The organism is Pseudoalteromonas sp. SG44-5, from assembly GCF_014164175.1.
Lineage (GTDB): Bacteria > Pseudomonadota > Gammaproteobacteria > Enterobacterales > Alteromonadaceae > Pseudoalteromonas > Pseudoalteromonas nigrifaciens.
On record NZ_JACJES010000015.1, the window covers coordinates 1 to 57,514 of the forward strand.

Annotated in this window: 55 protein-coding genes and 7 tRNA genes (1 of these 62 cut by a window edge); 37 read left to right on the forward strand and 25 right to left on the reverse strand. The window is 39.9% G+C overall.

Annotated features, from left to right (window positions below; genetic code table 11):
- Positions 1–159: 159 nt before the first annotated feature.
- Together H5079_RS13415 and H5079_RS13420 are read left to right on the forward strand one after the other, a co-directional pair.
- Positions 160–2,124 (forward strand): S9 family peptidase, encoded by a 1,965-nt coding sequence (locus H5079_RS13415; RefSeq protein WP_182684272.1) that lies wholly within the window; start codon positions 160–162, stop codon positions 2,122–2,124.
- Positions 2,125–2,300: 176 nt separating this feature from the next.
- Positions 2,301–4,052 (forward strand): DEAD/DEAH box helicase, encoded by a 1,752-nt coding sequence (locus H5079_RS13420; protein WP_182684273.1) that lies wholly within the window; start codon positions 2,301–2,303, stop codon positions 4,050–4,052.
- Between the two features lie 36 nt (positions 4,053–4,088).
- Here the strand turns inward: H5079_RS13420 and H5079_RS13425 are convergent, their stop codons facing one another.
- Positions 4,089–4,424: a ribonuclease E inhibitor RraB gene (locus H5079_RS13425; protein ID WP_011328642.1), complete on the reverse strand. Its 336-nt coding sequence runs from the start codon at positions 4,422–4,424 to the stop codon at positions 4,089–4,091.
- 201 nt (positions 4,425–4,625) lie between these two features.
- Between H5079_RS13425 and H5079_RS13430 the strand changes: the two genes are divergently transcribed.
- From H5079_RS13430 to H5079_RS13440, 3 genes are all read left to right on the forward strand, one after another.
- On the forward strand, positions 4,626–6,353 hold the full coding sequence (locus tag H5079_RS13430; RefSeq protein ID WP_041454736.1) for an autotransporter assembly complex family protein: 1,728 nt from the start codon (positions 4,626–4,628) through the stop codon (positions 6,351–6,353).
- Positions 6,353–10,030 carry a translocation/assembly module TamB domain-containing protein gene (locus H5079_RS13435; protein ID WP_182684274.1) on the forward strand — a complete coding sequence of 1,226 codons (3,678 nt, stop codon included), beginning with the start codon at positions 6,353–6,355 and terminating at the stop codon, positions 10,028–10,030. The genes H5079_RS13430 and H5079_RS13435 overlap by 1 nt, the downstream gene beginning before the upstream one ends.
- Before the next feature lie 90 nt (positions 10,031–10,120).
- Positions 10,121–11,017 (forward strand): peptidylprolyl isomerase, encoded by an 897-nt coding sequence (locus H5079_RS13440; RefSeq protein WP_182684275.1) that lies wholly within the window; start codon positions 10,121–10,123, stop codon positions 11,015–11,017.
- 40 nt (positions 11,018–11,057) lie between these two features.
- On the opposite strand, the gene queF is transcribed toward H5079_RS13440, so the two are convergent.
- The gene (gene queF, locus H5079_RS13445; protein ID WP_011328638.1) at positions 11,058–11,903 is read right to left on the reverse strand and encodes an NADPH-dependent 7-cyano-7-deazaguanine reductase QueF; all 846 of its coding nucleotides are present in this window, start codon (positions 11,901–11,903) and stop codon (positions 11,058–11,060) included.
- A gap of 59 nt (positions 11,904–11,962) precedes the next feature.
- Between queF and syd the strand changes: the two genes are divergently transcribed.
- Entirely contained in the window at positions 11,963–12,502 is a 540-nt protein-coding gene (gene syd / locus H5079_RS13450; protein WP_089368970.1) for a SecY-interacting protein, read from the forward strand.
- Positions 12,503–12,599: 97 nt separating this feature from the next.
- Here syd and H5079_RS13455 read toward each other — a convergent pair whose 3' ends face one another.
- The 3 genes from H5079_RS13455 to H5079_RS13465 form a co-directional block, all read right to left on the reverse strand.
- The gene (locus H5079_RS13455) at positions 12,600–13,373 is read right to left on the reverse strand and encodes a Zn-ribbon-containing protein (protein ID WP_011328636.1); all 774 of its coding nucleotides are present in this window, start codon (positions 13,371–13,373) and stop codon (positions 12,600–12,602) included.
- A 16-nt stretch (positions 13,374–13,389) separates the two neighbouring features.
- Positions 13,390–13,653 carry a hypothetical protein gene (locus H5079_RS13460; RefSeq protein ID WP_011328635.1) on the reverse strand — a complete coding sequence of 88 codons (264 nt, stop codon included), beginning with the start codon at positions 13,651–13,653 and terminating at the stop codon, positions 13,390–13,392.
- 121 nt (positions 13,654–13,774) lie between these two features.
- Entirely contained in the window at positions 13,775–14,011 is a 237-nt protein-coding gene (locus H5079_RS13465; RefSeq protein ID WP_011328634.1) for a DUF2789 domain-containing protein, read from the reverse strand.
- A 278-nt stretch (positions 14,012–14,289) separates the two neighbouring features.
- Here H5079_RS13465 and H5079_RS13470 point away from each other — a divergent pair, with 278 nt between their 5' ends.
- A complete protein-coding gene (locus H5079_RS13470; RefSeq protein ID WP_011328633.1) occupies positions 14,290–14,931 on the forward strand; it encodes a GNAT family N-acetyltransferase in 642 nt (213 codons plus the stop codon).
- A 673-nt stretch (positions 14,932–15,604) separates the two neighbouring features.
- On the opposite strand, the gene H5079_RS13475 is transcribed toward H5079_RS13470, so the two are convergent.
- Positions 15,605–15,904: a DUF3301 domain-containing protein gene (locus H5079_RS13475; protein WP_182684276.1), complete on the reverse strand. Its 300-nt coding sequence runs from the start codon at positions 15,902–15,904 to the stop codon at positions 15,605–15,607.
- Positions 15,905–16,933, reverse strand: coding sequence for a DUF3549 family protein (locus H5079_RS13480; protein ID WP_182684277.1), 1,029 nt, complete (start codon positions 16,931–16,933; stop codon positions 15,905–15,907).
- A 210-nt stretch (positions 16,934–17,143) separates the two neighbouring features.
- Here H5079_RS13480 and H5079_RS13485 point away from each other — a divergent pair, with 210 nt between their 5' ends.
- From H5079_RS13485 to H5079_RS13500, 4 genes are all read left to right on the forward strand, one after another.
- Positions 17,144–17,464, forward strand: coding sequence for a YqcC family protein (locus H5079_RS13485; RefSeq protein ID WP_089368532.1), 321 nt, complete (start codon positions 17,144–17,146; stop codon positions 17,462–17,464).
- Entirely contained in the window at positions 17,457–18,221 is a 765-nt protein-coding gene (truC, locus tag H5079_RS13490) for a tRNA pseudouridine(65) synthase TruC (RefSeq protein WP_011328629.1), read from the forward strand. Before H5079_RS13485 ends, truC begins: the two co-directional genes overlap by 8 nt.
- Positions 18,222–18,224: 3 nt before the next feature.
- Positions 18,225–18,668: a flavodoxin gene (locus H5079_RS13495; protein ID WP_011328628.1), complete on the forward strand. Its 444-nt coding sequence runs from the start codon at positions 18,225–18,227 to the stop codon at positions 18,666–18,668.
- Between the two features lie 77 nt (positions 18,669–18,745).
- Complete coding sequence (locus H5079_RS13500) at positions 18,746–19,828, forward strand: phosphotransferase enzyme family protein (protein ID WP_182684278.1); 1,083 nt, start codon at positions 18,746–18,748, stop codon at positions 19,826–19,828.
- A gap of 35 nt (positions 19,829–19,863) precedes the next feature.
- On the opposite strand, the gene H5079_RS13505 is transcribed toward H5079_RS13500, so the two are convergent.
- Both H5079_RS13505 and gloB read right to left on the reverse strand, forming a co-directional pair.
- A complete protein-coding gene (locus tag H5079_RS13505; protein WP_011328626.1) occupies positions 19,864–21,447 on the reverse strand; it encodes a LysM peptidoglycan-binding domain-containing protein in 1,584 nt (527 codons plus the stop codon).
- Between the two features lie 156 nt (positions 21,448–21,603).
- Positions 21,604–22,377 (reverse strand): hydroxyacylglutathione hydrolase, encoded by a 774-nt coding sequence (gene gloB, locus H5079_RS13510; RefSeq protein ID WP_182684279.1) that lies wholly within the window; start codon positions 22,375–22,377, stop codon positions 21,604–21,606.
- Between the two features lie 53 nt (positions 22,378–22,430).
- Between gloB and H5079_RS13515 the strand changes: the two genes are divergently transcribed.
- Complete coding sequence (locus H5079_RS13515) at positions 22,431–23,198, forward strand: class I SAM-dependent methyltransferase (protein WP_011328624.1); 768 nt, start codon at positions 22,431–22,433, stop codon at positions 23,196–23,198.
- A 21-nt stretch (positions 23,199–23,219) separates the two neighbouring features.
- Here the strand turns inward: H5079_RS13515 and rnhA are convergent, their stop codons facing one another.
- Positions 23,220–23,684, reverse strand: a complete 465-nt coding sequence (rnhA, locus tag H5079_RS13520) for a ribonuclease HI (protein WP_182684280.1) — start codon at positions 23,682–23,684, stop codon at positions 23,220–23,222.
- Positions 23,685–23,752: 68 nt separating this feature from the next.
- Between rnhA and dnaQ the strand changes: the two genes are divergently transcribed.
- The 9 genes from dnaQ to H5079_RS13565 all read left to right on the forward strand — a co-directional run bounded on the left by dnaQ (position 23,753) and on the right by H5079_RS13565 (position 26,722).
- Entirely contained in the window at positions 23,753–24,466 is a 714-nt protein-coding gene (gene dnaQ, locus H5079_RS13525) for a DNA polymerase III subunit epsilon (protein ID WP_086999245.1), read from the forward strand.
- A gap of 9 nt (positions 24,467–24,475) precedes the next feature.
- Positions 24,476–25,846 carry a TIGR03503 family protein gene (locus H5079_RS13530; RefSeq protein ID WP_182684281.1) on the forward strand — a complete coding sequence of 457 codons (1,371 nt, stop codon included), beginning with the start codon at positions 24,476–24,478 and terminating at the stop codon, positions 25,844–25,846.
- 98 nt (positions 25,847–25,944) lie between these two features.
- Positions 25,945–26,021 (forward strand) — tRNA-Asp (locus H5079_RS13535).
- A 26-nt stretch (positions 26,022–26,047) separates the two neighbouring features.
- Positions 26,048–26,124: transfer RNA gene (locus H5079_RS13540), tRNA-Asp, on the forward strand.
- A 41-nt stretch (positions 26,125–26,165) separates the two neighbouring features.
- Positions 26,166–26,242 (forward strand) — tRNA-Asp (locus H5079_RS13545).
- Between the two features lie 33 nt (positions 26,243–26,275).
- Positions 26,276–26,352: transfer RNA gene (locus H5079_RS13550), tRNA-Asp, on the forward strand.
- A gap of 38 nt (positions 26,353–26,390) precedes the next feature.
- A tRNA-Asp gene (locus H5079_RS13555) sits at positions 26,391–26,467 on the forward strand.
- Between the two features lie 47 nt (positions 26,468–26,514).
- Positions 26,515–26,591 (forward strand) — tRNA-Asp (locus H5079_RS13560).
- Positions 26,592–26,645: 54 nt separating this feature from the next.
- Positions 26,646–26,722 (forward strand) — tRNA-Asp (locus H5079_RS13565).
- A gap of 108 nt (positions 26,723–26,830) precedes the next feature.
- On the opposite strand, the gene H5079_RS13570 is transcribed toward H5079_RS13565, so the two are convergent.
- Positions 26,831–28,771 (reverse strand): S9 family peptidase, encoded by a 1,941-nt coding sequence (locus H5079_RS13570; protein WP_182684282.1) that lies wholly within the window; start codon positions 28,769–28,771, stop codon positions 26,831–26,833.
- A 191-nt stretch (positions 28,772–28,962) separates the two neighbouring features.
- Positions 28,963–31,422 carry an acyl-CoA dehydrogenase FadE gene (gene fadE, locus H5079_RS13575; protein ID WP_011328618.1) on the reverse strand — a complete coding sequence of 820 codons (2,460 nt, stop codon included), beginning with the start codon at positions 31,420–31,422 and terminating at the stop codon, positions 28,963–28,965.
- 312 nt (positions 31,423–31,734) lie between these two features.
- Between fadE and H5079_RS13580 the strand changes: the two genes are divergently transcribed.
- The gene (locus H5079_RS13580) at positions 31,735–32,499 is read left to right on the forward strand and encodes a class II glutamine amidotransferase (RefSeq protein WP_011328617.1); all 765 of its coding nucleotides are present in this window, start codon (positions 31,735–31,737) and stop codon (positions 32,497–32,499) included.
- Between the two features lie 115 nt (positions 32,500–32,614).
- Positions 32,615–33,049, forward strand: a complete 435-nt coding sequence (locus H5079_RS13585) for a PACE efflux transporter (RefSeq protein WP_011328616.1) — start codon at positions 32,615–32,617, stop codon at positions 33,047–33,049.
- A gap of 134 nt (positions 33,050–33,183) precedes the next feature.
- Here H5079_RS13585 and H5079_RS13590 read toward each other — a convergent pair whose 3' ends face one another.
- From H5079_RS13590 to cmoA, 5 genes are all read right to left on the reverse strand, one after another.
- Positions 33,184–33,990, reverse strand: coding sequence for a DUF3108 domain-containing protein (locus H5079_RS13590; protein ID WP_080516814.1), 807 nt, complete (start codon positions 33,988–33,990; stop codon positions 33,184–33,186).
- Positions 33,935–34,582, reverse strand: a complete 648-nt coding sequence (gene purN, locus H5079_RS13595; protein ID WP_011328614.1) for a phosphoribosylglycinamide formyltransferase — start codon at positions 34,580–34,582, stop codon at positions 33,935–33,937. Before purN ends, H5079_RS13590 begins: the two co-directional genes overlap by 56 nt.
- Positions 34,582–35,634, reverse strand: coding sequence for a phosphoribosylformylglycinamidine cyclo-ligase (purM, locus tag H5079_RS13600; protein ID WP_182684283.1), 1,053 nt, complete (start codon positions 35,632–35,634; stop codon positions 34,582–34,584). Before purM ends, purN begins: the two co-directional genes overlap by 1 nt.
- Before the next feature lie 189 nt (positions 35,635–35,823).
- Complete coding sequence (gene cmoB / locus H5079_RS13605; RefSeq protein ID WP_182678564.1) at positions 35,824–36,792, reverse strand: tRNA 5-methoxyuridine(34)/uridine 5-oxyacetic acid(34) synthase CmoB; 969 nt, start codon at positions 36,790–36,792, stop codon at positions 35,824–35,826.
- A gap of 16 nt (positions 36,793–36,808) precedes the next feature.
- A complete protein-coding gene (gene cmoA, locus H5079_RS13610) occupies positions 36,809–37,534 on the reverse strand; it encodes a carboxy-S-adenosyl-L-methionine synthase CmoA (RefSeq protein WP_011328611.1) in 726 nt (241 codons plus the stop codon).
- 116 nt (positions 37,535–37,650) lie between these two features.
- Between cmoA and H5079_RS13615 the strand changes: the two genes are divergently transcribed.
- Entirely contained in the window at positions 37,651–38,340 is a 690-nt protein-coding gene (locus H5079_RS13615) for a DUF3334 family protein (protein WP_011328610.1), read from the forward strand.
- Positions 38,341–38,460: 120 nt separating this feature from the next.
- On the opposite strand, the gene H5079_RS13620 is transcribed toward H5079_RS13615, so the two are convergent.
- Positions 38,461–39,717: an adenylosuccinate synthase gene (locus H5079_RS13620; RefSeq protein WP_011328609.1), complete on the reverse strand. Its 1,257-nt coding sequence runs from the start codon at positions 39,715–39,717 to the stop codon at positions 38,461–38,463.
- 121 nt (positions 39,718–39,838) lie between these two features.
- Between H5079_RS13620 and H5079_RS13625 the strand changes: the two genes are divergently transcribed.
- From H5079_RS13625 to H5079_RS13645, 5 genes are all read left to right on the forward strand, one after another.
- Complete coding sequence (locus tag H5079_RS13625) at positions 39,839–40,741, forward strand: LysR family transcriptional regulator (RefSeq protein WP_011328608.1); 903 nt, start codon at positions 39,839–39,841, stop codon at positions 40,739–40,741.
- 149 nt (positions 40,742–40,890) lie between these two features.
- Complete coding sequence (locus H5079_RS13630) at positions 40,891–41,904, forward strand: DUF5924 family protein (RefSeq protein ID WP_089368522.1); 1,014 nt, start codon at positions 40,891–40,893, stop codon at positions 41,902–41,904.
- Positions 41,905–42,384: 480 nt separating this feature from the next.
- Entirely contained in the window at positions 42,385–43,299 is a 915-nt protein-coding gene (locus tag H5079_RS13635; RefSeq protein ID WP_182684284.1) for a hypothetical protein, read from the forward strand.
- Positions 43,292–43,642, forward strand: coding sequence for an STAS-like domain-containing protein (locus H5079_RS13640; protein WP_182684285.1), 351 nt, complete (start codon positions 43,292–43,294; stop codon positions 43,640–43,642). The genes H5079_RS13635 and H5079_RS13640 overlap by 8 nt, the downstream gene beginning before the upstream one ends.
- On the forward strand, positions 43,590–44,228 hold the full coding sequence (locus H5079_RS13645) for a hypothetical protein (RefSeq protein ID WP_182684286.1): 639 nt from the start codon (positions 43,590–43,592) through the stop codon (positions 44,226–44,228). The genes H5079_RS13640 and H5079_RS13645 overlap by 53 nt, the downstream gene beginning before the upstream one ends.
- 22 nt (positions 44,229–44,250) lie before the next feature.
- Here the strand turns inward: H5079_RS13645 and H5079_RS13650 are convergent, their stop codons facing one another.
- Together H5079_RS13650 and H5079_RS13655 are read right to left on the reverse strand one after the other, a co-directional pair.
- Complete coding sequence (locus H5079_RS13650) at positions 44,251–44,751, reverse strand: M48 family metallopeptidase (protein ID WP_182684287.1); 501 nt, start codon at positions 44,749–44,751, stop codon at positions 44,251–44,253.
- A gap of 44 nt (positions 44,752–44,795) precedes the next feature.
- A complete protein-coding gene (locus tag H5079_RS13655) occupies positions 44,796–45,644 on the reverse strand; it encodes a DUF72 domain-containing protein (protein ID WP_182684288.1) in 849 nt (282 codons plus the stop codon).
- Between the two features lie 248 nt (positions 45,645–45,892).
- On the opposite strand from H5079_RS13655, the gene aspS reads away from it, so the two are divergent.
- The 3 genes from aspS (at position 45,893) to H5079_RS13670 (ending at position 48,642) form a co-directional block, all read left to right on the forward strand.
- Complete coding sequence (gene aspS / locus H5079_RS13660; protein WP_182684289.1) at positions 45,893–47,671, forward strand: aspartate--tRNA ligase; 1,779 nt, start codon at positions 45,893–45,895, stop codon at positions 47,669–47,671.
- Between the two features lie 128 nt (positions 47,672–47,799).
- On the forward strand, positions 47,800–48,030 hold the full coding sequence (locus H5079_RS13665) for a hypothetical protein (RefSeq protein WP_011328602.1): 231 nt from the start codon (positions 47,800–47,802) through the stop codon (positions 48,028–48,030).
- A 15-nt stretch (positions 48,031–48,045) separates the two neighbouring features.
- On the forward strand, positions 48,046–48,642 hold the full coding sequence (locus tag H5079_RS13670; RefSeq protein WP_182684290.1) for a pentapeptide repeat-containing protein: 597 nt from the start codon (positions 48,046–48,048) through the stop codon (positions 48,640–48,642).
- A 28-nt stretch (positions 48,643–48,670) separates the two neighbouring features.
- On the opposite strand, the gene H5079_RS13675 is transcribed toward H5079_RS13670, so the two are convergent.
- Both H5079_RS13675 and H5079_RS13680 read right to left on the reverse strand, forming a co-directional pair.
- A complete protein-coding gene (locus H5079_RS13675) occupies positions 48,671–48,994 on the reverse strand; it encodes a hypothetical protein (RefSeq protein ID WP_011328600.1) in 324 nt (107 codons plus the stop codon).
- 146 nt (positions 48,995–49,140) lie between these two features.
- Positions 49,141–50,343 carry a bifunctional alpha/beta hydrolase/OsmC family protein gene (locus H5079_RS13680; RefSeq protein WP_086999221.1) on the reverse strand — a complete coding sequence of 401 codons (1,203 nt, stop codon included), beginning with the start codon at positions 50,341–50,343 and terminating at the stop codon, positions 49,141–49,143.
- A gap of 276 nt (positions 50,344–50,619) precedes the next feature.
- On the opposite strand from H5079_RS13680, the gene H5079_RS13685 reads away from it, so the two are divergent.
- Positions 50,620–51,459, forward strand: a complete 840-nt coding sequence (locus H5079_RS13685) for an isopenicillin N synthase family oxygenase (RefSeq protein WP_058373708.1) — start codon at positions 50,620–50,622, stop codon at positions 51,457–51,459.
- A gap of 51 nt (positions 51,460–51,510) precedes the next feature.
- Here H5079_RS13685 and H5079_RS13690 read toward each other — a convergent pair whose 3' ends face one another.
- The gene (locus tag H5079_RS13690) at positions 51,511–51,933 is read right to left on the reverse strand and encodes a DUF1801 domain-containing protein (RefSeq protein ID WP_011328597.1); all 423 of its coding nucleotides are present in this window, start codon (positions 51,931–51,933) and stop codon (positions 51,511–51,513) included.
- A 150-nt stretch (positions 51,934–52,083) separates the two neighbouring features.
- On the opposite strand from H5079_RS13690, the gene H5079_RS13695 reads away from it, so the two are divergent.
- Positions 52,084–53,484, forward strand: a complete 1,401-nt coding sequence (locus H5079_RS13695) for a DEAD/DEAH box helicase (protein WP_011328596.1) — start codon at positions 52,084–52,086, stop codon at positions 53,482–53,484.
- A 104-nt stretch (positions 53,485–53,588) separates the two neighbouring features.
- Here the strand turns inward: H5079_RS13695 and H5079_RS13700 are convergent, their stop codons facing one another.
- Positions 53,589–54,332, reverse strand: coding sequence for a DUF3307 domain-containing protein (locus tag H5079_RS13700; RefSeq protein WP_182684291.1), 744 nt, complete (start codon positions 54,330–54,332; stop codon positions 53,589–53,591).
- Positions 54,332–54,955, reverse strand: a complete 624-nt coding sequence (locus tag H5079_RS13705) for a hypothetical protein (protein WP_041454486.1) — start codon at positions 54,953–54,955, stop codon at positions 54,332–54,334. The genes H5079_RS13700 and H5079_RS13705 overlap by 1 nt, the downstream gene beginning before the upstream one ends.
- A gap of 150 nt (positions 54,956–55,105) precedes the next feature.
- On the opposite strand from H5079_RS13705, the gene H5079_RS13710 reads away from it, so the two are divergent.
- The 3 genes from H5079_RS13710 to H5079_RS13720 form a co-directional block, all read left to right on the forward strand.
- Positions 55,106–55,609, forward strand: a complete 504-nt coding sequence (locus H5079_RS13710; protein ID WP_086999215.1) for an NYN domain-containing protein — start codon at positions 55,106–55,108, stop codon at positions 55,607–55,609.
- A gap of 190 nt (positions 55,610–55,799) precedes the next feature.
- Entirely contained in the window at positions 55,800–56,723 is a 924-nt protein-coding gene (gene nudC, locus H5079_RS13715; protein WP_182684292.1) for an NAD(+) diphosphatase, read from the forward strand.
- Between the two features lie 2 nt (positions 56,724–56,725).
- Positions 56,726–57,514, forward strand: the 5' portion of a protein-coding gene (locus tag H5079_RS13720) for a cystathionine beta-lyase (RefSeq protein WP_179808246.1). 393 nt of this gene lie beyond the right edge of the window; the window shows 789 of its 1,182 coding nt (coding positions 1–789); its start codon is at positions 56,726–56,728; its stop codon lies off the right edge, out of view.

Sequence of the window (57,514 nt, forward strand, 5' to 3'; positions counted from 1 at the left end):
CATCGAGGGTAGCAGCTAATTCGTGAGCAAGTTGCATAAAAAATCCTATGACCTGTGATCATAGGATTCTGATCTCATTTTACCGATCGTCAAGCTTTTTATTACTTAACTGATCGGCATTACTCGTAGGAGGGCTTTTTTATTGATAAGGAAATACTAATGAGGAATATAGCTAAATTTACTGTAGGTATGCTTTTAATTGCTGCGTCAGTAGGGGCTGAGGCCAATGTCGATAGTGCTAACTTGCAAAATTACGCAAAACACGCACAGTTTATAAATATGAAAATCTCACCTGACGGTAAACATCTTGCTGCTACAACAAGAACGGAAACAGGCGCTATTAGGCTAACTATACTTAATGTTAGTAATCATGAGATTGTTTCTATTACCGAAGGAAAAGAGAGTGAAGCTGTTGCAGACTTTGGTTGGGCCGATAATGAACGAGTAATTATTTCACTAGCTCAAGAATACGGTGCTTATGATGCGCCAATGGCAACAGGTGATCTTTTATCTATAAACGTAAATGGTAAAAGTAAAACTATAATAGCAGGGCCACGCTCAGGTGACTCAAGAATTCGAGTTGCAAGAATAATAGACTTATTACCAGAGATCGACGATGAACTTATAATCTCTTCTTTTTCCCCATTTTCTGAAGAACCCTATTTAGAGTTACAGCGAGTAAAAGCAAGTTCAGGGCGTAAACAAAGTATGGGGAAGCTTCCTTTACGTGTTTACAAAGGAACAAATACGAGCGTTTTATTGGATCATAATGGTATTGCGAGGCTGGCAACAGGTATTGCCCCAGATAAAAATAATCAAAGTATTGTAGTCACAAGAGATAATAAAGATGATGAGTGGCATGAAGTACTCCGATTTGACAGTGATTCAGGATCTTTCACCCCACTTACATTTTTAGCTGATAATTCAACTGTGATTGGTATTAGTGATAATACAACTGATACGTTATCTATTTCTTCATTTGATCTGAAAACAAACAAACAAACTGTGAAAGTGACTCATCCAAATACAGATTTAATGCCAGTTGTTAGTATAAATAACGGCAAAGTCAGTGAAGTAATTGGAGCAAGTTATGAATTAGATTCAATTGAAAATGTTTTTTTTGAAGATATAACAGATACTGGCTTTGCGAGTTTATTATCGAGCTTATCAAATTCATTTAAAAACCAAACTATAAAGGTTACCTCCTCAACTTTAGATAATGCGAAGCTGGTGTTAACAGTTAGCTCCACTAATAACCCAAAGCAATTTTACTTATTTGATACTAAGAAACGAAGTCTTAGCGCGATAGTTAAAGCTAAACCTTGGTTAAGTCAGGAGGAGATCCCTCAAACAACGCTAATTTCTTATAAAACACGTGATGGGTTAGAGGTTCGCGGGCTGCTAACGCTCCCTGTGAATGCAGATAAGAATTTACCTCTAATAATGCATCCTCATGGTGGCCCACATGGTATTAGAGATTCATTATCAACATTAAGTAGTGATGTAAAAGTACTTGCATCACATGGATACGCTGTTTTTCAACCGAACTTTCGTGGTTCAGGTGGCTATGGTAAAAAATTTCTGCAAATGGGTTACCAAAGCTGGGGGACAAGCATGATTGATGATATGACCGATGGTGTACGTTACCTAATTAAACAGGGGGTCGTTGATGAAGGTCGAATTTGTTCTTATGGTGCATCTTATGGTGGTTATGCTGCGGTTCAAAGTGCTATACGAGAACCTGAGCTTTATAAGTGTGTTGTAGGCTTTGTAGGCGTTTACGATTTACAGCTAATGTTCGAAGAAGGCGATATCTCAGAATCATCTTCAGGTTTAAATTACTTAGAAAACGTACTTCCGAAGACAAAAGCAGAAAGAGAAGCACAATCGCCAGTGCATAATGTAGATAAACTCAAAGCACCTGTATTCATTATTCAGGGTGGCCAAGATGTAAGGGTACCTGAGGAGCATGCATTTAGGCTAAGAGATGCGCTTAAAAAACGCAATCACTCTGTAGAGTGGATGTACAAAAAAGGTGAAGGGCATGGTTTTTATAAACCAGAGCATAATGTAGAGCGATGGGAAAAAATGCTAACATTTTTTGGTAAAAACATAGGTAAATAAAAGTCTACCCCTGAGTAATTAACTTAGGGGTGTTATTAATAGATATAAATGTTTTATCGTAGTATTCCCCATTAAAATGAGTTTTAATTATGCGATTTAAAAACCGCGTAATTAATAATTACCTTTAAAGTTAAGTTATTTGCTAAAATCCCTCATTAAAATTTAATTGTTATCTCATGACCTACACCCTAAGACCTTATCAGATCGAGGCGGTTGAACGTACCGTTTTACACTTTAGAAAAACCAATGATCCCGCAGTGATAGTATTACCTACTGGTGCGGGTAAAAGTTTGGTAATTGCTGAGCTTGCGCGTATAGCTAAACAAAAAATATTAGTACTGGCGCATGTAAAAGAGCTGGTAGAGCAAAACTCACAAAAATATAAAAGCTTTGGGCTTGAGGCGAGTATATTTTCGGCAGGATTAAAAGAAAAATCGTTAAACCATCAGGTTACTTTTGCCAGCGTGCAGTCGCTATCGCGTAATTTAGATCAGCTTAATGAGCATTATTCACTGTTAATTATTGATGAGTGCCATAGAGTTAATGGTGATAAAAAAAGTCAATACGGTAAAGTTATTAATGCCTTGCAAGCGCATAACCCACAATTAAAAGTATTAGGGTTAACGGCAACGCCTTATCGGTTAGGTATGGGGTGGATTTATCATCATCACTATCATGGTTTTGTGCGGGGCAATAAAGACAGCCCATTTAAAAGCTGTATTTTTGAATTACCGCTGCGCTATATGATCAAACATAACTATTTAACGCCACCCAATGAAGTGGATGCGGCGATTAGTCATTACGACTTTTCGGCGTTAACCAGTGACGCATTTGGCCGTTATACTAATGAGGATATGAATGCGTTATTAAAAAACAGCGCACGCGCAACGCAGGCCATTTTACAACAAGTAATACAATATAGTGAAAACCGCCAAGGTATTATGATTTTTGCCGCTACGGTTATGCACGCACAAGAGATTTTAAGCTATTTACCTCATCAGCAAAGCGCCTTAATTACAGGTGACACACCTAATAGCGAACGCGATAAAATAATTAAACAATTTAAGGCCAAGCAATTAAAATATTTAGTTAATATATCGGTGTTAACCACAGGGTTTGATGCACCTCATGTGGATTTTATTGCTATTTTACGGCCCACGGAGTCGGTGAGTTTATATCAACAAATTGTCGGCAGAGGACTTAGATTAGCCGAGTCAAAAACAGATTGTTTGGTGATTGATTATGCCGGAAATGGTTTTGATTTGTTTCACCCTGAGGTTGGCGATAAAAAAGGCGATAGCGATAACGAGCCGGTACAAGTGCTTTGTCCTGGCTGTGGCTTTGCTAATATTTATTGGGGTAAAACTGACTCTACAGGAAAGGTTATTGAACACTTTGGTAGGCGCTGTAAGGGCTTGCTAGAAGATGATGAAGGTAATAAAGAGCAGTGCGATTATCGTTTTCGCTTTAAAGAGTGTGATGAATGTGGTGCGCAAAACGATATAGCCGCACGTAAATGCCATGATTGCGGTGCGGTAATGGCCGACCCTGATGATAAATTACGCAATGCTTTAAACTTAAAAGATGCACTCGTACTTCGCTGTAGTGGTTTAAGTGTAACGCAGCTTAAAAATGAGATGATTAAAGTAACGTATTTTGACGAGGACGGTGCAAGTTGCGACGAAGTTTACGATATTGCAAATAAAGGGGCGGCGTATATTTTTAATCGGCAATTTGGTAAGCGGGTAGGCCAAGGTCAAGCACCCGTAAAATTTAAAACGGCAGAGCAGGTAATTAACGCACAGTTAGATTTAATTGCGCCCGACTTTGTAATTGCGCGTAAAAGTAAAAAATATGGTTGGAAGGTAGCAGATAAGCTGTTTGATTATAAAGGCAGTTTTAGAAAAGCTAATCAGTTAAACCCTTAGGTTTAACTGATTTATAATTTAGTATGGGAATGCAGATTAAGCTTCTTCTGCGTCCATTAATCCCCAACCATCGCCGTAACCGTTAAAGTTATTAGCTATGCTTTCAATGTATTGCTCAGCTTGGCCTAATAGAGTGTGCTCAGGAACCATTTGTACTTGAGTAATTACTTCCCATACGCCAGTGTCTTGGCATTTTTCGAGTTCAGCATGCTGTACTAATGTATCGGCTACTACTTCTTTGGCAAACTTTTCTGCATCGCTTTGTTGCTCAAATAAAATATAAAAATCGACTTGGTGCATTTTACTTAAATCAATACCAGCGGCGGCTATTTCAGCTAAAAGTTGGCCATTTTCGTCATCAGGAAATTGCATTAAAAAACTCATTAAAATTATTGTGTACTTGTTAGGGCTATTGTAACCAAAATAAACGCTTAAAGCGTACTAATTTTAATATTATAGATTGCATATTATGTCACTGGGTAGCTATTAAGTTAATGTAAGGCTCATTACGGCTATGATATTATAGAGTTGATGCATCGTTATATTTTAAGAATTAAAGGTAAGGATATTTACTTGTTTAATCAGTTTTTGCGTTACATGTTTATTTTTTGCATTCTTCTGAGTGCTCAGTCTGTTGCCTCTGAAAATGTAATAGAAGATTATGAGATTAAAGGGATAAATGACGATTTAGAAAAAAATGTTGCGCTTTATTTAAAACAACTTATAGGTGAAAAGCCGACCTTGACCCTGCGCCGCTATGCAAAAAAACAAGTCGAGAATAGTATTAAAGCATTAGGGTATTACAGCCCTAAAGTAGAGGTTAACTTTGATAAAGATGAGCGTGATTTGGTGGTTAGAGTTGAGCGAGGGCCAGCTACTCGCATCGCTGCAATAAATATTAGTGTAAAGGGGGCTGGCAAGCAGGACCCCGCTTTATTGGCAGTAATTAATAATATTACCCTAAAGCAGGGAGATATTTTAAACCACGGACATTATGACAGCGCGCATAAAAAAATAGAATCAATGCTGTTAGAGCTAGGTTATTTTGACGCTAAATGGCCTGCGCGTAAACTAGAAGTATCTTTGGGGAAACATAGCGCAGAAGTTACTTTTATTATTGAAACTGGGGTGCGTTATCAGTTTGGCGATATTGTAATTGCTAGCGATACACCTGCTGAAAAGTATATTCGTTCTTTAGCGCCTTTTGCCAAAGGGCAGCCTTATAAATCGACCCACATAGCCGATTATAATCTTGATTTATCAAGCACGCCTTATTTTACTAGTGTACGAGTATATGCAGATATAACCGAACGTAAAAATAACCAAGTACCTATAAAAGTAGATGTATTACATAAACCTGCAAATAGCTATGAAGTGGGTGGTGGCTTTAGTACCGACTTAGGCCCCAAAGTGCGCTTTAAATGGAGTAAACCATGGATAACGCAAGATGGCCATTACCTAGAAAGTAACTTAAATGTGTCTGAGCGACAACAAGATATTTCAATGGCTTATACAATCCCAGAGGATGATCCTAATGACGATTTATGGCGTTTTTCGGTTGGTTATAAACTTGAGGATGAATTAGCTAATAATATTTATAGTGAAATACTTACCGGGCAAGTACAACGCCAATGGTTAACTGATAATAACTGGGTGCGTACCGCTTTTATACGCCGCGACCATGAAACATATAGAATAGGTGACGACGAAGAAGAAAGCAGTGAAATGTTAATGCCGGGTATTAGTTATGCACGTAAAAAATCAAAAGGGGGAACAACCCCTTATTGGGGCGAACAGTGGTTAATATCTGCAGAGTTTGGCGTAGAAGATGTACTCTCTAGTACTAATTTGATCCGCGTGCAGTTACAAAACGCTTGGCTGAGAACTTATTTAGACCGCCATTTAGTGTTTTTAAAAGCGAACCTAGGTGCCATGTTGGTCGATAATATAGCTAATGTGCCGTATTCACTGCGCTTTTTTGCTGGTGGCGATCAAAGTGTGCGTGGTTTTGCGTATCAATCAATTTCACCCGAAAACGATGAAGGGCAGCTAATAGGGGGTAAGTACTTAGTCTCTGGTACTGCAGAATACAACTATCAGTTTGCGCAAAATTGGCGGGTTGCTTTATTTGTAGATGGAGGTACTGCAACCAATGATTTTTCGGATAGATTTGAAGTAGGTGCTGGGTTTGGTTTTCGTTATTTAACACCTGTAGGTCCGGTTAGAATTGACCACGCTTGGGGACTTACCAAAGAAAGTAAAAGCACCCGTTTGAGTATTACTATAGGGCCTGAAATTTAATGACTGTATTTAAAAAAATAACTGCAAGTGTCAGTGCTGTTTTAGTCATACTGCTAATAACCGTATTTTGTATATTATTTACTGCACCCGGTAATCAATTTATTGCTTATAGTGCAAACAAGTTGGTTGATGGTTTAAATATTGACATTAAAAACGGTCGGTTTTTATATAACGATGTATTTAATGTTAGGTATAACAATAACGGGGTAGATTTTAATGCCCAGCAACTAAAGCTTAATTTATTTTGGTGGCAGTGCGACGGCATTTGCATTGATAATTTAAGTGCTAATACAATGGCCTTAACTTTGGAGCAATCAACTGAAGCAGTTGCAGAAGAGCCATCTGAGCCACTAACTAAAATTACCTTACCTTTTAATATCGCTGTTAAAAATATAGCTGTAAAAGTATTTACTTTAGAACACCCAAGCGCCAACGTGCGTGTTGATAACTTTAAGTTATCGGCAAAAGCGATGGGATCAGAGCTTGTAGTAAAAAGCTTAAACATACCTAAAATACTGGTTACGCTAAAAGAGCAAGCCCAATCCCAGCAATCACAAACAGCATCAACGGCAATTACGCAGCTTCCTGCACTGCCTAATATCGAATTTACTTCACCACTGGATATAACCATTGAGCAGTTTGATATTGATAAAGTGGCTATACAGCAGGGCGAACAAGACTATGAGATAGAAAATATAGCACTGAAAATGACTGTAGAAGATGCCAAAATAAATTTATATTCTTTAGCGGCTCGTTATCAGCAGTGGCAATTAAATACACAACTTAACACAGAGCTTGCAGGTAATATGCCGCTAAAAGGTCATATTGTATTAAAAAGCCCGCAACACCAAGCTGACTTATCACTCAGTGGCGACTTGGCAAATTTAAATGTTGATTTAGAAACCACAGGGCAATTTCCGCTTAGTTTAAATGCCAATGCTAATTTAAAGCAAACAAACTACCCATTTACAGTTAAAGGCAAAATAAACCAGTGGCTGATCGACGCACAAAGCGAGCAGTTAACGCTACGTAAGGTTAACTTAAGTGCGCAGGGCAACGCAGATGACTATCAACTTAGTTTAACTGCAACGAGCCAGTTAGGCGCGTACCCGGCCGTTGATTTAAACACACAATTAACGGGCACGCTTACCCATGCACAGCTTTCTACATTGTCGGTTAAGGCCAACGACAGCACTGCAAAAATAAATGCCAATGTTAACTGGCAACAAGGTATAAAAGCAGATTTTGCAGGGACGCTATCGCATTTAAAAGCGCAATACTTAACAGATGCAGTAACGAGTGATATTTCTGGGCAGTTTAAAGGCTCATTTAATGCACAAACGGATACTTGGCAACTGAAAATGAATAATACCAAACTCACCGGCACACTTAACGACGTGCCATTAGAGTTTGCCGCAAACTTTAGGCTAGATAATGCATTAAAAGCTAATATTGATAGTTTTTATTTAAGCAGTGGTAAAAATAAATTAGAACTCAATGGCCAAATAGATAGCAAATGGTTAGTAGATGGCAATATAACACTACAAAGTGATGAGCAGGCTAATATGCCATTTATTGCAGATGGTAAGGCCAATATAGCCCTTAGAGGTCAAAGGTTAACACCGTCGGTTGACTTAGCATTAATGCTGGAACGTTTTATTTTTGATGAAATAAACATAAGTAAGTTATCTGTTAAAGCTGATCTTGATACAGCGGCCGATTGGCAAACTAATATTGCAATAGATGTTGGTTCGGCTTTAGTTGCTGAGCAACAAATTAACAGTGTAAAAATAGATGCAACAGGGGATAAAAAAGATCATCAACTTACCGCATCTGTTGATGCGCAACAAGGTGCAGTTGAGTTTGAAGTTAATGGTCAACTTACCAATGCGATTTGGCAAGGTGCATTGAGCAATGTGCAGTTAAGCGATAAAAAGCTAAGCTTTAACAACAGTAAAAAAATTACACTTAACGTAAACACCCAAACAGGCGATTTTGATGTAAGTAAGCACTGCTGGCAATCTGCACAAAGTGAGTTGTGTATCGACACTTTGTCGCAAAATAAACAGTTAGGTCAATTCAATGCTAAATTAAACAATTTAGCACTTGAGGAACTAAAGCATTTACTACCTGATAATGTTGGTGCAGAAGGCGCTTTAACAGGGGGATTTGTTGCAAACTGGCAAGCGAGTGCGCTGAAAACATTACGCGCTTCTTTAAATTCAAATAACTTAATAGCCAAATACAATTCCGAAGAAGATAACTTTCGTTTACCAATAGAAACGCTTAGTGTGAATGCATTTACTGATTCTCAAACAGGTAAATTAACAGCTAACTTAAACTCTAGCGTGTTAGGTGAAATTACCACCCAAATTAATGTAGATGACATACAAAACACGCAAGCGTTAAGCGGTAATGTAAACATAGATAAAATATTATTTTCTAACTTGCAGCCATTTTTAGACACTATTGAGCAGCTCAAAGGCAATATTAGCGGTAAAATTGCATTAGCAGGTACATTAAAAGAGCCACTCCTTGAAGGTGAAGTAAATATTGATGATATTAATTTACAAGGTGAACAACTACCAATAGCACTTGAAAAATCGAATGTGAGTATTTTATTTAACAAAGCGACAGCAACAATTAAAGGCCTTTTAACAGATCCCCAAGGCGGGAATATTAAATTAAATGGCGACATAGATTGGCAAGGTGAACAACCAGCCGTTAACGTTGCAATAGTAGGTGAGCAATTTTATGTACGTGCTCAGCAAGGAGTCGTTTTTAAAGTATCTCCAGATTTAAAAATTGGTTTGGCTAACAACGCAATAAACCTTGTGGGTGAAGTAATTGTCCCTTATGGGCGAATTGAAATAGAAGAGTTGCCAGAGGGCGCTGTGCAAGTTAGCGATGACGAAATAATCGTTGATCAAAAAACCAAAGCGACTAAAAAAGTGCCATTTGATTACGATATAGATTTAAAACTGATTGTAAAAAATGACGTGAAAATTGAATCATTCGGTCTAGAATCTAAAGTAGAAGGCGATTTGGCGATTAAAATGAGCCAAGGAACTCCTATTATTGCCACAGGCGAGCTTAAGTTAGTAAACGGTACATACTTAGCATTTGGCCAAGATTTGTTAATTCGTACCGGCCAGGTTGGCTTTAGTGGCTCAATAGAGCAGCCTTACTTAAATATTAAAGCCATTCGTAATCCCGAAAACACCGCCAATGGTGTTATTGCTGGGGTAACGCTTACAGGTAATGTAGAGCAACCCAGGCTAAAAGTGTTTTCGGAGCCAGCGATGGATCAGGCACAAGCTTTGGCCTATTTACTCAATGGCCAACCACTAGGCGAGGGCGATAGCTCCACCGATGCTATGCTCACTCAGTTGTTACTTTCGCAGGGGGTTAGCCGCAGTGAAGGGCTGGTTTCTAAAGTGGGTGAAACGTTTGGTTTGTCGGATGTTAGCCTTACCTCTAAAGGCAGTGGTGAGCAAACAAAAGTAGAAATATCAGGCTATGTGGCACCGAGCTTACAAGTAAAATACAGTGTTGGTATTTTTGACTCCCTTAGTGAAGTGGCAATACGTTATCAGCTGCTTTCGCAGTTTTATATCGAAATAACCAGTGGGCTATATCAAAACGTAGATATACTTTATAAGTTTGATTGGGACTAATAACTACAGGTTAAAGCAGATGTTAGCAAGTAATAACCAAGCTTAAGGATAAGACCTTAATGTAAAACTATAATAATAAGGCGCTAATTTATGAAAAAGTACCTGTTAACAGTGGCCGCTGCGATGTTATTAAACGGCTGTGCTGGACAATATAAACAAAGCATTACCACGCAACAAGTTGAGCCGAAAATAAAGTACACTGCCAGTGACGTTATTACTAAAGCCGCCGAGGACGAGTGGCGAGTGGTTAACTCGCAAAATATTTTAAAAATAACCTTACCCACAGGCGCCACTTATATTGAGCTTAATCCGCAGCTTGCTCCACAGCATGTAAAAAACATTAAAAAACTTGCGCGAGAAGGCTTTTATCAAGGAACGAGTGTTTATCGCTTTGTTGAGGGATTTGTAGCTCAAGGTGGTGCTAGCAGTGCTAAAAAGATTATTAAGACTGCAAATAAATCACTTTTGGCCGAGTTTTATTTAACCACTAAACAGCCGCTGGCAATTACAGCCCTTGAAGGTGATGGTTATGCACCTATAACTGGTTTTTTAAATGGTTTTGCGGTTGCTCAAAACGCACTACAAACCCAAACTTGGCAAGTGCATTGCAGCGGCATATTTGCAATGGCGCGAGATAACGATATAAATAGTGCAAGCACCGAATTCTTTATCACTATAGGGCAAGCGCCACGTTATTTAGATAAAAACACCACTGTATTTGGACGCGTACTTGAGGGTATAGAGCATGTTAACCGCTTAGAGCGTACCGCTCGCAATGATAAAGAATTTAACCCAATAACTGATATTCAAGTACTTGAAGATATTAATAACAGTGATAAAAGTGTTTTTAAAGTGATGAAAACAAACTCACAGGCATTTAAAAACCTAATTGCGGCAAGAAAAAATCGCTCTGAGCCTTGGTTTGTACATACAGCTAATTATATAGACGTGTGCGCTGTGGCTATTCCCACCAAACGTAGTGAATAAAAAAGGAGCCTAGGCTCCTCTTTTTTATTACAATAAACACTTATTGGCGGTTAATTTTAACTGCAAATGGCGTGTCGTTATTATGAGTTGAGCGATACGGATTTATATCAAGGCCACCACGGCGCGTATAGCGAGCATAAACTTCAAGATTTTTAATGCTGAGCTGAGTGCTTAAATCGCTATAAATACGCTCCACGCATTGTTCATGAAACTCATTATGGGTTCTAAACGAAATTAAGTAGCGCAGTAACGACTCTCTACATATTTGCTCACCTGTATAACGAATAATTACACTTGCCCAATCGGGTTGTGAGGTAATTAAGCAGTTAGACTTAAGTAAGTGGCTATGCAGGGTTTCGGTTACCGTTTTATTGCTTTGCGATTTTAGAGAATGAGCGTCAATATCGTAGTTATCAATTTCGATATCTAAATCATCAATACACTCACCAGGTAATGGGGTGTAAGGAAGGCAGTTATACTCATCTGCATTGTATAAAGTTACCTGTACTAAGCTGTTAACCACGGCGGTTAGATCTTTAACTAAATGCTGTTTCACTTCATCACGGCTGTTAAATCGAGTTTGGTTAAAGCTATTTAAATACAGTTTAAACGATTTAGATTCAACAAGGTGACTGCTTTGGCAGGCAAAAGTAAATACAGCGATAGCGACTTGCGGCTTGCCTTTGGCGTTTAACCACGACAGCTCGTAACCAGTCCAAATGTCTTGGCCTTTGAATGGTAAAGCGGCTTCGTCAATATTTAAAGCATCTCTATTTAGCTTGCGTGCAATTGGAAAAAGTAAGCTTGGAGTATATTGATCTATATATTCAGTTGATTGGCCTAACACACTGCCTTTAAGGTCGGGAGAATTGCTGTAATCTGTCATGTTTGCCCTTAAATAGTTACAATAGCGGCATTATATCTAATTTAAATGAGTTTCATAGTATGTCTGTTGTATTGCAGTTAACCCAGCTACACCAAAGGTTTAATGACAAAACCCTAAAAAACACGCAAAAACATCCACTTATGGTGCACGATGAACAATGGCCAAGCCCATGTGAAATAGGTAATGTTGATCAACAAGGTAATATTCAGTGGCAAGCTGTGCTGCAGCAACCTGCAGGCTCGCTTAATGATTTAGCTAAGGCATTGGATGTTACATTTCCAAGTGGCTTAAATGCGCTTTATGGGCATATGTATGGTGGCAATATTCAAGCCAGTATTGATGGTCACCAAGTTGAATTGTTACAGGCATGGAATAGCGATGACTTTGATTTATTGCAACAAAATATAACTGGCCACGTTTTAATGAAGCGTAAACTTAAACAACCTGAAACAGTATTTATAGGGTTAACAGCACAAGATGATTTGTTAGTAAGTGTGTTATTGCACAGCGGTGAAGTGTGCTTAGAGTACGTAGGCAAAAAAACGCATCATGTGCTTGCTGCCAATATAGAAGAATTTTTGCAAGCGCTTGAGGTTTAATTAAAACAGGCGTTAATTACCTTAAAACGATTTAGTGTAAAGTATTAGCTCGGAATTAATTTTAATATCGAGCTAATACATTAATAATATCTTTAACTTATTGAAAGTCCCACGATATGTTAGACACTAAGGCGCAGGGCTCACACCTAAAATCAAATAATCCAAACCAGGATTCAGGTAACCTCCAATCGCCATTACAGCTTGGGCATTTACGCTCTAGTTCAGAAGTTTTATCGGTGCCACCTACGCGGTATATATAGTAATACACAGGTTTTTTAGTTAAAAAGCTAATTCGTTTAGTAATGTCTTTACCGCGGCGGAATAAGTCGCTTTTAATACTCGAAATTTCTTCAAGAGCAGGAAACTCACAGCGTGTTGCGCCATTAATTTGAATTTGATCGCAGGCTTGCCAGTCTTCCTGCCATTTAATTAAGGTTTTATAATCACCATTAGCAATTGCTGGGATCCGAAATAGCGGTACCGGTAAAAAGTCGTCACCACAATAAAGTGGGCTACAAGTATGCACATAAGTGGTGTATAAAATATAGCTAGAAGGCTCGGCGCAGCAATCAGACCCATTAGAATGAATATCTTGACCAATAATTTTTACTTTTGGCGCAAGTAAACCAGCGCTGTGCAATTGCTCAATGCTGTGTTTTACAAATGGACTATTGTTAAGCGGGTGCATGGCATCTTCGTTTGGGCACATAACACGGGTAATAAAGTAACCATCCTTTAAAACAGTAGGAAATTCTTCGCCCATTATTTGGCCATTAAAACGTAGCGCATTAACCAAGCGATTAATAGCTTGTTCGGCTTTCTCTAAAGTGGTGTCTTGGTAGCAATCAAAGGTTAAATCAACAACGAACATTTATAGTCTCGAATTATTATTTTTCTAGTAGGGTAAGTAACCGGTCGAGCTTTTCTTCAATTCTGTCTAGCTGCGAAGTTTTAGAATCGCTACTACTCGGCTGTACTTGGCTTTTCATTAAGTTATAAATTGAATCTGGATTGTTTTTATACTGACTCACCGCCGCAATAATAACAGGCATCGGCACAGGCTTAATTAAACGACTTTTAGTAAGCGCGACAGTAGGTACTTTGCCTTCATCAAGAAGGACTTTAATTGCATCAAATACAGCAGCATTCATTAGGTTTATAACTCTTTAGTATAAATAGGTACGCAGCATGAAGCTGCTGCGTGGAGGCTATAGTAACAATAAATAGGGAGGGGCACATTAAATGTCCCAAATTAAATCAATTACCTTAAAATTAATTGCCTTGACGAAGGCGTACATCAAGCTCATCAATAACTTCACTCCAATCACTGTCCTCTGCGAGTGATTCAGCTAAAAAATGCTGTTGAGATTCATCCCAAAAAGGTGCATCTTGTATTAACGTTGTATCTTCAATCGCATGGGAAGCAATAAAAGCATCAATCTGAGCTTCAGAACTAGGTAAGCCAAGTTGTGCAAACAGTGTATTTATATCGTGCTTTGTTGTATCCATGTTGTGCTCCTAGCGTGTCAAAATAAGATTATAAATAAACTATAGTCTAAGCCAGCTAAACTCACGCTGAATTTACCATTAATAACTTTACAGCTATAGTTTAGAAAGTGAGTAAATAAAGCGCTTATTTAGAGAACAAATATAAATTTATTATGTGTGTAAGTTGTAGCTATGAGTAAACCCAATCGCATTAAGTTAGTGATTATAGCGCCAAGCTAATGGTTTAATCATAAGGCGAAAATAATGATGTGTTGTTCTAATACAAAAAAGGAATAATAATGACTGTGACCACCCAAGCCGATACATTTAGCGTACAGTATTTAGCCGCAGAAGATATAAGTATTGCCGCGAGTTTAATTTATCAGGCGTACCACGACGATCCTATTTTACAAACTATGCTCAATTACGAGCAAGAGAGTAAATCGGCCTACGAAAAAAAACTTCGGTCATTAATTCGCGAAGAGCTAAGCAGCTTTTGGCAAGAAAAGCAGCCGCTTATTGGTTTATATCGTAACGATAAGCTCAAAGCCGTTGCCTGCGTGTTCGAATCAAACAGCCAATTACAGGCGCAGCGTTATTGGCATTGGCGCTTAAAGCTAATGTTAAGTGCTGGTTACTTACAAACCAATCAACTAATAGATAAAGAGCAAACAATTAGAGATGCACTAGAGCAGCAGGGCAACTACTATTTTTTAGCTTTTATTGCGGTCGATCCGCATTTTCATGGCCAAGGGTTTGGGCGTTATTTATTAAGAGGCCTAAATGACCTAGTTCAATCTAATGCTGAGTCTACAGGTATGGCGGTGTTTGTAACGCGCAAAGAGCATACTCAATTTTTTAAAACCGAAGGGTTTGAAAGCTTTAAGCAGCTTACTTTTAATAAGATTGCGGGCGAATTGTTATTTAAGTCAAAAAACTAAATTTAATTTAGGTTATAAGGTAGCCTGCATTGGTGGTTTACATCCCAAAACGGACATATGACCGTGAGATATATCTCACATCGCTGTGCGAGTTGTCAGTTTAAATTGCATTGAAATAGTTATCCCTTACCTATTTGATTGATATGTAAGGTTATTTTTATAGTTTGTGTTTTTTAATATAAATGCCATTTAATAATTAACAGCTAGGTACTATATCTACTAGCCATTTGCTTTAAACTTTACTTTGTCAAGACGACACAGCTCAATGATTGAGTGATTGCCAAGGATACGGAAGTAGGCAACATAGCAGACGCTAGCAAGAAGCAAAACGGACAAGTTAACACGGATGCAAGGATGAGTAGGAAAGTGCATGATGCGCTTAAGTGGCAGGAGCTACTAAGGGATAATCAAGGATGGCGCTACAGGAAGTAGCCGGAGCGTTAGTTTACGCAGGACAGCCAAGGTGGCAAGAGGATATTGCAGGATGCAATGTGAGGGTGAACAAGGTTGTTTGCTCGTTCAGAGGATGATAATACGGATTACACAGGTAAAGGATACCTAACAGGATGTTTGTCAATTGGGGCGTAACTTTAGTTACGCCTTAGTTTTTTGTGTTTTACTTATTTTTAAATTAAACCTTACCCTAAATTAAACTTTTAGCGCAGTATAAAGGTTATATTTTATGCGGTGGAATAACCACACTTTTTAAATACTCATTTTCCATGATCAGTATTCCCTGATAGGCATTTTCGCCATCACTTGAAAACTCAAAAATAAATTCGCTTTTCACTCCAGGTTTACCACTTTTTAAAAAACCAAAGCGGCGTTTACTACAGGCAACGCTCATTAATTGCACCTGCAGCTGATCGCTTTGGCGTTTAGCATGAACGTTCGCCGCCTCGGCTACTTTTCGGTTTAGCCAAAATAAGTAAATTACACTACCAATAAGTATAAACGTCCATAAACTTGCCATTTAAGAGAATAACCTTCCAATTGCACGCGCGAGGGTTTCGCTACGATTTTTTTTACGTAATAAGCCTAATAAATGCGGGCGAATAGTGGGTATTGCAACTAAATCAGCAAAAATACTCACAAATAGTTCAGTAATTTGTTGATGGTGCGCACAGTTATCCATAAATACATGCAAGCGTTCAGGGTCTTCTAGTTGTTTAAAACAACGCCCAGCAATAGTGAGCAGTACATCAGCATCTTGATTAACCGATGAAGTTAATACACTATCGACCAATTGGGTGGTTAAGCCTTGCGCTTGCGCTTTAGAAAGCGAACGTAGCGCTACTGTAACAGCAAACGGGTCATTATTTTTTATAGCCGCTTGGCCGTACTCTACTAGTAATTGGCTTAATGAGGGCGGTATTTCTACATGCTCAAGCATGGCGCTAAGGGGCTGTAATACCTCAACGGGCAAATGAGGCCAGGCTTTTTGTAAATTAGCTAAGTTAGTCTCATTATCTAGGCGCAGTGCAAAATCGGCAATGCCTTGTAATGCCACACTTTGCCAATTTTCAAAACCCAGCTTACCACTAAAGTACAGCTGCGTATGCTCGTAATACTGTGATGCAGGTTGTTTTAATAGTACTTTAAGTTGCGCATTAAAGGCTGCTAATTTATTAGCGTTTGGTGTAAAAACATAAGGATTGTTATCAAGTTTACCATCGGCTTGCTCACCGGTAAGTTGTGTGCCGAGTGCTTCAATTACCATGTCGGCAAAGTGATCGCGACTCGCACTCACCAGTTTGCTTTGCTCATCAACTGGAAATTTCAAAAACCATACATAAGGTTCTTTACTCGCTTTACTATCCCAAAACTGAATAGCTAACCACGCATGACCAGCAAGTGGATAAGGGTAAGGGACTTGTGCTTGCTCTATGGCTAAAAATTGTTTTTTATCAAGCTTAGTTATGTGCCTACCAATATCAAACGCGCGCCACTGAGTACCTGCATTATCTAAAAGCTGCCCTAATGTCGCTATTTGCTTACTCATCGTTTTCTCAATTGTTTTTACTACAAAATTGCGTCAATTATACGCCATAGCAAAGGCTGAGGGAACCGCGCTTATAGAGTTTGAGTTTTGATTTTGCTAAATGACCGGGCAAGCGGGGGTAATATTAAGCGGGTATTTTCAGTTACTATAATTTCCCTCTTAATAAATACAAATGGTATTATTACTTCATCTAGTTTTAAGAGGGCGGTTATGTACCAGCAAACTCAAGCTTATTTAGTGCAGTTAAGGGCACTTTTAAAAAAGCATCAGCTTTGGCAAAATGAGCCAATAGCAGTAGAAGCATTACAATCAAACGTGCCTTTTTGTCATGACACCATGGCATTTGAACAATGGTTACAGTTTGTATTTATTGAAAAAGTTGAGCAGCTAATTATTGATAAGCAGCCATTGCCGCGCAACTTTGCAATTGCTCCTATGGCACAAATGACGCTTGCGAGTAAAAAAGGCAGCGATGAAATTATTACTCTGTTAACAGCTCTCGATGCCTTTTTAGGAGATCCAAATGAGTGAGCGCCCAATACCAATTGAGTATGGCGAACTGACTATCTTGTATCAGGATGAAAACTACGTAGCCATAGATAAACCCTCAGGCTTATTAGTGCATCGTTCGTTTTTAGATAAGCACGAAACCCAGTTTGCTATGCAAATGCTACGCGATCAACTTGGGCAGCATGTTTTTCCGGTACATAGGCTCGATAGACCCACATCGGGGGTGTTACTGTTTGCGTTAAGTTCAGAAGCGGCCCGCGATATGAATCAGTTATTTATTGAAGGCACTATTAGTAAACGCTATTTAGCCTTAGTACGTGGTTTTGCACCCGAGTCGGTATTTTTAGATAAACCACTAAAAGAAGAGCTGGACAAAATAGCAGATAAGTTTGCCGATCAAGACAAAGCGCCACAAGAAGCGCAAACTCAGTTTAACTGCTTGCATCAAGCAGCCTTGCCTATTCCCATTGGCAAGTACCCAACGGTGCGCTATTCCCTCGTAGAATGTTTTCCTAAAACGGGGCGTAAACATCAAATTCGTCGGCATTTAAAGCATTTATCACTGCCTATCATTGGCGATGTAAACCATGGTGATAATCAGCATAATCAATTTTTTAGGGAGCATTTTGAGCTGCGCAGATTAATGTTATTTGCAACTGAGCTTAGCTTTGTGCACCCTTATAGTAATGAATCAATAACAATTAAAGCGCCACTAGGTGATGCAATGCTCAGCATTTGCAAACAACTAGGTTGGCCAGATGAAGAAAAGGATTATTAATTAATGGCACATATTAGTATTTTTGTAGGCAGCGTATATGGCGGTGCAGAGCGTTTAAGTGACGAAGTAGCCACAACAATAGAGCAAGCTGGGCATGGCGTTACGGTATTTAATGAGCCAGTGTTGAGCGACATTCAAAGTGCGTCACATATTTTAATTATCACCTCAACAACCGGCCAAGGCGATGTGCCTGATAACTTGGCTGATTTTTATAATCAGTTAAATAGTACCTTTCCTATGTTAACCGACAAGCCATTTGGAATTATTGCCATGGGCGACAGAAGCTACGGCGACACCTTTTGTGGTGCAGGGCGCAGCTTTGATGAATTATTACGTGACTTACAAGCTAAGCCTGTTGGTAACCGCTTAGAGGTTGATGCCTGCGAAGACTTTGAACCTTGGCCGGTTACCGAGCCGTGGTTAAAAAATTGGCTTAGTAAGCTTTAATTATTAATAAAGGTGAGTGTTACCCTAAGCTCACCTCTATTATCTGAGTTATTTTATTTTTAGGTAGCAAAATAGCTATGCAGCTAAATCCCATCGCGGTTCATTTGTCTGAAAGTTTTGGCGTAGGCAATCAGCATATCAGTATCAAACCAATCGGTAGTGGGCTGATCAATAGTACATGGTTACTTAGCACTGCTAAAAAGTCGCTAGTAGTACAAAAGCTCAATGTTGATGTGTTTCCTGAGCCCGGTTTACTCGTAAAAAATGCCCGTTTAATAGAGCAACACCTAACTAGCAAGCAGCAATTGGGTGAGTACAACTTAGATATTATTCGCCACGTAGCGACTATTAATAATGACTATTTAGTTAACTGTGATCAGGGGGTATGGCGAGCACTAGAGTTTATTGGTGGCAGTTACAGCGACGATGTAGTCACTAATGCTACCCAAGCGCAAACTGCGGCGAATGCCTTTGGTCAATTTGCTGTGGCGCTAGAGGATTTTGATGCAGAACAATTGCACCATGTGATCCCTGACTTTCATAACTTAGCCATGCGTGCACAGACGTTTAAAACTGCAGTTAGTCTTGACCCAGAGCAGCGCTTAGCTAGTTGCCAAGCTGAGGTTGATTTTTGTTTATCGCAATTTACACTCATTGATGAACTCCAAGCATTAGCAGGATCTATACCGGTAAGGCCTTGTCATAACGATACAAAAATAAATAACATGCTGTTTTGTGAGCAATCACATAATGCTAAAGCGGTAATCGATTTAGACACTTGTATGCCAGGGTATTGGCTTTACGACTTTGGTGATATGGTACGCACCTTTTGCTCACCAGAGCAAGAAGACTCCACCGATTTAAGTAATGTAGGTGTGCGCGAAGAAATATTTGCAGCCATAGTTAAAGGTTACGTAGAGCCATTAAAAGGCCTGATCACCGAGCAAGAAAAACAAAGCTTTTGGCTAGGTGCTAAAGTGATGACCTTTATGATAGGCCTGCGATTTTTAACAGATTATATTGATGGCGATAATTATTTTTCAATCAAACATGCCAATCATAATTTAGAGCGGGCGCAAAATCAGTTTGCGCTTTATAAAGATATTATTGCAAAACAAAGCACCCTTAAAGCAATATTAGCACAAGCCGAAAATAACTAAGGCGCTATAAGCGCCTTAGTTTTACCTGTTGCAGTTTAACTGCTTCTAACATCTACTTTTAATTTAAGCTTTTGCCCCGGCTGTAAATACTTTTGTCCGGCTAAACTATTCCACTTTATAATGTCGTTTACAGTTAAGTTAAACTTAGACGCAATACGCGCTAACGAATCACCACGGCGCACTTTATACGTAATTGTACGATGCGTAGTGTTTGCTGCTGTCTTTGCTTTATTAGCAGATTTATATACCGTTAGCTTTTGATTTAAACGCAATGTGGCGCTTTTCTTCAGCTTATTCCACTTTGCAAGCTCATCCATAGTGACATCGTATTCACGACTAATATCCCACAGCGTATCACCACTTTTAACCGTATGCGAAAGCTTAGTACGGCTGGTATTATTAGCCGCAGAGCGCATTTGCTCTGGTAAATGTTCGCTATTAATTGCGCCATCAGTTAGTGGCACTAATAGTTGCTGACCGACTCTAATTGTATTTGAGCTTAACTTATTTAATGATCGGATTGCACTGGTGCTGGTGGTAAACTTTTTGGCAATAACCGATAAACTGTCGCCACGCTCAACTGTATATTGCTGCCAGCGTAAGCGGTTTTTAATATCAGTATTAGCTAATTTTTGACTAAACTGCTCAGCTTTATCAACCGGTAATAGTAAAGAATGCGGGCCATTAGGATCGGTTGCCCAACGATTAAAACCAGGGTTTAACCTATACAACTCAGTGAGTGTTATATCGGCCATTTCTGCAGCGAGTGCTAAGTCAATTTGCGAACCAATTTCAACTACTTCAACAACTTGTGCATTTATAATAGGATTCCACGTCACGTTAAAGTCATCTGAGCGCTTTAATAAGTCGGCCAGTGCTAATAATTTTGGTACATAGGCGGTGGTTTCGCTAGGTAAATCAAGTGACCAAAAATCGGTCGGCAAGTGTTTTTTGCGATTCTTTTTAATCGCGCGCAACAAACGACCTTCACCCGAGTTATAAGCTGCAATGGCATTGAGCCAATCGCCCTCAAGGGTTTTGTGTAAATACGACAAGTAATCAAGCGCAGCGCGAGTTGATTGTACTATGTCGCGACGCCCGTCATACCACCAGTTTTGCTTTAAATCGAAACGCTCACCGGTTTGTGGCATAAATTGCCAAATACCCGACGCCGTGCGATGCGAGTAACCAAACGGATCAAAAGCACTCTCTACAATAGGCAGCAGTGCAATTTCGATAGGCATTTCACGTTTTTCTATTTCTTCAACAATAAAATGCAAATAAGGTTCGGCACGCTTCGAAATACGATTTAAATAAGATTGGTGCTTTGCATAATAGTTACGCTCGGTAACTACGGGGCGATTTTGCGGCACCTCTATTGAAAGCTGGTAACGAATACGCTCCCATACATCATCAAAAATAGGTGCTTCAGTGTCAGTATCTTTAACGTGTTGATACTTGGCGCTGCTCATTAATGCATTGCTAATATCGTGTGGACTTGCGCCTCCAAGCTGCTTATTTGCTTGAGTTGCGGCTTGCGAGTCAGTGTTTTCGTTTGTTAACGTTTGACAGCCGCTTAGTGCTAATACTAAAACCAGTAATAGGGGGGATTTATTCATAAATACCAATACATGGGGTAAAAAACTCGGCGAATACTACCCGTTATGAGCTAACATTGCCACTTGTGACCTTTTAAAACACTTAGCAATAATCAAATGCTAATTTTAACTTTTTGATTGCTAAACAAAAAGTACATGTGGCTATTGGTTAGCGGATTAAAAATGGTCTTTGAACTTTCTCAGACCCGCAAAGTTTTCCCAAGGTTCATTGTTTTTTGTAACCGAGCAAAATTCTTTTGGTAATAGTTCAGTAATGTTAGGTAAATCGCTGCGCATAAAGGGGTTTATTTTTAGCTCTTGGCCGATAGTGCTTGGTAAAGTAATTTCATTTTTGCTGCGCAGTTCATCTACTCTTTTACTATAGGCAAGTAGCTCTGGGTTACGCGGTTCAATGGCTGTTGCAAAAGCGAGGTTAGCTTGAGTGTATTCGTGAGTACAGTAAACTTTGCAATCAGCAGGTAATTCGCGCAGTTTATTAAACGAGTGCCACATTTGCTCTGCAGAGCCTTCAAATAAACGCCCACAACCACCACTAAATAAAGTATCACCAGTAAAGGCAAGTTGTTCATTAACATAACAAATATGATCTAGAGTATGCCCGGGTGTCGCTATAATATTAAAAGCAGTATTAAGCACTGTAATACTTTGGCCATCAGTAAGTTGCTGAGTAATCCCCTTAAACGGGCTGTTAGTTGGGCCGTATACAGCAATATTTGGGTTTTCGCTAACCAGCTTTGCTACGCCATCGGTATGGTCGTAATGATGATGGGTAATTAAAATACCCGCCAAGGTTAAATTATGCTGCGCCAAATAATCAAGTACTGGCTCTGCTTGGCCCGGATCGACTACCCAAGCTTGCGCATTATTGCTTGTAGTTAAGCACCAAATATAATTATCTGAAAAGGCTTTAATTGCTTTGACTTGCACCATGTAACGTTGCTCTATAAAGTGACAGTTAACACCTAGTATAACGAGCTCATAAAATGAAACCAGCCCTTAGTTTTCAAGAAGGACCTAAACCGTTGTCATGGCAGCAGTTTCCTCATGGGGATTATTTACGCTGTGAGATTGAACGTAAATTAGCGCCGTGGCTCCCCCGTATGTTTGGCTACCATATGCTTAAGTTAGGTAGTTTGAGTGGCGAGCTAAACACCAGTAAATGTTTAATAAAACACCAAGTGTGCGTAGCGCAAGCGGGCGCTCACACCGGCGTTATTGCCGATATAGACGAATTACCATTTTATGAGCACACTATTGATGCATGTATTTTAAGCCATTGCTTAGAGTATCACTCAGATCCTCACCATATTTTACGCGAAGCACATCGCACTTTAATTCCAGGTGGGTATATTGTGGTAACAGGCTTTAATCCGTTTAGTTTATGTGGGCTTGCCCAATTACTGCCATTTAGTGGCCAGAAACTGCCATGGACAGGGCGTTTTTTTACCCCTGCACGGGTTAAAGATTGGCTTAATTTATTGGGGTTTGAAATAGTGAGTGATGAGCGCTTTATTTACTCATCACTGGCGCGAGGTAATAGATTGTCGCGTTTTGCGTTTTGGCGTAGCTTTACCAAACAATACTTAAAACCTATGGGCAGTGTTTACATGCTGGTGGCACGTAAACGTGTTGCACCGCTCACACCCATTAAACCTAAATGGCATGCTCGCCCGCGCTTTACAACAGTAGAAGGGGGCCTTAGACAAACCTCAAAGCAACACTTAAAGCATTGTGAGCAAAATAAAAAGTAATTTGGTATGTGCTAATCAGCTTTAAGATTGATAACCTACATCATCGAGTAAATCTTTACTGCCAGCGGCATCGCGCGCTAAGTCATCTACAATTTCATTGTATTTATGACCGCTATGCCCTTTAACCCATTTCCAGGTTACGGTGTGTTTAGCGCACGCTAAATCGAGGCGTTTCCATAAGTCGACATTTTTTACTGGTTTTTTAGCTGAGGTTAACCAGCCGCGCTTTTTCCAATTCGTGATCCAAGACTCAATACCTTGTTTCACATATTGGCTATCGGTAGTGATATTAATAACACATGGGCGAGTTAATACTTCCAGAGCCACAATTGCCCCCAGCATTTCCATGCGATTATTAGTTGTTAGTTTATAACCTTGACTCAATTTTTTTTCATGTTCGTTATAAATCATGAATATACCATAACCACCGGGGCCTGGATTACCTAAACACGAACCATCGGTATAAATCTCTACGGTTTTTTCCACTGTTTTACCTTGATATTATGTACAATAAAGTGATTATAGAAAGATACCAGAGTCAGGATTAATTCGATATGGCACGCAGACAAATAGTTTTAGATACAGAAACCACCGGCATCGACCCTAAACAAGGGCATCGTATTATCGAAATCGGGTGTGTTGAATTAGTAAATCGCCGCTTAACCGGCAATAACTTTCATGTGTATATTAACCCGCAGCGCAACAGTGAAGAAGAAGCAATAGACGTTCACGGTATCACTAATGAGTTTTTACGTGATAAACCACTGTTTCATCAAATTGCTCAAGAGTTTTTTGATTATATTAAGGGTGCAGAACTGGTTATTCATAATGCGCCGTTCGATATTGGCCATATGGATAACGAATTTTCTCTGCTTAACCAGGGCTATCCTAAAACGGCCACTTTCTGTCAAGTACTCGACACGCTTAAAATGGCGCGTGACTTGCATCCAGGACAAAAGAACAACCTAGATGCGTTATGCCGTCGTTACGACGTAGATAACGCTAAGCGAACATTGCACGGCGCATTACTGGATTCTGAAATATTAGCCGACGTTTACCTAGCAATGACTGGCGGACAAGTTAAGCTAAATTTGAATCAAAACAAAAATGACGATACCGAACAGCAAAAAGGCGGAATACGACGCTTAAGCGCCCAAAGAGCACCTCTTGTAGTATTAAGCGCCAGTGAGGCAGAACAAGCTGCACACGAAGCACGATTAGATATTGTTAATAATGAAGGCGGCCACTGTATATGGCGCGCTGATTAAGGCCATATTATGAAAACCTTTTATTTGGTAATCGCATTAGTATCTGCTAGTTTTTTTGCAACCAGCGCATATGGCGTTAAACAAGTTGAAGTACTAAAGCGTGATGGGAGGCAAAATGAAATCCCTTTATTAGATAATCGTTTTCGTATTGATAGTAAAGTAGCTGAAATAACCTTACTTTTTTTTAGAAAACCAGGCTCACCGGCTGTTATTTTAGTAAGGCCCGATGGCAGTAAATATTTTGCTACCGAATCAGTTAAAAACCCTGACTTAAGTTGGCATGACGAGCTTAGTTATGATTTGGTTACCATACGCAACCCCATGGCTGGCCCTTGGCAAGTTATAGGTAATATCTTACCCGACAGCCGCATTGTCGTATTAGGCCAGGTATCACTTGAGGCAGAGCCGTTACCGGAAATGCTGTTTCGAGGCGAGACAATAAAAATCATCGGAAAAATTTTAAATGACGGTGCTCCCATAAATGCCAATCTATTTAGAGATGTCGTTACCTTAAATGTTGATTTTGTAAGTACTAATAATGCAGAGGCTGCTAATTTTGGAGCCAGTACTCAAGAAGTCGCTGAATTTAAAGATGATGGCCGAGGGTTTGACGAACGCCCAAACGATGGCGTTTTTACGGGCGAGTTTAAATTAGACTTTCCCGAAGGAGAATGGATCCCCGAACTCTACATAGCAACCCCCTTATTACAACGTCGAATAGTGCAAAGCAGCATTGTGGTACATTCTGCCCCAGTAAGTTACGACATGACGTTAGCAGAGCAAGAAAGTAACGAGCACCTTTTAGCTATTAATTTAGATGACACAATAGTTAAGCCAGAAACCGTAATTATGCAGGGTAAAATTTACTACCCTAATAACGAAGAGCAAATGTTTAGTATAGAGTCGGATGCACAACATACGAGGCAGTTAGCAATTAAAAATTATGGTTGGGGTCGATATAGTGTCGAGCTGTCTATTTTTGGCACAAATATAAAGGGTCGTGAGTTTATGGCAACGCTGCCAACGTACAAATTTGAAATTGCACGCCCAATAGAAGCGGTACCAGCAGTTGATCCAGCGACCATAATTCCACCTGATTTAATGATTGAGAGTGAACCCGTAGCAGAAAAAATAGCGAATTGGGTTTTACTCAGCTTAATTATTGTTGGAAATCTGTGCGTTTTATTAATGGGTTGGCTGGCAATTCGTATTTTTGTACAGAAAAAATCGCTTAAATTTAAAGTGAAGCTGCCTTTTATAAATAAAAAGACAACAACAAATGACGATGTTGGTAATTCTGAAAAAAAGCAAAGTACTAAAAACGGCTCAAAAAATGACAAAAGCGGTGAAATTTTAAACCTTTCGATGACAGATGACTAAAAAACCTAAATAAAAGCGAAAAAGCCCTTGACGAAATAGGGGCTGGTTCGTATTATTCACGCCGCTGTCAGGGGAGACTCAAACAGCAACGAAAATGTGGAGTGGTAGTTCAGTTGGTTAGAATACCGGCCTGTCACGCCGGGGGTCGCGGGTTCGAGTCCCGTCCACTCCGCCAATTTTCGAAAACTTGTAAGCAAAACTGGAGTGGTAGTTCAGTTGGTTAGAATACCGGCCTGTCACGCCGGGGGTCGCGGGTTCGAGTCCCGTCCACTCCGCCAACGCTTACACAACATATGGTTGTAAAACATATTCTTATTCTGGAGTGGTAGTTCAGTTGGTTAGAATACCGGCCTGTCACGCCGGGGGTCGCGGGTTCGAGTCCCGTCCACTCCGCCAATAAGAAAAAAGATAACAGTTTAAATATACGCTGGAGTGGTAGTTCAGTTGGTTAGAATACCGGCCTGTCACGCCGGGGGTCGCGGGTTCGAGTCCCGTCCACTCCGCCAACTATTTAAACATTGTTATAGTATAAAATTTGTATGCTGGAGTGGTAGTTCAGTTGGTTAGAATACCGGCCTGTCACGCCGGGGGTCGCGGGTTCGAGTCCCGTCCACTCCGCCAACAAATTAAGTAATACAAGTAAAGTAAAAGTAATATGATATCTCTGCGGAGTGGTAGTTCAGTTGGTTAGAATACCGGCCTGTCACGCCGGGGGTCGCGGGTTCGAGTCCCGTCCACTCCGCCATTTGATATCAGTAACAAAATTAGTAAGTGCATTACCCCATGCACATACCACTGCGGAGTGGTAGTTCAGTTGGTTAGAATACCGGCCTGTCACGCCGGGGGTCGCGGGTTCGAGTCCCGTCCACTCCGCCACTTGTTATTTCCTCAATAACAAGTTAAATACAATCAAAATCATAAATTACATTTCTTAGCACATAAAAAAGCCCACAAAAATGCAGGCATAAATTAATCAGTGCAAACTTATTCAGCTTTTAAATACTGCTCTAAAAATTTCAAGTAAGCGTTTGATGCCGTGATCCGATTTTCTTTTTTGCTAAAACCATGACCTTCATCGTCAAACAATACATACTCAACTGGTACGCCATTGGCTTTAACTGCAGCTACAAGCTCATCACTTTCAACTTGTAACACGCGCGGATCGTTAGCGCCTTGAATAACCATAAGTGGCTTGATGATGTTTCTAGCGTGGAATAACGGTGAAATGGCGCGGTGACGATCACCGTCTGTTGCCGGATCGCCCATTTCGTCGTACAGCGACTTTTTAAAGCTCTCCCACCAAGGTGGAATAGAATTAAGTGTACGTACCCAGTTGGTTACTCCAAAAATATTAATCCCAACTTTAAACTCTTCGGGTTCAAAGGCAAGGGCTGCCGCGGTCATAAAGCCGCCATAGCTACCACCCATAATGCCAATTTTATCGGTATCGACCCACTCTAAGCTCTGTAAATGTTTTTTGCCGTATACAATATCTTGTAGGTCATCGGTGCCGTGCTTTTTATCATCTAAATGAAAAAAGGTTTTACCATAGCCCGAGCTGCCTCGATTATTAACTGCAAAAATGGCATAACCATGATTTACCAAATGCTGTTGCATCGCACTATAACCGGTACGGCTTTGTCCGCCTGGCCCACCGTGCACCCAAATTAACGCAGGCACTTTGTTGGTGCTACTCGCTTGCTTGGGTTTATATAAAACACCTGGTATTTCTAAACCATCAAAGCTCTTAAAGCGTACTATAGTGCTTTGCACTAAATCGTTTTGATTAATTTTTTTACTGAGGGTATTAGTTAATTGCTGCGAGTTATTACTGCCTACTTGCCATACAAATAAATTACTAGGTGCAGTGTCTGAATTTAAATAAAAGGCCATGCTTTGCTCATCAGCTGAAAAGCTCACACCCCGTAAATTACCTGCCGGTAGCTTAGGCATGGCAATTTCTTTATTCGTTTGCGTATCGATCACGGTTACTTTAGTGCTGGCATCGGCGTTCACACCACTTACCTGGTAGCGCTCCGACGTTGAAAAATAAATAAAGCTTACGTCCCAGTCATCGGCTAAAGCTGGGCTGTGCTCGCCAGAAGCTAGGTCATAACGCCACATCTGCGAAAACTCACCTTTAGCGTCTGTAGAGTAGTATAAGTATTTGTTATCGGCAGAGAAGGTTTCAGGGCTGTATTGAGCAGGTGTATGGTGTTTTGAAATTAACTGTGGCTTTAGTGTTTTAGTATAAGTATCTAAAATAAAGGTATCGCTGTCTTTGTTGCTATTACTTTTAGACAGCGCAATAAAACGACCATTTGGGCTTATTGCACCTACATTTAGTCCTAAAGTATTTTGATAAACAGGCGTCACTTTATAGGTTTTACTATTAACGCGATATAAATCCATAAACTTAGCATCACGCTGATTGCTGGTAATAAAAAATTGGCTGGCATTTTTAGTGAAGCCGGCGAAACTAGCACGGGTTTCATCCCCTGGGGTTAAGTCTTTTACTGTGCCGTCAGTTTCGCGTACATAAATATGAAAGCGTTCGTTACCGCCCGTGTCTTTGGTAAACAACACTCGCTCATCATTTGGAAAATAGCGGATAGGGTAGGTACTGTCGGTAAAATCGGTTAAGCGAGTTTTGCCGCCTGTTTGGACATTAACCTCATATAGGCTGTAAATGCCACTTTCATCACTACTGACTAAAATTTTATCGCCATGAGGTGAAAAGCTACTCCCCATAATTGAGGTGGTATCAAAAAATGTTTCAGCTGAGTAGGAGCTCAGTTCTTCTACATGCGTTTTAGAGCTGGTTAGCGGGGCTGTATATGAGGATGAGTTGGTTGATTCACTGCAACCAGAGAGCGCTAGGGTGACTGCGCATGTAATTATTGTAAGTTTAATAATTTGCTTCATTGTTACGTTCCTTCACTGTTGTTTTTATAACCCGAATTTAGGTTAAAGTATTTATAGCAGTTTTACCTGAACAGTTTTTAAACGCAATGAGCAGCTGGTTTTATGTACAACAATAGTGTATCAAAATCTTACACATAAAAAAGCCAGCACATAATGTGCTGGCTTTTATAACTTAAAAGTAGATGCTGGGCTTATTTAGCGGCATCAGTTTTTTTAGGTTTATTATTACGAGCTGCTTTACCAGCGAGTAAATCAGCAGGATCAAAGTCGTCAACGTTTATAACGTCTAAACGAGCTTGTTCTACAGCTGCTAACTTGTCAGCTTCTGCTTGGCTTAAAATACCAGCCTCAAGACCCATTTGCGCTACTTTATCAAGCTGAAAGAATGGCAGTTTAAGGCCTTTTTCTTTACATACACGGTCAAATAATGGCTCAACTTCAAGTACGTCTTTAAGCGTTTGCTCTTGACGGCCTACAAGGTTAAGCGGCTCATTTGTTAAATACACATAGCTTGCCAAACGATTACGCGTTTCGCTAGGTACTTGTAGTATTTGCGCTAATTTGTGTTCAAGTTGGTCGGTAGGTTTACGAACCGGACGGCCAAACGGGAATAACAATACTTTTAATACGCCACGCAGTGGAGCAGAAGGCATGTTATTAATTAAATCAGCAAGTGCGCGTTGACAATGATACAGGTGATCTTGACAGCTCCACTGTACTAACGGGAAGTCTTCTTTTTTACGGCCTTCGTCGTTATAACGTTTAAGCGTTGCAGACACTAAGTATAGGTAGCTTAGTAAGTCACCTAAGCGAGCAGAAATACGCTCTTTACGTTTTAGTGAGCCACCAAATACTGCCATGCTAATGTCAGACATAAGTGCAAGTGATGCACTAAAGCGCGACGCTATACGGTAAAACTCAGCGGTTTCGTCTTTGTACGGCACACTTGTAAAACGAGCACCCGTTAACGCGAGCCATTTAGTGCGCACAAGGTTAGACATGGTAAAGCCAATGTGACCCATTAATGCTTTATCAAATACGTTTAGCGCTTCTTCACGGTCTTCAATTTCGCACGCACCTAGTTCGGTAAGTACAAACGGGTGACAGCGAATTGCACCTTGACCATAAATAATCATATTACGGGTCAAAATGTTGGCACCTTCAACGGTAATCGCAATAGGTGCACCTTGATAACCACGGCCTAAATAGTTATTTGGCCCAAGCATGATGCCCTTACCGCCAAGTACGTCCATGGCGTGCAGGGTAGAGTCACGCATTTGTTCTGTAAGGTGGTATTTAATAATAGCCGAAACAACCGAAGGTTTTTCGCCTAAATCTACCGCACCGGTAGACATGCTTACTGCAGCATCAGAGCTATATGCATAACCAGCAAGTTTTGCTAACGACTCTTCAACGCCTTCCATTTTACCAATAGGTAAGCGGAACTGGCGACGAATACGGCTGTAGGCACCGGTTGCAACAGCAATCATTTTAATGCCACCGGCTGAGTTTGACGGCAATGTAATTGCACGGCCAACCGATAAACACTCAACCAGCATACGCCAGCCTTGGCCTGCCATATCTGGCCCACCAATAATGTAATCAAGCGGTACGAATATATCTTTACCCTGCGTAGGACCATTTTGAAACGGCACATTAAGCGGGAAGTGGCGACGACCAATTTCAACCCCTGGAGTATCGGTTGGAATAAGTGCACAGGTAATGCCAGGCTCTTTATTATCACCAATTAAACCATCAGGATCTTGTAATTTAAATGCAAGCCCTAGTACCGTAGCCACAGGTGCAAGCGTAATATAACGCTTGTTCCATGTAAGGCTAACACCTACAACTTCTTCACCTTTCCATTGTCCTTTACATACTACACCGTAGTCTGGAATTGAGCTTGCATCAGAACCTGCTTCTGGCGAGGTTAATGCAAAACATGGAATTTCTTGGCCACTGGCAAGGCGCGGTAAGTAATGGTCTTTTTGCTCTTTTGTTCCATAGTGCTGGAGTAATTCACCAGGGCCTAATGAGTTTGGTACGCCAACAATTGACGAAAGTAAGGTTGATTTACTGGTTAGCTTTTGTAGTACGCACGACTGTGCAAATGCTGAGAACTGTAAACCGCCATATTCTTTTTTGATGATCATGGCAAAAAATTTGTTATCTTTTAGGTATTGCCATACATCTTGAGGAAGATCGGTAAGTTCGTGTGTTGCTTCCCAGTCATCGAGCATACTACACACTACTTCAACAGGGCCATCGATAAAGGCTTGTTCTTCAATAGTTAGCTTAGGCACTGGATATTGGTGTAACTTTTTCCAATCTGGGTTACCACAAAATAAATCAGCTTCCCACCATGTTGTACCGGCATCAATGGCTGACTTTTCAGTATCAGACATGCTAGGCGTTACTTTTTTAAACATAGTAAAAAGAGGCTTAACAATATATTGCTGGCGAATACCAGTAACAGAGAGAGGCACCGCTATAATTAAAAATATTATCCAACTAATTAAACCAAAAGCACCCGCAAAGGTACCAATTAATAATGTTGCAATAGAAACACCAAGTGCGGTGTTCCAACTTGCTCTGTGGTAAACCGCTGCGCTGAGCAGTGCGATTAAACCGAGTGTAAATATGAGTGTCATTGCTAATTCCTTATTAGAGGTCAGACCACCTTAGTTAGAGTAGCGTTAGTAACGCTAAGTTTCAAGTACCTTACGTAGTTAAATTTTAATCGAAATAACCGTAAAAAAGCAGCTCATTTAATAGAGTCAGCGTTAATAAAGTAAGTTACAGCTTTAGTCTATGCATTCATAGCGACAAAAAAAATTTAATCTAATAGTAAAATGTTATTTTTTAAGTAAATATAGACGCCCGTACACACAACTAAATAGTGTACGCTTAATATAAAAATATAACGTTATTTATTAATACGTGGTTTAAAGGTTATTTATTTTATGTGTGAATTGCTTGGCATGTCGGCGAATGTGCCTACAGATATTTGTTTTAGTTTTTCGGGGCTGCTGGAGCGCGGCGGTAATACTGGGCCACATAGAGATGGGTGGGGTATTACATTTTACGAAGGCAAAGGCTGCAGAACCTTTAAAGATCCGCAGCCGAGCTACCAGTCAGAAATAGCGAAGTTAGTTAAAGCATACCCGATTAAAAGTGTGTCAGTTATTAGCCATATTCGCCAAGGTAACCGCGGTAAAGTATGCCTTGAAAACACGCACCCGTTTACGCGTGAACTGTGGGGGCGCGAAATTACTTATGCGCATAACGGCCAGTTATCTAATTACCATGATTTAAAGCCTGATCATTACCGACCTGTTGGCGATACTGACAGCGAGTTGGCTTTTTGCTGGCTGCTGGATCAAATACGCACTAAGTACCCAAATAAGCCAGAGGATATGGCATCGGTATTTCGTTATGCAGCAACGCTTTCGCATACACTGCGTGAAAAGGGCGTTTTTAATATGCTGCTGACCGATGGCGTATTTGTTTTAGCTTACTGTACCAATAACTTACATTACATAACTCGCCGTGCGCCCTTTGGAAAAGCGACCTTGATTGATGCTGACATGGTGGTCGATTTTAACGAAGAAACCACGCCCAACGATATTGTTAGTGTTATAGCAACAAAACCACTGACTAACGACGAGCGCTGGAAAAAAATGCAGCCGGGTGAGTTTGTATTATTTAAGATGGGTGAATTGATTTAAGCTTGTTTTTTGCCTTTAGCGCTTAGTTGAGAGCGCTAAAAATTATTGTAGTAAAGTAGACGCGGGCTTTTATATTGAGCTGACCCAGTACATTATTTATTATCGGAATTATATTATGACTCCTAAAAAACGCCGTATTCTACAAGCTGTGTTGTATGAATTATTTGCCATTGCTTTTGTTGGCCCTATTATAAGTTTTATGTTTGATAAATCAGCCACTTCGGCGATAGGCCTCGCTTTTGTATTATCCAGCGTAGCACTTAGCTGGAACTATGTATTTAATGCGTTATTTGAGCGCTGGGAGTCCCAGCAAACAATAAAAGGTCGCTCATTCAATCGTCGCTTATTACACGGAATTGGCTTTGAAGGTGGCCTTGTTTTAATTTTAGTGCCGGTTATGGCGCTGTGGTTGAAAATTTCAGTGCTTAGTGCGTTTATAGCGAACCTTGGATTTTTTATATTCTTTTTTGTTTATGCAATTGTTTTTACATGGGCGTTCGATCGAGTTTTTGGCTTGCCAGCTTCTGCGCAGCAGCAAAGTGAAGCATAATAAAGCTTAACTTTTAGATTTAATCGCGAAAAACGTATAAAAAAAGCGCGATTTGCATCGCGCTTTATATAAACTAATAGTAATAAAGATATAAACTAATAGTAATAAAGCCATTTGTAGCTAAAAATAATTGCTTACTCTGGGCTTGTTACTTTTTTAATATCAGCAGGTGGGGCAATGACAGGTGTTGTCACGGTAAATGAGTTTATTTGCACTTCAAATTGTTCCATTCCTTTTTCACCTTTCCACATACGCACTAACATGTAATCCATTTCTGGTGCAAACCAAGCAAGTGCTTGGCGTTTGTCATTATCGTATAAGCGTTTTACTTTAATTGCTTCTACGTTGCCGATAGGTAATGAAATCATCTCTGTTGCAACAACTTCAAAATTGTAGTCGCGGCGATTACCTTTTTTATCGATTAACGGGAATGAAAAACTGGTTTCGCCTTTTTTCAAACCTTCGCGCACTTGTACCTGATACGAAATAGCATCTTGAAAGTCATCAGTCCATTCGCACTCAAGCGGGTATTCGCTGCGGCTACTGTTAACGACTTTTTTTTGTGCGTCAAAATCAATATTGTAATCTTTATCAGGACCAGTGCCGGTACGGATCATTGAATAATGATGCGGGCTCACTTTGCCATCTTTAAAGGTAAATTTAGAGGTTTCCTGGCGTGAGTCAGAAAAAATCATCCACTCAATATTGCTGTGATAGGTTAACTCGTAGTTATCGTCACTTATCTTTTTGAGTTCACGCACGGCTTCACCATGATTTTTACCTTTGCGTAAAATATCATACTTAGCTTCGTACTGTGTCAATTCGCCGGCAATAAGGCTAGTTGGAAGTAAAGTGCCCACACATAATAGCAGGGCACTTATTTTTTTATTGTGGGTACTGCGCGCCGTGTGCAGGAAGTTTTGTTTCGTCAAGAACTGCATAATCTGCTTCCATAGTTAGTCTGTGTTCACTGAACCACTTGACCACCAAAGGATAAATTATATGCTCTTGTTCGTGCACGCGTTTTGCTAATGTGTCTGCTGTATCATCCTTGAGTACAGGTACTTTTGCCTGAAGTATAACCGGACCTCCGTCTAGCTCTTCAGTTACAAAATGAACACTTACGCCATGAACATCATCATTTGCATCAATTGCTCTTTGGTGGGTATTCAGCCCCTGGTACTTAGGCAACAAAGATGGATGAATGTTCAACATTTTTCCAATATATTTTTGCACCAAGTTAGGAGTAAGAATACGCATAAACCCAGCTAATACAACTAGATTCGGTATAAAAGAGTCAATGATGCTCATTAACTGTGTATCGTAGGCCTCGCGCGAGTCAAAATCTTTATGACTCAGCACTTGTGTAGCAATGCCTGCTTGCTTAGCACGTTCAAGGCCATAAGCGTCTGCTTTGTTACTAATAACAGCCGCTATTTGCGCATTTATCTCGCCACTTTCACAGGCATCAATAATGGCTTGTAAATTAGAGCCACCGCCTGAGATTAAAACTACAAGACGAGTGGGTGCCATTACTTAGCACCACCTACAATTTCAACTTGCTCTTCGCCAGGCGCTGCGTCTTGAATTTCACCAAGGTGCCATGCGTTTTCGCCCAAGTCTTTTAGTATGCTCAAACTTTGCTCAAGTTTGTCGGCTGGAACAACTAATACCATGCCTACACCACAGTTAAATGTGCGGTACATTTCATGCGTAGTAATGTTACCGTTTTCTTGTAACCAGTTAAAAATAGGTGGCCACTGCCAGCTATCGCCTTTTACTACTGCTTTTGCAGAGGCAGGTAATACGCGTGGGATATTTTCCCAAAAGCCGCCACCGGTAATGTGCGAAAGCGCGTGTACGTCAACGTGCTTGAATAACTCAAGCAGTGGTTTAACGTAAATGCGAGTAGGTTCAAGCAATGTTTCGCCTAATGTTTTGCCTTCAAAATCAGCGCTTGTATCTGCGTTAGATACTTCAAGTACTTTGCGAATTAGTGAGAAACCATTTGAATGCGGACCACTTGAAGCAAGGGCAATAAGTTGATCGCCCGCGGCTACTTTAGTGCCATCAATAATTTTTGATTTTTCTACAACACCGGTACAAAAACCAGCCATATCGTAGTCTTCGCCGTCGTACATACCAGGCATTTCTGCGGTTTCGCCACCAATAAGGGCACAGCCAGAAATTTCACAGCCTTTACCAATGCCGGTTACTACGTCTGCGGCAGTGTCTACGTCTAGCTTACCTGTTGCATAGTAATCTAGGAAAAACAGCGGTTCAGCACCTTGAACAATTAAATCGTTTACACACATAGCGACCAAGTCGATACCTACAGTGTCGTGCTTTTTAAGATCGATAGCTAAACGTAACTTAGTACCCACACCATCAGTGCCGGCAACTAATACTGGTTGCTTATAACCTGCTGGAATTTCGCAAAGTGCGCCAAAACCACCAATACCGCCCATTACTTCAGGACGACGAGTTTTTTTAACCACACCTTTAATACGCTCAACAAGTGCATTACCAGCGTCGATATCTACGCCCGCGTCTTTATAGCTTAGAGACTGTTTTTGTTCGCTCACAGGTTTTCCTCAAAATAGTTGTTTTGGGTTGCTTAGAAACGCGCGTATTTTACAACAATTGCGTAACCGCGGCTAGCGTAAATATAGTATTGAAATAATTAACAGGACACTTGTCCGCTAATTGCTGGCTAAATAAACAAAAAAACGCCCGTAGGCGTTTTTTATTGTTTGCTGATGTTGCCGTTAACGCTATGCTTTAGCAGTTAAAATAGCACGTAGTGGTGCTGGGTAACCTTCAATGGTTTTACTGGTGTCGTTTGGATCTAAAAAGTCGACTAACGATTCGTTTTCCATCCAAGCTGTTTTGCGTTGCTCATCTAGCGTAGTAATTGCGCAGTCTTTAATTTGTACGTTTTTAAAGCCCACGCGCTCCATCCACAGTTTTAATGCCGCAGTGCTTGGAATAAACCATACATTACGCATTTTTGCATAGCGATCAGTGGGTACAAGCACTGTATTTTCGTCGCCTTCAATGACTAAGGTTTCTAGTACCAGCTCGCCACCGGGGCGCAGTTGTGCTTTTAATTGCGCTAAAAAGTCGATAGGCGAGCGGCGGTGATAAAGTACCCCCATCGAAAATACCGTATCAAATGCTTTTAACTCGGGTAGTGCCTCAACACCCAGTGGTAATAAGTGTACGTTTTCGTCGGGATTAAAGTGTTTTATAGCTTGAAACTGACACAAAAATAAGTCAGAAGGGTCAATGCCTACTACAAACTGAGCGCCTTCACCGCGCATACGCCATAAATGATAGCCCGAGCCGCAGCCAATATCTAATACTGTGCGGCCTTTGAGTGGCTCAATATGTGGAAGCAGGCGATCCCATTTCCAATCGCTGCGCCACTCTGTATCTATTTCAATACCGTGAACACTAAATGGGCCTTTGCGCCATGGCATCATGCGCTTTAACAAATGCAGGGTTTGTTTTTGCTCACCATCGGTCATTTCACCCGGAGTGCCAATTTTTACCTGAGTAGTAATATCAACATGCTGAGTTTTAACCTCAGGTAAATTTTTAAGCACTTTTTGCCACTGTGGTAAGTCGCCATGACTTGCCTCTAACTGCCAATGTTTTAATTGCGCAGGCAGAGTTTCTAGCCAGTGACTAAGTGGGCTTTGGGCAATAGCGGCGTAAAATTGGTTAAACCATTGAGACATAAATTACTTACTCTCTTTATTTAATTGCGATCATTGAGCAAAAATTAAAACATTGGTACCACGCCTGAGTTTGGCTAAAGCCAATGTCTTTTAAGCGGGTAAAGTGCGTGCTTAGCGTATCTGGGCGCATTACGTTTTCAATAGCGGTGCGCTTTTGACTTATTTCAAGCTCCGAATACCCATTATGGCGTTTAAAGTCGTGGTGTAGGTCAATTAGTAAATTATCGCACAGCTCGTTTTCGGCTTTTATTTTTTCGCTCAGCAGCAATACACCGCCGGGTTTTAAGTTGGCGTATATTTTTTCAAGCACGGCTTGGCGCTGTGCATGCGGAATAAACTGCAGCGTAAAGTTCATTGCCACCACTGAAGCATTTTGAATTTCAAGCTCGTTAATGTCGCCTAAAGTAACGGTAACCGGTACTTCTGACTTAAAGCCTTGTAAATGTACCTTACAACGCTCAACCATAGCTTGTGAATTATCGACTGCAATAATATGGCAGTTATCGGTGCGAATATTACGGCGCATACTTAATGTAACCGCGCCCAGCGAGCAGCCTAAATCGTAAAGGTTAGAGTTACTTTGCGCATACTCACCGGCAAGTTTACCCATAGTACTTACTATAGTGGCGTAACCCGGCACAGAGCGCTGGATCATATCAGGAAAAACTTCGACTACGTTTTGATCAAAACTAAAGTCTTTAACTTGTTGCTCAGAGGCATAAATACTGTCTTTAATGGTCACGAAGCCAGTCTCTTTGAAAATAATGGCGCTATTTTAACATTTTATGCTGGATAGTCAGTGATAAATTAAGTAGCTTGGCTAGAATAATGAAAAATAAGTATAAATGAGACTATTAAATGAGCAAAAGTAAAGTTATTAGCACCGATGATATATTGGCAACCCTTTGTCACTCGGTTACAGGGGTACTCACATCGGCCAGTGGCAATAGTGTTAGTTACTCCGCTATGGTGCAAAAAATTACTCGTACTTGTATGCGCCCAGATATTGGCTGTTTTGTGTTATTTGATGGTGGCTTTACTGGCCTAGTAATTACTAATTTCACATCGCAAGCGGCAATGGAAATTTATGGCGATTACATGCGTAACATGGGTATGCCCGAGGAAGAAATAGCACATAGTCATTTGTCTGACGATGTATCAAATGTGTTAGGCGAGCTAATGAACCAAATAGTTGGTGACTTTACCTCTAAAGTACGCGAGCAATTACATACCTCTATTACCCAAAATCAGCCAAAAATGATGGCAATTAATAAACAGGTACAAATTTCTGTAGATACCACAATGGATCGCCCACAAGCGCGCCGCGTAACGTTTACCACCAGTAAGCAAAATATATTTTATTTAGAGCTGGCAATGGATAAAACTGAGTTTATTAAATTACACGACTTTGACATTGTCGAAGCAATAGATCCCGACGACATCATCGAAAACGAAGCAAAACAAAAAGCAGAAAAAGCCAAGGCTAAAGCTGAAAAAGAAGCAGAAGATAGTGATGATGACGACTTTATGGCAGGGCTAGGGCTGTAAGAATAAGTTAAAATAATTATGTGGTTAAGGTCATAAAATCAGCCACGCGCAGTGTGACCTTTATTAATAACTGTTGGGTTACATGCAAACCCAACAGTTATTTAAACACAATAGCGCTATTTAGCGAATAATCATCTGTTCGCGCTCAGGGCCAACAGACACCATAGTTATTGGTACGCCCATTAACGCTTCAATTCGCTCAACGTATTGTTGCGCTGCAATTGGTAGACTGTCGAAGGTACGACAACCGGTAATGTCTTCATCCCAAGGTTGCATATTTTCATATACAGGGCTTAATGCAGCTGTTTGTGGCCAAATTGGGTTTTCGCTATGATCGCCGTCATAGGCAACACAGATTTTTAAATCTTTCATACCCGATAAACAATCAATTTTGGTTAAAGCAATTTCGGTTGCAGCTTGTAGCTCAACACCATTGCGCGTGGCAACTGCATCAAAGTAGCCCATGTCCCGTGGGCGGCCAGTTACTGCGCCATATTCGTTAGCGCTTTCACGAAAATTGTCTTGCTCTTCCATTGCAGTAACTAAAGTACCCGTACCTACTGATGAGCTAAACGACTTTGCTACCGCAACAACACGTTCAGGACGAAGCGCTGGTAAACCGCTGCCGATGCCTGCATAAGCGGCCGTTACGTTTGAAGAGGTAGTGTAAGGGTATTCGCCATAGACTAAATCGCGACCTGCACCTAACTGAGCTTCAAATAATAAATTAGCATTTTGTTTTTGTAGTGCTTTTAACGGCTCTGTTACATTACAAATAAATGCACGCCAAGGCGCGGTAACATCGAGTAACCACTGCGTCATTTCTTCAGCTGTTTGCGAAAAATCACAACTTGGATATAAGGCTTTTAGCTGTGGCATTTTCCAATCAAGCATAAATTGAATACGCTCTAGTAAAACGTCAGGCTGATTTAACCAACCCACTAAAATGCCTTTTTTCATTACTCGGTCGCCATACGCTGGCGAAATACCTTGGCGAGTCGAGCCGTAAGCAGCGTCGCCTAAACGTAATTCTTCAAGGGTGTCTTCAAGGGCATGTAAAGGCAGACATAAAGTGGCACGATCAGAAATACACAGCTTTACATTAACGCCAGCGGCTTTAACTTCGGCTATTTCTTCACTTAAGGCGCTAGGGCTTATTACCATGCCAGGGCCAAGTACCGCTATGCAATCAGGATTAAAAATACCGCTAGGTAATTGGTGTAGTTTAAAGGTGCCAAAATCATTCACAACGGTATGACCGGCGTTATTACCACCTTGAAAGCGAATGCTTGCTGATGCGTTCTCAGCTAAAAAATCTACGATGCGGCCTTTGCCTTCATCACCCCAGTTTGCACCTACAACAACAATTGACGGCATAATTTAATCTCCAAATTGAACAAGCTGATATGATATGCGGGCTGTTAAAATAAGAGAAATTAATTATAATTATGATATCAATAAGGATTCCATATGGCGTGTGCAATATTAAGGAAGTGAGATGTTAGATATTCATTGGTTAAAAACCTTTGTTACATTAGCAGAGCTAAAGCACTTTGGTAAAACGGCAAGTGCACTGCACATGACGCAACCTAATGTGAGCTTGCATATTAAGCAGTTAGAAAAAATGACGCGGGTAAAGTTAATCGAGCGTAACCCCTTTTGTTTAACCCAAGCGGGTTTGCGTTTATTACAGTCGGGGCAAAAAACCTTATGGGAATTGAAGGTATGTCAGTCTGATCTAAATGCAATAAATAACTTAAGCCAAGGCACACTCACCATTGCAGCCAGTGATATTATTTCTCGCTTGTTACTCATAGAGCCTTTTCAGCTGTTTAAAACCCAGTTCCCGGGGATTGATTTTACCTTGCTTAATACCACCTCGTCACAGGCATCGGCGCTGGTTAAAAGTGCAGAAGCCGATTTAGGCTTTGTTATTGCTCAAAAAGAAAGTGAGCCACTGCATTTTAGTGAACTCCAACAGATAAAGTGGTGTGCGCTGGGAAATAATTTAGCGTTATGGCAGCAAGCAAAAAACGATGAAAGTATGGTACTCACTGAGCCGCCAACATTAATTTTATTAGGCCACGATACCCGCACCCGAGAGTTATTAGATAATGCGCTACCGTCTTTAAATTTACCGAGTTATCGGGTTATGGAAGTGGGCAGTGTTGATGCACAAATTGATTGGGCAGAAGCTGGTTTTGGTGTGGCAATTGTTCCTGAGTTTTCGCTGCGCTCTAAAGCTAATTTAACCACCACAGTAACGGCTTTACCGCAATTCCCAACCACCAGTTTAGGTTATATAGTGCGGCAAAATCAGGTGCTATCTAAGGCAATAAAACAGTTACTACACTGGGTAAATGAAGAAATTTCGCGCACCCATTTAAAACAACCAAAATAGTCATCACTTAATATTACTACCGATTATTATATTGTTAATAAGCTAAGGGGTTTTATGCTATTTATGTGTTGTTCAGGTAATTACTTTAAGATAAAGCGCTTATGTTTTTAAGCGCTTTAGCATGCACACTTGTACGGACCCAAAATTAGATGGACTATTTTAAAAGTTTAATAACAAAATTTATAATCGCAATGCAACAGCGGCCGGGGTTATTAGCGGTAATAGCATTTTGCTCTGGTGTGGCAAGTTATGTGTTAGTTGAGCGAAAAGAATCGTTTTCGCAATTTATTGCCATATTTTTGCTAGTGAGCTGGGTATGGTTAATTATTGATAACTGGTTGCGCGATAAAGTAGAGCAAAGATTTGGTGTCGCGGTATCGCCCAACTTTATGCGCTTTGCTTTACAAATGGTGCAACAAGAAAGCCTGTTTTTTGCTTTGCCATTTTTTTTAGCGGTAACGCAGTGGGATCACCCGCAAGCTATTTTTACCGCGCTAATGATAATGTGTGCAGTCATATCGGTAATTGATCCTTTGTATTATAAAAAGTTAGCAAAAAATCGCATGTTATTTGCGGTGTTTCATAACTTTGCATTGTTTGTCGTTATATTGGTTACTTTGCCTATTTTATTTAATGTAACTACTAGCCAAAGCTTAGCAATTGCTTTGGTTACTGCTGTTATTTTTACCCTCCCCAGTTTAGGCAACTTAATGCCTAATACCCGCTGGTGGCGATTTCCTTTATTGGTAGTGATTTTGTGTATATTAAGTGCTGGCTTATGGCAACTACGTAGCTGGGTGCCGCCAGCGGCTTTGCGCTTAACCGATATTACTTTATCGCACGAGGTTGATTTAGAGCAACGCCAACCTATTGGTAATATTAAGCAATTAGACTCTTATTCACTACATCATCAGGGGTTATATACGTGGACTGCTGTTAAAGCGCCCAGAGGATTAAATGAAAAAATATTTCATGTGTGGCTATACAACAATAAAGAAGTAGATCGGATCACACTAAATATAAGTGGTGGGCGAGAGCAAGGTTATAGAGCGTGGACCCATAAAGTAAATTTCCCAACTGATTCTGTCGGTAAATGGCAGGTGCAAGTAGTAACAGAATCGGGGCAACTTATAGGTTTAACTAAATTTACAGTTTTGCCTTAATAATTAATATTATGACTTTTTGATTAAAACTTATTTTTAAAATATTTGATGTATGAAGTAAATCGTCATTTATGACTAAATCATGTTTACAGACTCTCTTTGCATACACAACAGCAAGTGTATTAATAAGCATATAGCCTTATTTTCAAGTTCAGTTAAAAGCAAGGCTTTCAATTAGGTAATACAAATCAAATTATAGTCTATATCATAGTGGATAAAACCGAATTTATCAGAGAGATTAAGAGGAAAAGCTTAAACTGCTAGCAGTAATATCTTTTGTAGGATTTCGTAATTAGGTCAAGTGAAACTTACAACTTACTAGTTTGTTTTAAACTGCGGTATACTCACGCTGAGATATTTCCATGCGTATATTCATGAAAGAAAAATAGCCCGCAATTACACGGTGCATTATTTGGGGAAAATAAATCGCTCAAATAAGAATAAAGTGATTGTATAAAAAGGAGCTTTAAAGGATGTCCAATGGTTGAAGTTTTTAAGCCTGTTTATATTAAGTCGCCAACTAAACTTTGTATATATGAACCTAAAGAAAGATCTTTAACGTTAGCTTTTTTACATAGGTGTGATCAGGCTTCGTTAAATGAAAGTTTGCCTATTTTAGTTGATCTATCTTCTTTAGAGTATTTCTCTGCAGCAGCTTCTGTATTACTGTTATCAACTATACAAAGAGCTAGATATTATGGTCCACATTCAAATAAGCATTTAAATGTGACTATACTTGAACCCCAAAAACAAAGGGTAAAAGGTTTGTTATCTATCACAGGATTAATAACAGCATTGGATGGGCACAAAGAAAATGACTTTAAAAAATTATTTTTGACCGGAAGTAATTATTTAACAGGGAATACGCCTAAAGTAGACTCTAAAAATTTATCAGATCATATCTGTAAGAAGTATAAGCTCCAAAAATTACCGAATCGACTTTCGACTGCCATAGATGAAGCTATGTTAAATGTACTTCATCATGCCTATAATAAAGATACGCATATATTTATGAAGTATCGTTGGTGGGCTTGTGCACAAATTGTAGAAGATCAATATAAAAACAAACATTTACAATGCATAATCTTAGATAGAGGTGTTGGTATTTCTAAAACTATCGCAGAAGGTTATCCTGAAAAAATAAATAATAGCCTTGATTCGAATATTATAGAGTTTGCAATGAAAGAAGGTGTCACATCAACCAGAATTGATGGGAGAGGCCAAGGTTTTGAAGATATGAAACATCCAATAAAATTAAGTTGTGAGCAGGACTTTATGTCTATATTAAGCCATAAAGGTGAAGTGAGGTTTGAACGTAATAAATCTACACCAATACAATACCCAGATACAGTATCGTCTACTATCGTTGAATGGAGTTTACAGTTTGATGAATAAAGTAATTATATTTCTAAAAAATTTTAGCAAGTCACCTTTTGGTAGATATAAGACTGATAGTAATTATAGCGGAGAGGTGTTTAGAGATAATATTTTAGTACCAGCCCTTAAGAACAATGACATCGTTGAGGTTGATTTAAATAATCTAGACGTAGAACTGGGTTCTTCTTTTTTAGAGGAAACATTTGGGGGGCTTTTAAGAACTCACATATTCTCTAAAGCAGACTTAGAACAACGGTTGATAATAACATCTGGCGACTCTTATGATAAAGAAAGAGTTATGAAGTATATTGATAAAGCAGCAATATCAACGCAAGGCTTTGCAGCGAGAAGCCATAGGTAATTTAATTTTGTTTACACTTTTAGCAACAGTCGTTGGTTGGATAGTGATATTTTCAATTTCGACAATAAATGCAACTAGAACCGAAGCCAAGGATAGTTTAAAAGAATATAACTCCTTAACAAAAGATGCAGTAGAAGAAGTATTTAAATTTTGGACTACAATAGATAAAAAGAATACCGAAGAAAAAATTTATTTGTGGATACATACAGAGCAAAGGCTTCTCATGAAGTTAAGAAATATTAGGCTCGAGCTAGCAGAGCAATATGATATGGAGTTCGGGGACGAGCGTGTTTTTAGAGAGTTTATGGGGATTGTAGAAATACCATATAGCAACATAAGTATTTTGGAATTATTACAGGATAATAAATTTCAAGCTGAAAAAACTCATAGACTAAGTCAAGCTACGATACTAGCTGAAAAACTATATAAGGGGAGTAAAGTAGCCTATTATAATGAGTATCCAAAAATGAGATTCAAGATTTCTCAAGTTATTAATATTGTCTTGTTTTCGTTAGCTTTTCTACCATTACCTTGTTTGTTTTTTTACTTTTTTTATTATCAAATAAAAGCTTTAATCAACATCTAGTGATGCTCCATATTTAATTAGCTCATTTTAAGTAAGGATTATTGCCTTGCTCTACAGCCACGCAAAAAATGCGTAAATCAAGCTCTAGCTGGTGGTAACTTGGCTCCATGTGACAACAAAGTTTATAAAAACTTTTGTTATGGTCTTTTTCTTTAAAATGAGCGAGCTCGTGTACAACTAAGGCTTTTAATAACGGCTCGGGAGCGCGCAGTAAATCACTGTTGATGGCCAAATCGTGCTTGCGAGTTTTACCTTGCATACGATAGGTGTGCGTGCCAAGTGCATTAGTGACCATGTCGCCTTGCTTTTTAAATGCGGCGCGACCAAACGGCGGGGCATTTTTTAAATACTGTTTTTTAAGCTCTGTGGCGTAGCTAAAAAGTGCTTTGTCGCTGGTAATATTATGTGCCTGCGGATACTTTTTAAGTAAGTATTTACTTACTTTATCATTACTGATTAGATTTAATACTTGCTCAACAATGTTTGCAGGGTAGCCGGTAAAATAACGTGCGTATTCACTCATGTTGCTCTCTAAGTTCTATCATTTTATTTGTTGTAAGTGGTTATTTAAAACAGTGCTTGCTGGTGGGCTTCTGCCTCGCCGCTAAATGGATTTAGTACCTTGTGGTTATAACCTAGGTCCTTACAAAACTGCCTTGCTAATAACGGTGCTTCTCGGTTGTCTGCGGTATGAAAAAATACATAGGGCGTTTTTCCTTCATCAAGCCACTGTTTTATTTTACTAAGCCAAGGCTTATAAAAGGTTTTATATTCACTTTGTAAATTAGCAATAACAAAACGTGCCATGGGTTGCTCACTTGTAGCAATAGCATGCACGGGCAGATGCGGCTTTTTTTGTTGTGCATCAATCAGCGCTTCTGTATTCGCTTTAACTGCAAATAGGGCGCGGGTATCCATGGCTATACGGTTTATGTTATTTGCCATTAATAATTGATTAAGCGCTATTTCGGCTTCACCCTTTTGAAAAAATGCCGGATGGCGAACTTCTACCCCGAAGTTTAGCTCTTTGGGTAATAGGCTAATAAATTGCGCTAACTTGGGTAAATCATTAGGGCCAAAGGCACTTGGCAGCTGCAGCATAATTTGCCCAGTTTTCTCTAAAATTGGTGCAAATAAGTTAAGCCAAGCGGTTAGCTCGTTGTGTACATTAGTCAGCTTTAGCTCATGGCTAAAGCGCCGATGAAACTTAAAGGTAAATTTAAAATCATCGGGTACACTGTTTGCCCAGCGTAAAAGAGTACTTGGGGATGGATCGGCGTAAAAGCTGGTATTTCCCTCTACAGAGTTAAAATGTTGCGCGTATTGGCTTAGCATATCGGCATTTTTACATTGGCTCGAAAATAAATTGCCTTTCCACGCATTGCTTGACCACTGTGGGCACCCAATATATAGCATACAAACTAACGCCTAATTATAAAGTAGCTATAGTGTATCAAATAATAAAATATGCTGCTTTAAATCCGATGCAAAAAACGACACCCGCCCTAGTATCTTCATATCACTTGCGTATAATACAGGGCTTAATTTGATTATTTTGAATTGCAAGCGGTGTTATTTTTATATTCGTATTTATAAAAAAGATTTACCCTACTTAAAACGAATGTTTTTTGACCGTTGCACGCCTTTTATCTGACAGGAAAACTATGCGCTCTATATACTGCGGACAGCTAAATAAAACTCACGTAGATCAAGAAGTTGAACTATGTGGCTGGATCAACAAACGACGTGACCTTGGTGGACTTATCTTTGTCGATTTACGCGATAGAGAAGGTTTAGTACAAGTTGTATTCGATTCTGACATTGAAGAGTTGATGAGTTCAGCTAACACGCTTCGCCAAGAATTTTGTGTGCAGTTAAAAGGTATTGTACGTGCACGCCCAGATAGCCAAGTAAATAAAGACATGCCTACAGGCGAAATCGAAATTTTAGGCACTGAGCTTAATATTATTAACCGCTCAGAGCCATTACCACTTGATTTTAACCAAGTGAACTCTGAAGAGCGTCGTTTAAAATACCGCTACCTAGACCTACGTCGATTAGAAATGAGCGACCGCATTAAGTTACGCGCTAAAGCAAGCAGCTTTGTACGTCGTTTTTTAGATGAAAACGGCTTTTTAGACATAGAAACACCCGTACTTACCAAAGCAACGCCAGAGGGCGCGCGCGATTACTTAGTACCGAGTCGTGTTCACAAAGGTAGTTTTTACGCATTACCGCAGTCGCCGCAGTTATTTAAGCAATTGTTGATGATGTCGGGTTTTGACCGTTACTACCAAATTGTAAAATGTTTCCGTGATGAAGATTTACGTGCCGATCGCCAACCTGAGTTTACTCAAATAGATATTGAAACCTCGTTCATGAGCTCTGATCAAGTACGTGGTATGACTGAAAAAATGATCCGCGAAATGTGGCAAACATTGCTAAATGTAGATTTAGGCGATTTTCCAATTATGCCTTACAGCGAAGCAATAAGCTTATACGGTTCAGATAAGCCTGATTTACGTAATCCAATGAAGCTTGTTGATATTGCCGATTTAGTTAAAGACGTAGAGTTTAATGTTTTCTCAGGCCCTGCAAATGACGAAAAAGGCCGTGTTGCGGTATTAACTGTACCAGGTGGTGCTAAGCTTTCGCGTAAACAACTTGACGATTACACTAAGTTTATTGGTATTTACGGCGCAAAAGGCATGGCGTGGATGAAAGTAAACGATCACACTGCGGGCGCAGAAGGCGTGCAGTCACCAGTAGCTAAGTTTTTAACTGCAGATGTAATTACTCAGTTACTTGAGCGTACTAATGCACAGTCGGGCGATATTATTTTATTTGGTGCCGATAAGCGCAACACAGTAAATGAAGCAATGGGCGCACTGCGCGTTAAAATTGGTATTGATTTAGAAATCACTAACCTTGATAGCTGGGCACCACTTTGGGTTGTAGACTTCCCAATGTTTGAAGAAGATGACGAAGGTACGCTGCACGCTGTACATCATCCATTTACTGCGCCAAAAGACATGAGCGCAAGTGAACTTGAAGCAAACCCTGCGGCTGCTATTTCAGATGCGTACGATATGGTATTAAACGGCTACGAAGTAGGTGGCGGTTCGGTACGTATTCATAATGCTGATATGCAAGAAGCTGCGTTTAGAATTTTAGGTATTAATGAGCAAGAGCAACAAGACAAGTTTGGCTTTTTGCTTGACGCACTTAAATACGGTACGCCACCACATGCTGGTTTAGCTTTTGGCCTTGACCGTTTAGCTATGTTGCTTTGTGGTACTGATAACATCCGTGACGTTATTGCGTTCCCTAAAACTACGCAGGCGTCGTGTTTATTAACTAATGCGCCAAGTAAGCCTAATGCTGATTCGTTAGCAGAACTTGCAATTAGCGTAGTAGAAAAAGCGGTACTAAGCGCAGAGTAAATTATTTTTACAGTGTTTTGTAAATATGCGTTAGATAATTAAAAATTAAACCCTTAAGTGTAGGCTTAAGGGTTTTTTTATGGTTAAATTTAGTACTGCAATAATCATACAGATGAAAAGGAATTCTTATGTCAGTTAACATCACTCTTTTTGGCGAGTTTATCGCTTTTTTTATACTTTTATTAGTGCCTATTTTTGCTTTTATTAGTTATAAATTAGGTAAACGAAAAAGTACTAATCCAGGTGTCATTGCTTTTGTTGGTGGCTGTTTATCGCTAATTTTACCTCTGGGTTTAATATTTATAGCGATACTCGCGCTGAAAAAAGATCTCCCTAAAAAAGCTCAATTTGCGCGTTAAGGTAATATTCAGACCGTGTCTATAGAAAATAATAATCACTATTTTGATCAACAATTTACAGCATTAGCACTGACAGAGCAGGTTTTTGAGAATATAGAGTTTGAAGACTGTACTTTTACAGATTGCGACTTTTCAAATGGCCAATTTAAACACTGCCGTTTTATAGAATGCAGCTTTAAAAAATGCAATTTAGCATCACTAAAATGGGGTTATAGCTCACTCGAAAATGTTGACTTTAGTCATTGTAAATTAAACAGTATACAGTGGAGTGATATAAACTGGCCGCAGCTTAGTGTTAATGCTGCTGTGAGTTTTAGTCACTGTGAGCTTAGCCACAGTTCCTTTTTTGAACTAACTCTAAAAGCACTTAAACTAATAGATTGCTTTGCAAAAAATGTAGACTTTAGGCACGCAAATTTAGCTAAGAGTAAATTTAGCGGTACTGATTTTCGTGATAGCGAGTTTTTTCAAACTAATTTAAGCCAGTGCGACTTTGTTGGTGCCACGCAATTTAATATCGATTTAAATAGCAACCAAATAACCAAGGCTAAATTTGAGCGTTTTGAAGCGTTGAATTTACTCAGCGGATTAGGTGTGGAGCTGGTGGATTAGCCGTTATTACACGGCTAATTAAGCTTTTTTAACAGCTAGGGCCATTTTTATTACGTGCACTTGCAAGCACTCTGGCTATTTCAAGCAACGCTGGCGAAATATCGGTTGCGCCATCTTTAATTAGCTTAGTTACATCACCCGACGAATATAAGCTATCGCGAGACGATTTAATGCCTAAACCACGTACATAGTCTTTGGTTTTACCCGTGCTGCCGGTTTCAATAAACTTAAAAATAATGCGTTCGTTATCACTTTTAGGTTCCGCTTTTAATACTTCAATTTCGTCTTTATAGGCTTCGATTCGGCTTTGTAAAATTTCAATTCGTTCTGCAATGGTGTTATATGATTTCATGGATGGATTCTTTTGCTAAAAATATTGGAACAATGACGGTTATTATCGCACACATTTAAAATAATTAATTATTTAGCTTAACAAGATGAAAAAATAGCGCAGCTTTAACTGCGCTATTTTATATACAGAATTAAAATTATTATACGTTACTCTACCAATTCACTTATCACCAGTGGGTTATTGTGCAGGGTTTTATGCACTGGGCATTTATTAGCTATTTCGAGTAAGCGCGCGCGTTGCTCGGGGGTTAAATCGCCCGTTAAGGTGATTTTACGCGTAATAGCTTCAACACCTTGGGTTTGCTCTGCGTCACCGTCTTGTTTTTTATAATCGCGAGTGTGCTCAAGCTCAACTTTGACATGCTCCAACGGTAATTTTTTATGGCTCGCATACATGCGCAGTGTCATAGAGGTACACGCGCCAAGCCCCGCGAGTAAATGCTCATACGGATCTGGGCCTAAGTTATGGCCACCTGCTTTTAGTGGCTCATCGGCAAGCCAGGTATGCTCTTTGGTGCTTACGTGCTGAGTAAATACATGGTCTTTTTCTTCTACTAATACGCTGCCATTATTTAATTTAGCCGTATATTTAGTTTTATCGTAATTTACATAACGATTAGCCCAGGTGGCAATAATATCTGCTGCGTAGTCGGCATCGTTTTTATTAGTAAGTAAGTGATCGGCGTTATCTAGGCTAATAAAGCTTTTAGGGTGCTTAGCTGATGCGTAAATTTTTTCGGCTTCGCTAATATTTACAGTCGCGTCAATAGGGGAGTGCATTACTAATAATGCGCGCTTAAGTTTACTTATGTGGCTTTTATCGTACTTAGCTATATCGTCTATAAATTGTTTTTTAATAGTGAACTCGCGGCCCGCTAAATTTACTTTAGCTTCGCCAGCTGCGTTAATTTCATCTAGGTGGGCTTTAAAGTTGTGTGCTACGTGTTGTGCATCTGACGGCGCACCTATGGTAGTAATTGCCGATACTTCTGGTATGTGCTCTGCAGCGGCCAGCACTGCTGCTCCACCTAAGCTGTGGCCTATAAGTAGCTGCGGCGCACCAAAATGTTCACGCAGGTGATTAGCGGCCGCTACTAAGTCTTGAATATTAGATGAGAAATTACTATTGGCAAAGTCGCCATCGCTATTACCTAAGCCGGTAAAATCAAATCGTAATACTGCAATCCCTTGTTGTGTGAGTGCACGGCTGATACGTGTTGCCGCCGCTATATCTTTGCCACAGGTAAAACAGTGTGCGAATAGGGCGTAAAATTTAATTTCACCAGAGGGCAGTTCAAGTTGTCCTGCCAATTTTAAATCACCACTTTTAAAAGATACTTTTTGTCGCATGAGAAGCCTTAATACTTAAATTTAAGTACAAAATAATAAACATTACTATCATAGTTCAGAGATAGGTGCGAAGTGATGTTATTTCAATCTTTATTTATAATTTGATTAAGATCAACTCGATTGCTCACCTAGCCAAGGTGCGGACATATGTCCTTATGATTTTAGGGCTGTTTGTCTATCCTCACGGTGGTAATAATACAGGCTTTGCTGCTTAAATAGAGTAATCTACCTCTATAATGTAAATGATCTCTCACAACCTATTCACTGGAATGTACAATGCAATTACCTACTGTTGATTATAAAGCGGACAATGCGGCTGCTCAATTTGTTGAATCATTAAGAAATACCGGCTTTGGGGTATTAAAAAACCATCCAATTCCGCAATCTTTAGTTGAGTCTATTTATAAAAATTGGCAAGACTTTTTTAACTCAGATCAAAAGCAGGACTTTTTATTTTCTAAAGACACCCAAGATGGCTATTTTCCGCCTTCGGTATCTGAAGTGGCAAAAGGCTGTAAAGTTAAAGACATTAAAGAGTATTTCCATGTTTATCCTAAAGGCCGTGTACCTGCCCAGTTAGAAGCAGACATACGTGAGTACTATCGTTTAGCTAATGAGTTTGCAGCAACGCTTTTAAGTTGGGTACAAGCAGAAGCACCAGCAGATGTGCGTGCTAAATTTTCGATTGACTTAAAAGATATGATTGCTAATTCTGAGCAAACATTGCTGCGTATTTTACATTACCCACCAATGACCGGCGATGAAGAGCCTGGTGCTATTCGTGCAGCTGCGCATGGCGATATTAACTTGCTAACAGTATTACCTGCTTCTAATGAACCGGGTTTACAAGTTAAAAATACCGAAGGCGGTTGGTTAGATGTTCCTTCTGATTTTGGTTGCTTGATCATTAATATTGGTGACATGCTACAAGAAGCGTCGGGTGGTTATTTCCCTTCAACAATTCATCGGGTAATTAACCCAACAGGTAAAGCGTCTAGTAAGTCGCGTATTTCATTACCACTATTTTTACACCCTCGCCCAGATGTGGTGTTATCAGAGCGCTATACTGCTGATAGTTACTTGCAAGAGCGTTTACGTGAGCTTGGCGTTAAGTAACTAGTAAATATCGCGATATAAAAAAACGGCTTTTTAGCCGTTTTTTGCGTTTTATAACTGCGGGTAGCGCTGCTGCATAATGTTGAGTGACCTTGTAATAATCTGCGCGAGTATCGTTAAATCCACTTTAGCTAGGTTTGTAATATATAAACAGCTTTTACCTAAACTGTGCTTTCCTAACTGGTTAAGTAGGGTTTTAATCGTCTCATCTTCAAAGCCGGGCATTATATAAATACACAGCTTGGTTTTACGCGGGGAAAAGCCAGTGAGTGGCCATTTTTCACTGCTGCCAGAGTTATGTTTATAGGTGTAGTGGCCAAAGCCAATAATATCCTTACCCCATACAACGGCTTGCTCATTAGTGACTTTTGTAAATAGGGCGAGTAATGTTTTCGCCTCATCTTCCCGCTTAGTCTCTACATTATGTAAACACTCAACTAAAGTTATTTGGTTTGCTTGGGTTTTTAAGCTCATAAGTAACTCTTTAATTTATTTTTAGCGGTAGTTAATAGTAGCAAAAAATGAGTACTAAAAGTTGGATGTGAATATTTTTATGCAATATTGCAGGTTATAGGTATAATGCGCGCAACTGGCTAGTTTAGCCTTATTTAAAAGAGAGTTTATATGAGTTTTGAAGGTTTAGGTTTATCACAGTCTTTAGTTAATGCGGTTTTAGAGAAGGGCTATGAAACGCCAACGCCAATTCAGGCTCAAGCAATTCCGGCGATTATTGAGCGTCGTGATGTGATGGCAGCAGCGCAAACAGGCACAGGTAAAACAGCGGGTTTTACACTGCCACTTATTGAGCGTTTGTCTAGCGGTCCTAAAGCTAAAAGTAACCATGTGCGTGCACTTATTTTAACGCCAACACGTGAGCTTGCTTTGCAAGTTAGTGAAAATGTTGAAGAGTACGCAAAGCATTCAAATGTAAGCTCGTTTGTAGTTTACGGTGGCGTTAAAATTAACCCACAAATGCAGCGTTTGCGCAAAGGGGTTGATATTTTAGTGGCAACTCCGGGGCGCCTAATCGATTTACATAATCAAAATGCGGTTAAGTTTGATAGTGTTGAAGTATTAGTTCTTGACGAAGCTGATCGCATGCTCGACATGGGCTTTATTCATGATATTAAACGCCTGATTGCAAAAATGCCTGCAAAACGTCAAAACTTAATGTTTTCGGCAACCTTTTCTGACGAAATTCGTGCACTGGCAAAAGGGTTGATAAACGATCCGGTTGAAATTTCTGTTGCTGCAAAAAACACCACAGCTAAAAGCGTTACTCAGTGTGTTTACGCGGTAGATAAACCACGTAAAACAGCGTTATTAAGCCACCTAATTCGTACTAACGATTGGCAGCAAGTATTAGTATTTAGCCGTACTAAGCACGGCGCAAACCGCTTAGTTAAACAACTAGAGCGCGATGATATTGTTGGCGCGGCTATTCATGGCAATAAATCGCAAGGCGCACGTGTTAAAGCCCTTGATGGCTTTAAAAGCGGTGAAGTACGTGTGTTAGTTGCAACCGATATTGTTGCCCGTGGTTTAGATATTGTGGAGCTTCCACACGTTGTTAACTACGACTTACCAAACGTATACGAAGATTATGTGCATCGAATTGGCCGTACTGGCCGCGCCGGTGCATCGGGCCATGCAATTTCGTTTGTAACCACGGAAGATGCAGTGGATTTATACGGCATTGAACGCTTTATTGGTGAGCTTATTCCTCGTGCTACCGAAGAAGGTTTTGAGCCGGTTAACCCAGTACCAGAGCGCGACTTAGATGCGCGTCCAATCGCTCCTAAAAAAGCTAAAAAGACCAATCAGCCATTTAATAAGCCTAAATCTGACAGCAGCAAGCCAAATAATAAAAAGCCTAATAATGGCGGAAACGGTACGGGTGCGCGCAGAGGCGGTTCTAAAAAGCCAGTAGCTAAAACGGATGATAAAGCGCAAAGCCCATGGGCAAAACGCGAATCTGTTGGTGGTAATACTCAGCGCCGTCGTCGTCCAAGTAACAACGATTAATAATACTTTTAAACGCTGAGACAAAAAACGCGCTTACTTGCTTTACAAGTAGCGCGTTTTTTAATGGGGATTTTTTAGTGTGTATGCTTTGCTATTATTACAGGCTAGCTGATTAAGTAATTAATTCCTAATCCTACAAATAAGGTAACACTTACGCTAAGTAGTGTGCCTAGCATTACATATTCGGTGAGCTTTTTATCTTTACTGGCACTTAAATCGCCAAATCTAAATACAGATTTAGCGGCAATTAAAAACCCTAGCCCTGCAAACTGATCTAATAAGATAAACGTCAGCATCAGTACTCTTTCAAGCATGCCAATACTTTGTCCAGCTAAGGGCAGGCTACCATCACTTGAAAAGTGGTTGGTTATACGCTCTAACATCATTCTTATAAATACGGCACTGGGATTTAAAATAATGAGGTAACCAGCTATAGCCCACAGCGCTTTTGAGTTGCTTAATAGCGCCATTACACTGTTAGTAAACTGCAGATTGTCAGTTAGCCAAATACTTATCGCAATAATAATGATGATATGTGCAATTTGGTCGAATAAAAAAGGCACTACGCCTTTATTAGAGTACGATTTTGCAATATCAATAAAGTAGTGGCTAATCACGATAATACTGGTGGCAAGAAATACGCTACTCAGTTGTTGCCAGCCAAAGGTATACTCCCAAAGCGTAATAATTAGTGCGCTAGTCACGCCGTGAACTAATACATGGTAGTAAAGTTTTTTTGCTTTAAAGTGGCGGGTGTTTCTGTCGTTTACCCAGCTCATGGGTTGCCAGTAAAAATCGGCGAGTAGGTGGCCAATAATAAGGGCAACGAGTAAGAGTGAAAATGCCATTATTTACTTCCTGCGATTATTTTTTGGATACATTGCTGAGTGTATTTAATAAAACGCTCTATTAGTTGGTAATGCGCTAAATTAAGCAGTTTAGTAACATTCTCCCGGCTTGTTTTTAGCTCTTTAGCTACAGCGGCATGGCTGTTGTCGGCTTTAGTTAAGTACACATACAAGGCATTGGCCTGCTTTAGCGTAATTTTAGTGAGTAACACATCTACAAAGGCTAGATTAAGGCTTAAGCTCTCATCGAGTTGTTGCTCTGCAATATTTATAATAAAGCGTTGATTGGCTATTTTATCTAGCCCTTGCCCAGAGAGGGTAAAGGCAGAGCCGGTTGCGGTTTTTATATCGCTGCGCGGATTATCTATTTTCCCTAAAGCCATACTTTGGCGTAGTTCATACCCCGATGCTTTTAAGTGTAAATACACTAAAATAGCGGTTTTAAATAATTGCTCTGGGTTGTTTAACTGTAATTGAAAGGCATCGCCTCGGTATATATTCCAATGAGTGCGCTGTGTGGTAATACTTCTTAGGCTTTGCTCTAGCTGATAAAGCATGGCATCGTACTGCTGCTGAGGAATAGTTTGCGATTTAATAATGTCGCCGCTGATCACACCAATCATATGAGCCTCGAAATAGTTACTTTTTAAAATGTAACCTAAATTGGTTACATGGAGTTAAGTAACCAATTTAGGTTACTTAAATAAAAAATGCAAGGTACACTTATTTTAATAGCACCACGCCATTACTATAAATCCTGATTAGGAAATTAAATGACTTCACAACACGAGCTGCAAAATACCAAACCCCGTGTAGGTATTTTTGTTGATGTACAAAATATTTATTACACTTGCCGTGAAAGTTACGGAAAAAACTTTGATTACAACGCATTTTGGCGAGTTATGGCGCAGCAATATAATATTGAATGTGCGTTTGCTTATGCAATTTACCGAGGGGATGAAAAACAAAGCCAGTTTCAAAATATTTTGCGTGCAATTGGTTTTGAGGTAAAACTTAAGCCATTTATTCAACGCCGCGATGGCAGTGCCAAAGGCGACTGGGATGTGGGTATAACCATTGATATGCTTGAGCATGGTAAAAACCTTGATAAAGTTATTTTACTCTCTGGTGATGGCGACTTTGCTTTATTGTTGGGGCATTTAAAAAGCCAATATAATGTTCCGTGTGATGTATATGGCGCTGATAGGTTAACCGCAGAGGCATTAAAACAAAGTGCTGAGCAATTTCATTTAATCGACAATACATTTTTGCTTTAAATCAAGGTTTACTAAATAGCCAAAAAATAACACTCACATAGGCTATTAGCCCCTGCAACATGAGACTTTTTAATACTGCAGTGTTATATAGCAATTAAGCCTATTTTAGGCTTTTTTTATCGCGCTAATAAATTGGGTTTACTAAAGGGTTATGGTAATTTTAAAACATAACGTGTACCTAAGGATTTAAATGCTTCATTACAGCAACATGCCACTAGACAGAGGCTCAAATTTTCGTAACGACCCAGCATGGCTTAAAGCGCATATGTCGGCGCAAAGTAAGTGGGTTTTAGTTAAAAATAATCAAACCTTATTTATTAAAGATACCCCAAAAGTTAGTTATTTATCGTATCAACAGGTTGCCCATTTAGATTTAACTAATGCTATTTTTGTTGGTTTAAACAATGCAAAAGATGGGGTGTTTGCTCTTGATGTATCTAAGCTAGATACCAGCATACTTGATCCTTTAATTGACAGCGCACAGTTTGTTGACATACGCCAATACGGCCCTCAAGTAACCATTAAATACGCTTCAATAGCGGCACTTGCACGCGGCTTATGTTATTGGCATGCAACTCATAGTTTTTGTGGACGTTGCGGCAGTAAAAATCATTTAGTAGAAGCCGGGCATTCGCGAGTATGCGAAAATGAAAACTGTAAACACCCTACTTTTCCGCGCACTGATCCTGCAGTAATTATGGTGGTTACTAAAGTGTTTGCCGATGGGGTAGAGCGCTGTTTACTAGGTCGTCAAGCTGCGTGGGCGAGCGGTATGTATTCGTCGTTAGCGGGCTTTGTTGATCCCGGTGAAACACTCGAGCAAGCAGTTGCTCGTGAGGTAAAAGAAGAGGCGGGTATTGAAGTAAATAATGTACGTTATGTTGCATCACAACCTTGGCCGTTTCCTTCATCAATAATGCTGGGCTTTTTTGCCGAAGCGGTTACAGAAGATATTAATGTTGATAAAAACGAACTTGACGATGCTAAGTGGTTTAGTCGTGAAGAGTTACGCCAATTTGGTAATTGGCATGACGAAGGGGAGCATTTAAAGCTTCCCAGAACAGATTCTATTTCTCGCTATTTAATTGAGTACTGGCTAAATAATAAGGATTAAGCATGACGAGCAAAAGCAATAAAAATACCCAACTTGTTACATCAGGACGTAAAAAAGCCTATACCCACGGTGTAGTTAATCCGGTTGTGCAACGTGCATCAACCATAGTATTTGACTCAGTAGCAGAATTAAAAAAAGCCGCTAAAACATGTGGTGACAAAACCTTATTTTATGGCCGTAGAGGCACAACTACCCACTTTGCGCTGCAAGAGGCGATAACTGAGCTTGAGGGCGGCGAAGGGTGTGTACTTTATCCGTGTGGCGCAGCTGCAATTAGCCAAACTTTGCTGTCGTTTTTAAAAACCGGCGACCATATTTTAATGGTTGATAATGTATACGAACCTACTCGTGATTTTTGCGATAAAATTCTAGCCGGCCTGGGTATTAGCACTACGTATTACCCACCTACTATAGGCGCGGGAATTAAAGACTACATTAAAGCAAACACCAAGGTATTGTTTTTGGAATCGCCGGGCTCTATTACCATGGAAATTCAAGATGTACCGGCTATGGTAAAAGTAGCAAACGAGCACCACATAATGACCATGCTTGATAATACCTATGGCAACGGTTTGCATTATCGTCCGCTTGAGCACGGTGTTGATATTAGTATTCAAGCAGCTACTAAATATATAGTAGGCCATTCTGATGTAATGATGGGCGTGGCTGTTGCTAATAAAAAGTATTGGCTAACTTTGCGCGAAAACTCCTATTTACTCGGGCAATGCACTAGCGCAGACGATGCATATTTAGCACTTAGGGGCTTACGCACTATGGCTGTGCGTTTAAAT

Excerpts from the sequence above, each read along its gene's own strand:
- H5079_RS13620 (WP_011328609.1), bottom strand. The coding sequence starts at position 39,717 with ATGCCGTCAATTGTTGTTGTAGGTGCAAACTGGGGTGATGAAGGCAAA.
- aspS (WP_182684289.1), top strand. The coding sequence starts at position 45,893 with ATGCGCTCTATATACTGCGGACAGCTAAATAAAACTCACGTAGATCAA.
- syd (WP_089368970.1), top strand. The coding sequence starts at position 11,963 with ATGTCTGTTGTATTGCAGTTAACCCAGCTACACCAAAGGTTTAATGAC.
- H5079_RS13425 (WP_011328642.1), bottom strand. The coding sequence starts at position 4,424 with ATGCAATTTCCTGATGACGAAAATGGCCAACTTTTAGCTGAAATAGCC.
- H5079_RS13615 (WP_011328610.1), top strand. The coding sequence starts at position 37,651 with ATGAGCAAAAGTAAAGTTATTAGCACCGATGATATATTGGCAACCCTT.
- purN (WP_011328614.1), bottom strand. The coding sequence starts at position 34,582 with ATGGCACCCACTCGTCTTGTAGTTTTAATCTCAGGCGGTGGCTCTAAT.
- H5079_RS13470 (WP_011328633.1), top strand. The coding sequence starts at position 14,290 with ATGACTGTGACCACCCAAGCCGATACATTTAGCGTACAGTATTTAGCC.
- queF (WP_011328638.1), bottom strand. The coding sequence starts at position 11,903 with ATGACAGATTACAGCAATTCTCCCGACCTTAAAGGCAGTGTGTTAGGC.
- H5079_RS13465 (WP_011328634.1), bottom strand. The coding sequence starts at position 14,011 with ATGGATACAACAAAGCACGATATAAATACACTGTTTGCACAACTTGGC.
- H5079_RS13500 (WP_182684278.1), top strand. The coding sequence starts at position 18,746 with ATGCAGCTAAATCCCATCGCGGTTCATTTGTCTGAAAGTTTTGGCGTA.
- gloB (WP_182684279.1), bottom strand. The coding sequence starts at position 22,377 with ATGGTGCAAGTCAAAGCAATTAAAGCCTTTTCAGATAATTATATTTGG.
- H5079_RS13700 (WP_182684291.1), bottom strand. The coding sequence starts at position 54,332 with ATGGCATTTTCACTCTTACTCGTTGCCCTTATTATTGGCCACCTACTC.
- H5079_RS13625 (WP_011328608.1), top strand. The coding sequence starts at position 39,839 with ATGTTAGATATTCATTGGTTAAAAACCTTTGTTACATTAGCAGAGCTA.
- H5079_RS13695 (WP_011328596.1), top strand. The coding sequence starts at position 52,084 with ATGAGTTTTGAAGGTTTAGGTTTATCACAGTCTTTAGTTAATGCGGTT.
- H5079_RS13630 (WP_089368522.1), top strand. The coding sequence starts at position 40,891 with ATGGACTATTTTAAAAGTTTAATAACAAAATTTATAATCGCAATGCAA.
- H5079_RS13570 (WP_182684282.1), bottom strand. The coding sequence starts at position 28,771 with ATGAAGCAAATTATTAAACTTACAATAATTACATGCGCAGTCACCCTA.
- H5079_RS13680 (WP_086999221.1), bottom strand. The coding sequence starts at position 50,343 with ATGCGACAAAAAGTATCTTTTAAAAGTGGTGATTTAAAATTGGCAGGA.
- H5079_RS13530 (WP_182684281.1), top strand. The coding sequence starts at position 24,476 with ATGAAAACCTTTTATTTGGTAATCGCATTAGTATCTGCTAGTTTTTTT.
- H5079_RS13710 (WP_086999215.1), top strand. The coding sequence starts at position 55,106 with ATGACTTCACAACACGAGCTGCAAAATACCAAACCCCGTGTAGGTATT.
- H5079_RS13420 (WP_182684273.1), top strand. The coding sequence starts at position 2,301 with ATGACCTACACCCTAAGACCTTATCAGATCGAGGCGGTTGAACGTACC.
- H5079_RS13655 (WP_182684288.1), bottom strand. The coding sequence starts at position 45,644 with ATGCTATATATTGGGTGCCCACAGTGGTCAAGCAATGCGTGGAAAGGC.
- H5079_RS13495 (WP_011328628.1), top strand. The coding sequence starts at position 18,225 with ATGGCACATATTAGTATTTTTGTAGGCAGCGTATATGGCGGTGCAGAG.
- H5079_RS13480 (WP_182684277.1), bottom strand. The coding sequence starts at position 16,933 with ATGAGTAAGCAAATAGCGACATTAGGGCAGCTTTTAGATAATGCAGGT.
- fadE (WP_011328618.1), bottom strand. The coding sequence starts at position 31,422 with ATGACACTCATATTTACACTCGGTTTAATCGCACTGCTCAGCGCAGCG.
- H5079_RS13435 (WP_182684274.1), top strand. The coding sequence starts at position 6,353 with ATGACTGTATTTAAAAAAATAACTGCAAGTGTCAGTGCTGTTTTAGTC.
- H5079_RS13455 (WP_011328636.1), bottom strand. The coding sequence starts at position 13,373 with ATGTTCGTTGTTGATTTAACCTTTGATTGCTACCAAGACACCACTTTA.
- H5079_RS13705 (WP_041454486.1), bottom strand. The coding sequence starts at position 54,955 with ATGATTGGTGTGATCAGCGGCGACATTATTAAATCGCAAACTATTCCT.
- H5079_RS13415 (WP_182684272.1), top strand. The coding sequence starts at position 160 with ATGAGGAATATAGCTAAATTTACTGTAGGTATGCTTTTAATTGCTGCG.
- H5079_RS13580 (WP_011328617.1), top strand. The coding sequence starts at position 31,735 with ATGTGTGAATTGCTTGGCATGTCGGCGAATGTGCCTACAGATATTTGT.
- H5079_RS13440 (WP_182684275.1), top strand. The coding sequence starts at position 10,121 with ATGAAAAAGTACCTGTTAACAGTGGCCGCTGCGATGTTATTAAACGGC.
- H5079_RS13685 (WP_058373708.1), top strand. The coding sequence starts at position 50,620 with ATGCAATTACCTACTGTTGATTATAAAGCGGACAATGCGGCTGCTCAA.
- truC (WP_011328629.1), top strand. The coding sequence starts at position 17,457 with ATGAGTGAGCGCCCAATACCAATTGAGTATGGCGAACTGACTATCTTG.
- H5079_RS13590 (WP_080516814.1), bottom strand. The coding sequence starts at position 33,990 with ATGCAGTTCTTGACGAAACAAAACTTCCTGCACACGGCGCGCAGTACC.
- H5079_RS13650 (WP_182684287.1), bottom strand. The coding sequence starts at position 44,751 with ATGAGTGAATACGCACGTTATTTTACCGGCTACCCTGCAAACATTGTT.
- cmoB (WP_182678564.1), bottom strand. The coding sequence starts at position 36,792 with ATGTCTCAATGGTTTAACCAATTTTACGCCGCTATTGCCCAAAGCCCA.
- H5079_RS13515 (WP_011328624.1), top strand. The coding sequence starts at position 22,431 with ATGAAACCAGCCCTTAGTTTTCAAGAAGGACCTAAACCGTTGTCATGG.
- H5079_RS13460 (WP_011328635.1), bottom strand. The coding sequence starts at position 13,653 with ATGAATGCTGCTGTATTTGATGCAATTAAAGTCCTTCTTGATGAAGGC.
- H5079_RS13635 (WP_182684284.1), top strand. The coding sequence starts at position 42,385 with ATGGTTGAAGTTTTTAAGCCTGTTTATATTAAGTCGCCAACTAAACTT.
- H5079_RS13585 (WP_011328616.1), top strand. The coding sequence starts at position 32,615 with ATGACTCCTAAAAAACGCCGTATTCTACAAGCTGTGTTGTATGAATTA.
- nudC (WP_182684292.1), top strand. The coding sequence starts at position 55,800 with ATGCTTCATTACAGCAACATGCCACTAGACAGAGGCTCAAATTTTCGT.
- H5079_RS13665 (WP_011328602.1), top strand. The coding sequence starts at position 47,800 with ATGTCAGTTAACATCACTCTTTTTGGCGAGTTTATCGCTTTTTTTATA.
- H5079_RS13640 (WP_182684285.1), top strand. The coding sequence starts at position 43,292 with ATGAATAAAGTAATTATATTTCTAAAAAATTTTAGCAAGTCACCTTTT.
- H5079_RS13505 (WP_011328626.1), bottom strand. The coding sequence starts at position 21,447 with ATGAATAAATCCCCCCTATTACTGGTTTTAGTATTAGCACTAAGCGGC.
- H5079_RS13690 (WP_011328597.1), bottom strand. The coding sequence starts at position 51,933 with ATGAGCTTAAAAACCCAAGCAAACCAAATAACTTTAGTTGAGTGTTTA.
- H5079_RS13675 (WP_011328600.1), bottom strand. The coding sequence starts at position 48,994 with ATGAAATCATATAACACCATTGCAGAACGAATTGAAATTTTACAAAGC.
- dnaQ (WP_086999245.1), top strand. The coding sequence starts at position 23,753 with ATGGCACGCAGACAAATAGTTTTAGATACAGAAACCACCGGCATCGAC.
- H5079_RS13485 (WP_089368532.1), top strand. The coding sequence starts at position 17,144 with ATGTACCAGCAAACTCAAGCTTATTTAGTGCAGTTAAGGGCACTTTTA.
- H5079_RS13475 (WP_182684276.1), bottom strand. The coding sequence starts at position 15,904 with ATGGCAAGTTTATGGACGTTTATACTTATTGGTAGTGTAATTTACTTA.